Here is a 57671-nt window from a genome sequence, read left to right as displayed (position 1 = left end):
CAGCCGCGGACGTTGACGCCGACACGTTTCGACAGCTCTACAAAGCCTATTCTCGAGTTTCTCGACGAACGACCCTTTACGTCTCGTCTCGCGACAGGGCTGTCGAAGCCTCGCATTGGCTACATGGCTACTCTCGGGTTGGCCTTGCGCCTCCCGTTACGGTCTTGCCCGGAGTGGACACAGTGGTTGTCAGTAACGCAGACGTAACAATGCTAGGCCATGGGTATGTCGCCGAGTCACGGGGGGTCCTTACAGATATTCATTCGCTGCTGAGTTTTGGCGCAGCGCCGAGCAAGCGCTTCGGGCTGCAGCAGCAAACGTCCGACGATGGGAAGAAATATTGGTCAATTGGCGCATAAGACTGCCGGTGCTCGCAGCCGAACAGGATCTAGACAGATGCTGACGGCACCAACATGGAGATCCAATACTGTGGCGGCACAAGGAATGGACGGGGCCTCATGGAAGCCGGGGACAATGGAAGGTACGAGGGGAGACGCTCGGATGGCGGCAAGCCGTTGCCACCGCAGTATCGTCGGTCGAGCAGGGTCACCAGCTTCTTGCCGTATGTCCGCTCAAGCTTGAATCCGCATCAGGGAGAATCGGCTCCATCGCAGCTATGCTGGTCATTTTGCCGCTCTATTTGTCCGTTTGAGCATTTTACAACGCGATGTTGGTATTCGCACCCCTGCTTCTAGCTCCTACCTCACCAACGGAGACGGTCTGAGATTGCTACTCTCGCGATACTTGCCGCAATTCCGGTATGGTGTGATCCTGCGCGGTTTAGAGCGACCCACGTACGAGGCTTTGAAGAATTCATAATCAGAACATTTGGATCCGAAAGAGGCATCGAACTGATTAGAGGGGGCGCCGAAAAAGTCCCGCGTCGGCCGCTACTGCAACTTCATGCGTTATTGCCGCGCCAAACAATCCGTGCGATCCTAAGATCGCTGCCGTCCAAGGTAGACTTTCGGTCCCCGAACCCGAGCAAGGTGCGGACCTTTGGGCAGGGGACCAACTTGGTCGCTTTTGGATTCCTGGATCGGAGTAATAAACTCGAATTGCGAGCGTGTCGTGACCGAGACAGCGAGTGAATCAGGTTTTAAACGCACTTCGCCTGAGAAAGAACTCCATTTTACTTTCGTTCACGGCACGTTTGCCCCTGGCGCACCCTGGACGCAAAAGGGGTCGCTTCTCCGTGAGAAGCTTCTGAAGGAGTTCGGCGAGAACCTTCACTTCCACGACGATTTTCGTTGGTCGGGCTGGCCAAGCCATCTCGCTCGTCATTGGGGCGGGCAGAAATTCCGGGATTTCCTGCTGGACGTCACTGCACGCAACATCGGGCGCCACTATATTGTGGCTCACAGCCACGGTGGCCCCGTTGTGCTCTACGCCTTGCGCGACAAGGCCCTTGCTGAGCGCATCGAAGGCGTCGTAACGCTTTCAACTCCCTATTTGCTTGGACGCCGCCGCGATTTCGGCTTGCTTGGTTATTTCGCTGCTCTCGCCGGCTCCTACGCCCTATTGATAATGCTTTTCGAGCTGATGAGGATTCCTCAGGTCACGTATTTCAATGAGCATCCGACTTGGTACGCGTTCATGGCGATCTCGTTATTCGATGCTATCGCCCATTTTGCCGGCTTGGGCATTCTGATCTTAGTGAGCTTTGGTGTCGCTGGACTGACCGATTGGTTTCTGAAGACTCTCGCACTGCCTGACGTCCATCCAGAGCGGTTGCTCGTTGTTCGAGCCCCGAGCGATGAAGCGAGCGCCCTCTTAGGTTTGTTTAACGTACTGGAACTGCTTTTGACGTTTCTTTGGGGTCGTCGCGGTCCGTTGGATCGTCACTTGCGCCGTTTATTCGGTATGCTCTTCGAAAGGATCGGCAAACTCGTATGGCTCCTGTCCCAGCCTCTTCTCGTTCTCGCAGTTTGGCTTACTTTCGGTCACCTACTACTCTTTGCGGCAGTCATTTTCGTTGGCTACAACGACCAGTCTTCGTTCATGAAGATTGACGGCTGGTCCCCCACCCTAGCATCGATTCCCTCTTGGCCGGCCGCGAAGGTTGTCTATCTCTACGCTGCTGATCATCTCTACGCCTGGATTTTAGCTATTGCTGTATTGATCGTTTTCCCAGCACTTGTGGTATCGGACACCCTCATTTGGTTTTTCAAGGTCTCTATCCCTATCGTAGCCCTTCTGGGCGCGGCTTTTTTTATGCTCGTTCTTTTCACTGCGGTTCTCGCGATAACCAGTGTCCCCGAACTCGGTATTTGCGCGGCCACCATCATTGTCTCCTGCGAAACGTCGCCTCCTGGTACTTACAAGATTGTTCAGCTCGAGAGCGGCAACGAGAATGAGAGTTTTCTCCTTCATTCTTTGCCGTATACGCATCCCACTGCGCTGAACGAGATCGTCAAATGGATAAAGGCTCCGAACTCAACCAAGGAGCCGTTTAGCGCCCTCTGAACGTACGCGCGGAGGGGGGATCTGCTCCGCATTTTCTGAAAACCTTGACGCTGATCGTGACCCCGACCAATCGTCGATTTCCCCCGTGATGCCAATAGCTCAGGCGTCCGTGGTGGGGCGGCGTTGGAAACCGAGTATGACCACTCAAGACAGGCAAACAAGCCTGTGTCCCGTTAGGACGCCAACCTGCGCTGGTATCAACTCAGGCCTGAAGGCCATGCTTGCCCTCCGTTCTGGCGCCCTGACCGTGAGCAGGAACACAGAATCACCATTGCGGGATGGCCTGCTCTTGTCGGCACACTTGATTCTGTCCATGGATCAAGCGCCCTGTAGCTTCACTCGTCCGTCCAGATGGTTGCACTTTCGTGTGCTAGAACGAATCGCAGTCCCTGACCTTCATTTTTCTGCCACGCGCGATGATAGAGGAGGGATCTTTCCCGAGGCGGACGAGACTTTTGTATGCCTCGGTTTGATCAAGAGGTGGAACGTTCCGAAGAACGGCTCCCATCCGTCCTTGCCGCGCAAGCTCAAGGTTTTGCTTCCGGATCTCTTTCTCATCGTCCTGCCAATAACGGAGCAGCAATAAGCTCACGCACGAGAGGCGAATGGATGCACTAGCCGAATCCCGATCGCGGGTGATCGCAGATACGTCAGAAGCCGCTGAAGCGGCTCTCTGGGCATACTCAGCTAGTTGATAGTTTGAATAATTGGGTTCTTTGCGAGCTTCCTCGTAGTCGGCCAAGTACCTTGATGCCACCAGCTTTGCCGAAACTTGGTTCTTGTTTAGTCGGGCGTCCAACAGCAACGCGGCGTTCTCGTCTCGCCTCCAGTCGTTCGATAAGACGCGCTTATTGTTTCCCGCGCCGTCGTACATCGCGGATGCACGTTCAAAATGAGCGATAGCCGCTTTTGCGCGCTGTCCATCCTTGAGAGCCGTAGCCGCTGTTTTCATCAATCTGCCCGCAGCTACGTGTATCTCAATCGTATCCCTCAGGCGATAGAAGTCGTGCAGCGGACCCCGTGATCCAGCAGAAGTGCCTAACCCATCAGAATTTCGATCAATGCTTTGAGCGAATGCGTCCACTTGATCGGCATACCTCCCAAGAACGGCTGGCGGATCGGACGAAGATGTTTTTTTCGCCGAATACTCGATTGCATGGACTAGATCGCTCTGGAGCCGCGTTGCAACAAATGTGGGAATATCGGCTGGCTCAAGCTCGGTTTGATTGTTCTGATCCCTAAAGGAGCCGGGTTGCCAGACGTGCAACTCGACCCGCGATTTCCCCGTTACTTCACCCCACAAAATCAAGTCAGAGTTGTACCTCGCCAACAGCCATTCTGCAGACCCGTCGCCGAACAAACGTTCTTGCGTTGCCGAGGTAGGGGTTTTGGTCACCCGCAAGCACGTCCGGATGACTGAAAAACCGTATCGTTGGGCAATCGCCTTGGCGAAGCGGTCGCCCACGCCGTCATGGTCGCCGTCGAATCCCGCCACGAGGACAGTGAATTCGCCTGGTGCAGCGGAGGCTTCGAAATAGGAGGCTAATGAGCAACGGATGGAGCGAGCGCTGGATGGAGCGTAAGCGACCGCGGCGGTGACCGCATAGATGCACCCTACGGCCACGAATGCCGCAGCTTTCCGCCGAACTTCGTTGTTCGGGGCCACGAAAGGAAGCACGCCGCCTGCCGCATCGTCGAGAGGAGGCTCAGCGGTGCAGACACGTTGGATGTAGGCTACGATCGCTTTCAGTGCGTCGGGATTGTTATAAAGCGAATGCCGAAGGTTAGACACGCTTTCTCTAGAGGGAGCGCACCAATCGACTTTGTAGGAGCCGGAACCGCCTGGCGTATCGGAAACGTCAACGACCGCATTCAACGATCGATAAAGCAGCTCTCTGCCAAACAATGACTTGCTCAAGGTTGCGAGCAAAACGAGGAAGGCGCTTACTCCGAGGCCATACGCGACGTAGCGAGTGATTCTAGCGACAAAATCGTTCATCGAAACAGAAACGACTAAGGCATACAACTGCTGATTAACGCAATCTGCGGTGAGGCTCACCATGCACTCGGAATAGGAATGTACCGCAGATAGAGAATACTTAATTGCAACGTAGGTGAAAAATACAGCAATCGAAGCGGCGAGAATCGGTATGACCATCGCGATAGAGGCGGCGACGTGCGTCAGAAAGCTCGCGAGTTTTCCAAATAGTAATACCAGGGTAGCTTCGTCGCGCTCACTTCTCAGGATTTTGAGATTGGTGATGACTCGGGAAGTCTTTGGCAATTCGTATTGCGGGCCGTGAAGAATCTCTCCTGCGATCCATAGGGAAAGGAAGAAGGCGAGCAAAGACGGAATAATTACCGGAAGTACAAGCGCCACGCCTCCCAGAAGCATTGCGGAGAATAGCGCAAAATTCGCGTTGTGAAATTCTTGACCGCCAAGAAATCCTGCCGGATTCCGTCCAAGGAGAAGCCAGCCGGTAGCGAATATGATCGTGCTCACAAGCAAAGTTCGATTGTTTATACGCCGCGCAAACTCTAGAGCTTGAGCGCGGTGATCGAGTTGCTGAGTGACAAGAAGACGTCGATATGCCCAGACACAGGAAGTGATGATGCCAAAAATTATCGACAAGACGGAGAGCGACAAAGGGACGTACAAGAAAGAGTTGTTCGCAAACGTCCATGCTATCAAGAGATAGCCTGCAAATGTTGCGGCACCGAGTGAAAGACAAATTACAAAAAGCCTGTCGATGATCCGAGGGACCGCGCGGTAAATGGAGAGAAACGGCGTGGCCATGGTCAGAATGTGCACGTTGAGCCGACTCCCTAACATCGCCTCCCGCGCATCTAGCGCCAGGTTTCCGCCGTGACTGTGAGCGATGATGAAATGTGGTGCCTCCGGCGCTCCAGCGACGCTGTCATCGAGAATCTTTGCCAAGCGCGCGGCAGCGCTTCGCCGTTCTTCGATTGAATTGGCCCCTGACCAGGGAAATGCATTCAGGTCTGCCGCTGTCACTAAGCCTGTTAGAGCGGAAGCTAAGGCCGAGTAGAATTTCGAGCCCATCTCGAACCAACGAGGTTCAGCGGGAGCAGTCTGTGTTCGAAGTGATTTGCTTTCCGGATTGAACCCCCGGCCCCAAGTTCCATGAACGAGAATGACTTTTGCTGGCGTACTCTTCATGGGTTAGAGTCCATCGTTTAGTCGAGGGGGCAGGCTCCAATAGTCCGCTAAGGGATCGGCATTTAGCTGCGTGCAGTTGTGCCCTGTAGTTCGCGATCAATTCGCAACTTGATATGGCGCAGAAGCCAAGAGCTAGAGGCGCGCCTCTATGCGCCCAATTATGGCTCGACCTTCAAAGCTAATCGTATATTGCCAGTATCCCGCCTCGGGGGCCCTCGCGAGCGAATACCAGGCGCCACGATAAATGGCGCTGCTGGCATCTGCATCTTTGGGAGATCCGCTCATCGTAGCCATCTGGTTCATTAAGAGCCCAACGCCCTCCTGCTTGCGTGACCGTCGCAGTCAGAAACGAAACGGCCCAAAGCTCGGCCGCAATCCAATCAATTGTCGTTGCAGGGAAAGTCGCTCATATCGTCTATGACGACGTATGGCCTGTCAGCTTTGAAAAACGGGTCGTCGGCCTTAAACTGGTAGCCTTCGGCGACGTCGATCAGGCGTTTCTTGACGAATGGGTTGGCGGTCACCCGCGCAACGTTGCGAACCCGGTGAGCCAAAGTTGCGTAAAAAACCTCGTTCAAGCGACAACTCCAAAATAGGATTTCGCGAAATCGAGAAAGGGATGCACCACTCTCCCGCATTGTAGCGGTCCTGGCAAGCCATCTTTGGTCGAGTCGCAATTTGTCGCCAATATGGGCGACCGCGCGTCGCGGGCCGGGGATTGGATATCACGGAAGGCTACCGGCGGGCCAACCGGCAGACGTGGTCGTGCCGCGGCCCCGTTGGGGTCTTGCCCCCCTACCGGCTGATACCATCACGGTTTGTGCCTGGCAGCGGTCTGGGCGAATCGTGCCTCGTTCAAACTAAACGCCTTCGAGCGTAAACAACATGTCGCGATCGCTCGTGCACTGTTTGCGGAGGGCGATAAGCGGTTGGTACTCTGCCGAAGTGTACCAAGCGTTCAGCGCGTCCATGTCGGGAAACTCGATGATGATAACGCGCTCGGGTTTCCAGTGCCCGCCCTCGGGCATCTTCTGGCTTCCACCCTTCGTAAGATTGCGGCCTCCGTGCTTCGCGATCAACGGTCCGACCTTGGTTCGATATTCCTCGAATTTGACCTCATCGGTGACGATGTGTTCGGCAATGACGTATGCTGCCATCTTTTCTCTCCTAGTAATTGTCGGCCAGATCGTGCAGGCGAGGATCGGACTTCGCATCGGCAGCTCGCGGTAGATTTCCTTGTTTAGGGGCCACCACGGTTGCTTTAGACATTCGAAGGAGTTCCGTCAGAGAGCCTGGAAGCAGTCAGATCCTTGTCCACATCACAATGGGCGAAAGCGCTTCGCGCCGAAAAATCCCATGACGATGAATGCGAGCATGACAATGATCTGTGCGATCAGAAACGGGGCTTCCGATTGGGTGGGAGCCAACGCATGCAGAGCTGGGAGTTTCTGAAACGCTTGAACGACGCCGACGAAGAAGTTCAGGTAGAGTGCCGTAGTTGCCGTCACCACGTAGATCAGGCGCCACCAGCCGGCAAGCTCCTGTGCGTAAAGAGCCACCAGCGCCACCGCGAGAACGATCAACGAAATCGTTCCAACGACGTGCGGCGGCCCGAAGGCCTCCGAGTGGAACATGAACCCGGTCACGCTGGTCGTGATAGTCGTGACGAGAAAGATCGCATTCCAATTCGGTGTCCATTTGCCTGCCGTCATGGCGGCAAGAACCACTAGCCCGGCGCCAATGCCGATGAGGCTTATGAGCACGTGAAGAGCAGTGAATGTCGAAGTCGAGAGCCCAATAATCATTTTAGGTCGTCCTGCATTTGTGTCTTGTTTCTGCGCAAAGCTGCCGCATCGTCGGCGTGGGTCAAAATTGACGATCAACGTCTCGTGGCATCATTTGCCGACGAGCGCAGACGCAATCGCGCAGCTGGGATCCCGGCGGTTGACGCGTAAGCGACCCATCGAGATCCTCGCGTCGCACCTCAGTAGAAGTCAGGCGACCCGCCAAGTTCGACCTCTCCTTGAAGCAAATCCGAGTTCGGGTCAAGGTAGCTTCAAAATATGAAGTTATAAGACTTGATCACGCTTTTTGGAGCAGCTTAGTTGCCTGACCGTTCGAGTGCGGTCGTGGGAGCAGGAGAAGGGTATGAAATTGTTGCTCAAATTGTTGGAGATGGATGTCATCGCTATGGAAGAAACGACGGTGGCGCTGGGGTATCCGCGCGATCAAGTGCTCTGACGGAATGAGCACAGCTGTGGGTTTCAATTCTTTGGCTTGAAGCGGAAGGTGCAAGGGGTAAGATTCAGGTGATTTGCAAATATCCGGGGGGAGTGCAGCATGGCGGCCGTCCTCGTTTTCAAAATCAGCGTGGCATTGAGTATATTTCCGGGTTTGTTGGCGGTGACGTTGCTTCTCGGTGAAGTCTCCGTCGGGCGATAGGTTTACCAGCGCCTATTCGGCCAAGTGTGATGCGTCACTGCCGGCGGCGCCGTTCGGCAGCGTTCGGTGCAACGCCTCTTCGAAGCGGAACGTCACGGGCGAGTATGATGCGGCGCTGATCTTGCATGCACGATCCTCGCCACGAGCGACGGGTTATTTGATCAGAGCGGTCGTCCGACGTTCGGCTTTCGTGGTGGCCCTTCTCCTTGAAGCGACGGGTCATACCGAAGCAGACCAAAATCTGCGTTCGATAAGGGTAGGGGGACTTCATGTCGTTCGTCGCAAATGCTCGAATGTACTCAGTCAATTCTGAGGCCGCAGCCGCGTGGAAGGAGCTGTTCCGCTGGCTCGCAAACGAGAGCGGCGTAGATCTCGAGGTCATCGATCACAAATTTCCGCTTCCCCTCGGGGACCTTTGGTCCCGTACGGATCTTGCCTGCGCTTTCATGTGCGGATTTCCCTTCATGCTGTCGCGGCGGCGACCACGGCCTGTTGCGGCACCAATCCCGGCTGGAGCCGAAGGGCCGGTGTACATGACAAGGCTGCTCGTCCGTTCGGATAGCGCTTACACCACTCTTGAAGATACCTTCGGAGGCCGACTTGGATACACCGTTCCCGACTCGCATTCCGGGTACAATGCCTTGCGCCATCACCTTCTGCCTTACTACCGCCAGCGCGGAGCCAGGTTATTTCGAAAGAGTGTTGGCCCGCTGACGACGCCACGTCGCGTCATCGATGCTCTCCTAGCAGACGATATCGACGTCGGGCCGCTCGATAGCTACGCGCTCGAACTGATGCTGCGTCACGACGACAAGCTCCGTTCGCAAATCAGGATCATCGCGACCACCGATCCCGCGCCTGCGCCGCTCTTGGTGGCGGCAACAAGTTGTCCAGATGCGGTCGTCGAGAAGCTGCAGGCCGCCCTGGCAAGCTTCGCTTCCGCGACCGAATGCGCGTCGTTGAGAGACAGTCTCCGTCTCGCGGGATTCGTCCCGGTCAGCGAAAGCGACTACGAGCTGACGTTGCAGTGGGACGTCGAGGCCCGTCTCGCAGGTTATGCTGAACCTGGATGACTTCTCGGCGATCCGGCCCGGACGGCGGCGGTTCCTGGTAATGGCGCGGTGCTGGACGATCCACGGACGAACAATTTCGTTGCATTCGCTGGCGGCGCTTTAATCAATCTGACTAACCATTTCGCTTCGCGCCCTGTCGACCGCGGAATCTATCGCCGACGACGCGAAGCACTATTGGCCGGCCTCGATTTGTCGGACTAGTCTGTGAAGCGGGTCGAACGACGTCCCGTCGGAGAACGACGAGCCCGCTTGACCACGAGCACGGTACGCGGTTCGGAGGCGATATGGTCTACTACATGTTCCGCCGCATACTGATGTTACCACCGGTCATGTTGATCGTAGCTTTCATCGTATTCGGTCTACTCTACGTCACCCCTGGCGACCCGGCCGCCATGATCGCCGGAGACCAGGCGACACCGGAGGAAGTCGAGCGCATTCGCATCGCTATGGGGCTGGATCAGCCGTTCTATCTCCGGTTCGGCTATTGGATCTGGCAACTAATGAACGGCGACCTCGGCACCTCAATCTTCGCGAACCAGCCCGTCGTGCACATGATAGGGCAACGAATAGGACCGACGTTCTCGTTGCTCATGCTTAGCTTGATCATTTCGGTGGCGATCGCCGTTCCTGTCGGAGTCGTCGCCGCATGGCGAAGAGGGCAGGCCATCGACAGGGTCATCACAGCGCTGACCGTGCTTGCCTTTTCGCTGCCGGTTTTTGTTGTAGGGTACCTCCTCGCATTTTCGTTCTCGACGTCGTTAGGTTGGCTGCCCGCGCAAGGCTACGTCCCTCTCAGCGAAGGTTTCGGTTCGTATATTTCCCATCTGATCCTCCCCTCCGTAACGCTTGGCGTTTCCTATGCGGCCGTCTTGGCTCGTACCACGCGGGCGTCGATGCTCGACGTGCTGACGCAGGACTACGTCAGGACGGCCATTGCGAAGGGCGCCGGTCCGCGCGTGATCTTGTACAAACATGCCTTACGAAACGCTTGTGTGCCTATCGTGACGGTCGTCAGCATCGGCATCGCAACGCTTATGGGTGGCTCGGTGATAACCGAGAGCGTATTTTCCATTCCAGGCATCGGCCGGCTTACGCTCGATGCGATCCTACATCGCGACTATCCCGTGATTCAGGGTGTGGTTTTGCTATTCAGCGCCAGCTACGTGGCGATCAATCTCATCACCGATCTCGCTTACACGGTCGTAGATCCGAGGATCAGATATTGAACCATCAAGCGTCGCCCCCCTGCATGGTTACATCGCTGCGGACCATCCAGCTGTCGGCCCGTCCGGCGGCAGAACGGAAAGTGCTGAAGTTCGTCAAGCGCCATCCGCAGATCGTCGCTGGAGCGTCGATCCTGGTGGTGGTCGTCCTGATCGCGGTCTTCGCCCCATTCCTTGGTACGGTTGATCCTCGCGCGATCTCGGTGACGAAGCGGCTTCGGCCACCGTCGGCGGAGTTCTGGTTCGGGACCGATGCGCTTGGACGTGATCTTTATTCCCGCGTCGCGTACGGCGCGAGAATCTCCGTTAGCGTCAGCATATCGTGCGCGTTCCTTTCCTGCCTCGGCGGGACGATCGTCGGAATGATCTCGGCTTCCGGAAGATGGGCGGACTCCGCCGTAATGCGTATCATGGACGGTTTCATGTCGATCCCGTCGATCCTGCTGGCTATCGCTCTCATGGCTGCCACACGTGGGTCGATCGGTACCGTGATCATAGCAATAACGGTCGTCGAAATTCCTCGTGTGGCCAGAGTGATACGTGGCGTTATGCTGGCGCTCCGTGAAATGCCCTTCGTGGAGGCCGCCGTCGCTGCGGGCTCGACGAAGCCAAAGATCATCATCCGGCACCTGGTCCCGGCGGTGATATCTCCTTTGACGGTACAAGCCACATTCGTCGCATCGGCCGCGATTATCATTGAGGCGAGCCTATCCTTCATAGGTGCAGGTACGCCGCCGACGATTCCCTCATGGGGCAATATCATGGCCGACGGAAAGGCTCTCTGGCAGGTCAAGCCATTCCTCGTCTTCATCCCGGCCTCTTTCCTGGGATTGACCGTATTGGGTGTGAACCTTCTGGGCGACGGACTGCGGGACGCGCTTGACCCTAGAATGGCGGAGCGATCGTGACGACGGTCCTCGAAGTACGGAACTTGGAGGTCTCATTTGCCTCGGCGGCGGGGAGCGTTCGCGCCGTCCGCGGCGTGTCCTTCGTCGTCGGAAGCGCGGAAACACTGGCGATAGTCGGGGAATCCGGTTCGGGAAAAAGCGTGACGGCCTTATCGCTCATGCGGTTGCACAACGCCGAAACCACCAATATTTCCGGAAGCGTCAAATTCAAGGGAACGGAGCTTCTGGACGCGCCCGAAACCCAGATGAGGTCGGTTCGAGGCAACGCGATTGGGATGATCTTCCAGGAGCCGATGAGCTCTCTCAATCCGCTTATGAAGATAGGAAACCAGATCGCGGAGGCGATCCTTCTTCATCAGGATATATCGAGCTCCGAGGCGAAGCGCCGTGCCTTGAAGTTGCTGATTCAGGTTGGCATTGCCGATCCGGAGCGTCGGATGCGGGAATACCCACACCAACTATCCGGAGGGATGCGGCAACGCGTAATGATCGCCATGGCGATGGCGTGCGATCCGGAGCTCTTGATTGCCGATGAGCCGACCACGGCTCTTGATGTCACGGTGCAGGCCCAGATCCTGGATCTTATGCGCGAGCTCAAGGCCCGTACGGGCTCGTCCATCGTCATCATTACCCATGATCTCGGCGTTGTGTCCGAACTGGCTGATCGCGTCGTGATCATGTACGCGGGTACCAAAGTGGAGGAAGGGAAGACCGAAGACATCTTCGCACGGCCCGTACATCCGTACACTGTGGGACTCTTGACGGCGATCCCGAGCCTGGATCGCAGCAGGAGCGATGGTCCGCTGACCGAGATCCCGGGCCAGGTGCCTTCGCCCAGCCAGATCCGAGTGGGGTGTTCCTTCGCCGCCAGATGTAGCCGTTCTTCATCGATATGTTTCGATATCGAGCCCGAGCTGGAGCCGGTCGCTCCGGGCCACGTAGCGGCGTGTCACCATAAATGCGGGAAGTTATTTCCATGAGCGAGCCCGCACTTCTCGAGGTCATTTCCCTGAAGAAGCACTTTCCTAGGCCTCGCACGGGATTCGGGACCCGAGAAGTCGTGCGGGCCGTGGACGACGTCTCCTTCTCCGTCGCCCGCGGGGAAACTCTTTCGATCGTCGGAGAGAGCGGGTGCGGCAAGTCCACGCTGGGAAGAACAGTGCTCGGCCTTACGCCGCCGAGTGCCGGAGCGGTGTGGTTCGACGGCTGGCGGGTCGACGGTCTCGCCAAGCCGCAGCTCAGAAAGATCCGCCGGCATTTTCAGGTCATCTTCCAGGACCCGATGGCCAGCCTAAGCCCGCGCATGCGCGTTCGCGACATTCTGGCGGAGCCGCTCGTAAATTTCGGCATCATCAAAGGACGCAAGGCGCTCGACGCTCGCGTCGGCGAACTGCTCGACGCCGTCGGCCTGCCGCGCGACGCCGCGCATCGCTTTGCTCATGAATTTTCGGGGGGCCAACGCCAGCGGATCTGCATCGCCCGTGCGCTCGCACCGGAGCCTAGCCTCATCGTCTGCGACGAGGCGGTATCGGCCCTCGACGTCTCGGTCAAGGCGCAGATCATCAATCTGCTCGCCAACTTGCAGGACAAGCTCAAACTCTCGTTGCTGTTCATCAGCCACGACCTGGCGATCGTAGGTCACCTGACTCATCGGATCGCGGTCATGTACCTGGGTGTCATGGTGGAGATCGGCGATCGAGATCTCATTCTCGAACGTCCGTTGCATCCCTATACTCGAGCGCTCATCTCCTCCGTGCCGAAGACGGGAAAGGAAACTTCGAAGCGCATCGTCCTGACCGGGGATGTGCCCAGCCCGATCAATCCTCCGTCGGGGTGTCGTTTCCATACCAGGTGCCCGAAGGCGTTCGACCGTTGTCGGCTGGAAGAACCCAAGCTGCGTTCGGTCGGAAGCCAACGCAGGATGGTTGCCTGTCATCTGGACATCTCCGAGTAGTATATGCCCTAGGGCTGGCTTGATCGAGCTGGCATGCATCTTGCTAAACTGAAGCGCCAGTTCCGGTGAGAGCATTCGTATGGCTATTGCAGAACTACGTGACAGGACTTCTGGCATCAATTTGAGCCAGATCGAGACCTTTGTCGCGCTAGTGGAAGAAGGAAGCGTTGCTTCCGCGCTGAAGCGCCTCGGATTGGGGCGCTCTTCGTTGAGCGCTCATATCAAGTCGCTGAGCGACGAGCTCAACCAGCATCTCGTCGTGCGGCTTCAAGGTGGCCTGGCCGTTACGCCGGCCGGGCGGCAAGCCTACCGGCTGTTGCGCCCCTTCATGGAACACGCGGCTCACTGTCTGGCTCACTTTCGTACCGGCGAAGTGGCTGCCTCAGAGCGGATCGAAGTGCTTCTGCCGCAAGGATATGCCGGGGCAATGTTCGACAAGGCAATCGGCCAGGTCGCACGGTCCGCTTTGAAGTACGAGAACCCCATTTGGATCTCGACGAAGTATTGCGGTCCCGATCGATGCGACAAGACGGGTCTTATGGTCGGTTTCGGGGGCAAGCGGCCCTGTCCGGCAGCGGCTAACGATGCACACGTCATCCCCGACAGATGGGTACTCGTGCGCACGGGACCGAACAAAGGGTGGCATACGCGGGATGTCCCCCTGTCGGAACTGATGAACAATTCCTTTGCGGTCCCGGAGCTTCCCGACAGCCAGCTCGCTCTGCTACTTTCGATCGCGGAAAAAACCCAAGCGCGAATCAATTGCCTCAGCCAGGAAGCTCCCGAAATCCTGGCGAAGGGCAGCCTGAGCCGAAATTTCAACTTTCTAATTCCCGCGGCGCAGCTGAATCCGGCGCTCGTCGCCGAATACTTCGAATGTGCTCTGCTTGAGAAGAGCGACTTCGATCCGACCATCTCGATCTCTGGCGAACACAGCAACGCCCTCGCGGCCGCGATGCGCCAGCACTACGAAGAATTGCTCTCCACTTCGGTGGCGTCTGGGACGCCATTGCCCGAAGACGATACCGAACCGGAGCGCATTTCACTGAAGTTGTGCCGCTCGTTTCTCGCGCTCTACGAAGAAGGCAATATGCGCCGCGCAGCGCAGCGCCTATGCGTGGTGCAGCCTGCTCTTACCGTGCAGTTGCATGGTCTCGAGGAGTTGTTGGACGCTCAACTGTTCGAACGCTCGCACCGTGGCCTCGATCCGAACGCCAGAGCGGATGTTCTTTATGGCCTAGTTGCGCCGCTCATGGCGGAATTCGAGGACGCGGTCCGAGCGCTACGCGCCGACGCGATCGGCGGAAGACCGCGACGGTTGCGGCTCGGCCTTATTCCGGCTCTGGATGCCGAAAGCGAGACCGCGGAGTATTTCGCCAACGCCCTCAAATGCTGGTCCGAACGCTATCCGGAGACAATCGTTCAGGTTTTGGAGGCCTATTCGGGCAAGCTACTCCAATGGCTGTCGTCCGGGCGGATAGACTTCGCTTTGACGGATCGCGTGGTCGACAATCCCGAGATGTCCTTCGACCTCATCGCCGAGGACGATATGGCGGTCGTCGTCGAACGATCGACCGAGTTGTTGCCGCCGGGGCCGGTCACACTGGAGACCGCGTCGAGATTGCCGTTGGTTTTGCCGTCAAGCCGACATGGCCTGCGGTCGATCATCGCGCAGCCATTGCAGAGAGCCGGCCTGGATCTTAGCCCGAGAATCGAAGTGGATTCCATGGCGGCAGCCATCAGTCTGGTGAAGATCGGACGGTATGCGACGATCCTCCCGACAGGCGCAATCCATAAGAGCACCGACCGCAGACGCCTTTCCATTCACACCATAAGTACGCCTCGTATCGTGCGTAGCATATGCCTTGTGAGGATGAGGAACGAGATACCGGATCCGGCGACGCAAGAGTTCATCGAGGAGTTGAGAAGCGCATTTTCCTCCGCAGGCGAGCGGGGCGCCGTGGAGGGGGATTTGAGGGACAGGGAGATCGCCACGCCGAAGCTCATCGCCTGATCGTTCGGCACGACTCCTTCCCGGAATCGAGCGAGACATCGAATTGGATCGCCGAGCTCGTTCGGTGATGATCGTTCGCGCGAAGCCGTCGAGCTCGGTACGGCGTTTATTATCGGCGGTTTCGTTAGATTGAATTATCGGCGGTCCGGCGTTCGTGGTTCGCTGCATTGGAGATTTACTCGGTTCATATCCGAATGCAGGAGTCGTCATGAGCATGTTTCATCTGGGTTGGTTCTTGGGTCCCGGCATCACCGTTCAGGGGTGGAATTCCCCGAACTATGCCGCGAGCTACGATTGGACGCAGCCCGACATCTACCAAGACGCAGCGAAGGCTCTCGAGCGCGCATGCTTCGATTTCTTAATCCTGGAGGACACCAGCGCAGTCCCTTACGCTTACAAGGGCTCCATGGACTTCTACCTCAAGAACGCGACGATGACGCCGAAGCTCGACCCTGCGGTCCTCACACCTTACATACTCGCGGCGACCAAGAGATTGGGTGTCGCGTTGACCATGACCACGACATTCTATCCGCCATGGATCCTCGCACGGCAGATGGCGACGCTCGATCATTACTCGAAAGGGCGCATCGGCTGGAACATCGTGACCGCCACCAGCGATGCCGCGGCGCAGAACTTCGGCTACGACAAGCAGTTCGAGCACGACCTGCGGTACGATATGGCCGATGAATATATCGACCTCACCGAGAAGCTCTGGGAAGCTTGGGACGCCGATGCCGTGCGCATGGATATCGAAAACAAGACGTTCATCGATCCGGCGAAGGTGAGGGCGATCAATTTCGAAGGAAAGTACTACAAATCGCGCGGGCCGCTGAACGTGCCGCGTTCGCCCCAGACGAAACCTCTCTACGTCGCTCCCGGAGGATCGCCGCGCGGGCGGAAGTTCAGCGGCCGCAATGCCGAAGTCGTTCTCGCCGGCGGCGAATCCATCGCGGAGATGAAGGAGTATCGCGCCGAGGTACGCGCTTATGCGAAGTCGCTGGGTCGGGATCCCGACAAGATCAAGACGATGTTCATCGCAGGCGTTTTCGTCGGCAGAGACAAGAAGGGCGTCGAGGAGATCAAGGAGAACCTGCTGAAAATGCGCCAGGCGCGCTTCGAGGCTCATCTGGCTTCGCTTTCGTTCCTCTCCGGCATCGACTTTTCGAAATTCGATCTCGATATGCCCCTTCCCGAGATCAAGACGAACGGCATGCAGACGATGCTGCGCATGTTCAAGGACGCCGGCCCCACGGCCACGCTGCGCGACATCGGGATGCGGCCTCCCGGCTGGGAACTCATCGGCACGGCAGACGAGATTGCATCGCAGATGAAGGAGGCGATGGAAGAGATCGGCGGAGACGGCTTCCTCGTCACGGGCCCGATCACGCCGCGCTACGTCAACAGCGTTGTCGACGAGCTCGTTCCTGTGCTGCAGAAGCGAGGTCTGACGCGGAAGGAATATAGTCACCAGCTTCTGAGGGACAACGTGATGGCGTTTTGAGCTCAAAGAGGCTCGGTTCGGGAGACGCCCATGACCAGATCCCTCGTCCTTCAACGCAATGTCCTGGCATTGACTTGCGCGCAAGCGTTCGGAGCCGCCGGGCCGCCCATCGTGATATCGCTGGGCGGTCTCGTCGGCCAGGTGCTCGCTCCGTACAAGGCACTCACCACGTTGCCGGTGAGTCTTTATACGATCGGCTTAGCGCTCGCGACGATACCAGTGTCGCGCGCGATAGGGCGGTTCGGCCGCAGGCCGGTCTACCTGCTAGGGGCATTCCTCGCGATCTTCGCCGGCATCACTGCCGCCTATGGAATCGTCGTGGGCTCGTTCGCCGCCTTCTGCATCGGCACGGTGATGGCCGGACTAAACGGCGCTTGCGTGCAGACCTATCGATTCGCGGCGGTCGATTCGGTACCCGCCTCGCGTAGAGCAAGCGCGATCTCCCTCGTCATGACCGGCGGCTTGGTAGCAGCCGTCACCGGACCGCAGGCCGTGATCTGGACCAGAGACCTGCTGCCGGGCTTCACGTTCGCGGGCAGCTTTCTCACCCAATCGGCCTTCGCCGCTCTTTCGTTGGTGGCGATCGTGCCCCTCAACGTTCCCCCGGCAGTCGCGAAGACCGCCTCCGGAGGGCGACCACTAATGGAGATAGCCCGAGGCCCCAAGTTTCTGCCTGCCGTCGTGACGGGTATGGTGTCCTACGGCACGATGGGCTTCCTCATGACGGCCGCTCCTATTGCGATGACCGGATGCGGATATACGGTAGGAGAGGCGGCCCTTGGAATTCAGTGGCACGTTCTGTCGATGTTCGCGCCGAGCCTGATTACGGGCGTTCTGATCACGCGCTTTGGCGAAACGTCGGTTGCCCTGGCGGGTCTGTCATTGATCGTCCTCAGCGGCGTGGTGGCTCTGCTAAGCACAAGCATATTCGCATTCTGGATCTGCCTCGTGCTGCTCGGCATCGGTTGGAATTTCGGCTTCGTCGGAGCAACCAGCATGGTCGCCGGCTGCTGCGAACCGATCGAGCGCCCCCGGGTACAGGGGCTCAACGACTTCCTCGTGTTCGGGACCACGGCGGCAGGTTCTCTTCTGGCCGGCAGCTTCATGCGGACCGAATGGGGATGGTCGACCATAGCGTGGACGGCGGCCGCACTAGCGGCGGCGACGGGAATGGCCCTCTCGTGCGTCATGTATCGATCGCGGATAGCCGACCCGGCGTCCGCTTGACACCGATGCTTCGAATGGAGTGATCCGTGAACAAATACGAAAGTCCGACGCTCATGAACGGCGAGTTATTCAAGTCGTTGATGCGTAACATCGCTTCCAGCGTCGCCGTCATATCCACCAGCAGCGAGGGGCGGCTTCACGGGATGACTGCCACGGCAGTGTGCAGCGTCAGTGCGGATCCAGCCACGATTCTCATCGTCGTGAATCGCTCAACTCGCAGTCATCCGATCATATCAACGGAGAAGCAGTTCACGGTCAATATTCTTGCTCAGGATCAGCAAGAGATCAGCAATCTGTTCGCGTCGAAACAGGACAATCCCTTTTCGGCGGTCGAGCACAGAATTGGTCGGAATGGCAATCCGATCCTCGTCGGAGCGGCTGCGCACCTCGAATGCTCCACCTATTACGAGGTCGATGTCGGGACGCACACGATCTTCATCGGCCACGTGACGAGCGGAGATGTCTCCGTGGTTCCGCCGCTCGTATATCACGAAGGACAGTACAAGTCGCTTTCGCCTCGAAAGATCGAACACGATGTGGCCCCGATGTTCGTCGACCGCTGGTCTCCCAGAGCGTTCTCACCGAGCGAGATCGACGACGAGACGATCATGTCGTTCTTGGAGGCGGCAAGATGGGCGCCGTCGTCCATGAACGCACAGCCCTGGCGGTTCGTCTACGTCAGACGAGGGGAGCCAAAATGGCAGCCATTTCTGGATACCCTCTCGAACACGAACCGATCGTGGTCGGCACATGCGGCCGCGCTCATCGCATTCGTTTCCAAAAAGACCTTGCAATTCGACGGTAAGGAGTTTCCGTCGCCGACGCACAGCTTCGATACGGGTGCGGCTTGGATGAGTTTCGCGCTCCAAGCCAGCTTGTCCGATTGGTACACTCACGGCATGGCCGGGTTCAATGGGGAGAAGCTTGCGCACGAACTCGGTGTGCCCGACGATTTCGCCATCAACGCGGTGGCGGCGATCGGCAGATTGGGCGATAGCGCCTCGTTGCCTGATCACCTCAAGGCTCGCGAGATCCCAAGTGAAAGAAAGCCACTGTCGGAGCTGGTCTTTCGCGGAACGTTCGGTGGCGCATGAGTGGCCGTCTCGCTTCGTCTCTTGGAGCCGGCTTACAACCGCATCACGGACCATCGTTGCCCGCGGTTGGGCTCGGCACCAGGCTTCTGACGGGGGAAAGATGCGTGGGCGTTGTCCTTAATGCCATCGAGGTCGGGTACCGGTACGTGGACACGTCGCCGAGCTACGGAAACGAAGACGCCGTGGGTCGGGCGATCGCCCTTTCGGGGCTCGATCGCCAGGAAATGTTCGTGACCACGAAGGTGGAACGCGACGATCTTCGACCGGAGCTCGTGCTGGCATCGGCTCGACGAAGTCTCGACGTGCTGGGCTTGGACCGGATCGACCTTCTGCTTATTCATTGGCCGAATGCCGAGGTGCCCATCGCCGAAACCCTATCGGCGATGCGCGAGCTTCAAGTATCCGGCGTCATCTCTCACTTCGGGACGGCAAACTTCCCGACTCCGATGCTCGGTGAAGCTATTGAAGCCGCCGAAAGAGCCGGGATGGAAATTTTCGCCAATCAGATCGAAGTCCATCCTTCGTTGCCGCAGCGGATCCTCGTTTCCGCGTGCATCGCGCGTGGCGTGCGTCCGATTGCCTACTCTCCGATGGGGCGGGAAGATCTCGATCATGCCGCCGTCCGTGCCCTGTCCGATCGCCTCGGCAGAACCGCGACCCAAATCGTGCTGCGCTGGCACATCCAACGAGGCGTCCTGCCGGTGCCCATTCCGGATACCGGCGAGCCTGGGCAGATAGAATCACAATTCGACTTGTTCGACTTCGAGCTGTCGGCAAACGAAATGGCCGAGCTGGCCGGCGTCGGCCCGGAGAAACGCTATTTTTCCCCAGCTTGGGCTCCCGCTTGGGATCCGCAGGATTGAAGCATCTGCCGAAGGGCAAAACTGGAGGGCTAAACATGCGTAGACGAGATTTCCTGAAGGGAATGGCCCTAAGCACGCTTCCGTTGCCCGCTTTCGCGCAAGGAAAGACATCGACGCTCAAGATCATCAAGAGCCAGAACCTCGGAAGCGTCGATCCCATTTGGACGACGGCCGCGGCAACGCAGGACTTCGGCTTTATGGTGTTCGACACGATCGTGGGCGCAGATGCCGATTTCGTGCCGAAGCCGCAAATGGCCGAAGGATGGACCGTCGAAGACGGAGACAAGACTTATGTTTTCAAGCTCCGAGAGGGCCTCAAATTCCACAATGGCGAGCCGGTAAGATCCGCCGATTGCCTTGCCTCGATTCGGCGGTGGTGGACGAGAGACGTCGCCGGCCAGATGGTCGCCGGCGTGACGGATTCGATGGACGTAATCGACGATCGCACTTTCAGAATGCGGTTGAAGTCGCCTTTTCCCCTGCTGCTCGATGCCCTGGGCAAACTGAGCCCGGCAAGCTGCATCATCATGCCCGAGAGCATCGCGAAGACGGATCCCTTCAAGCAGATACCCGAGGCAATCGGCAGCGGTCCGTTCAAGTTCCTGACGAGCGAATGGGTGCCCGGGCACAAGGCGTCCTTCGCGAAATTCACCGATTATATCCCGCGATCGGAGCCCTTTAGCGGACTTGCGGGAAACCACGCTGCGGCCGTGGACCGGGTCGAATGGTCGTTCATCGGCGATGCCGCGACGGCAGCCGCTGCAATGCAATCGGGCGAACAGGATTACTGGGACGGTTTGCCAGTCGATCTCGTGCCGCTCATGAAGGACAATCAAAATCTCGTCGTAGGACCGAGAAATACGAGCGCCACGAACTACACGTTCGTCATGAACCACCTCCAACTACCGTTCAACAATCCGGCAATCCGGCAAGCTGTTGCGATGGCCGTCGATCAAAGCGAATATCTGGCGGCTGCGACGGCCGGCCTTCCCGAAAATGGCGGGGCCTGTCCGAGTTTCTATACCTGCACCTCGCCATATGCGAGTGACGCTGGCGCGGCCGTCCTGAAGGAAAAGAACATCGAAAAGGCTAAGGCTGCTCTGAAGGCCGCGGGCTATGCAGGCGAGAAAGTCGTATTCATCGGCGCAAGCGAACCCCCGGCGCTGGCTGCCATCGCGCAAGTCTCCGACGATCTTCTCAGGCGCATGGGTTTCAACGTCGAATTCGTGACGACCGATTTCGCCGGCATGATCCAGCGCCGCGTCAACAAGGGCCCGGTAGACAAGGGAGGGTGGAGCGCCTTCAACAGCACATATGGCGGCGTCGATCTTCGCAATCCCTCGGTCAATTCGCTGCTTCGCGGAGCGGGCGAGCAGTCGTGGTTCGGTTGGCCGACGAATCCAAGGCTCGAAGAGCTGCGTAATCAGTGGTTCCTGATGACTAATGCCGAAGAGAAGTTGAAGGTCGCTCACGAGATCCAGGTCGAGGCCTTCAAGACGCTGCCGTATATTCCGATTTGCTACTCCTACCCACCTATTGCCTACAGCAAAAAGCTGACGGGCGTCACACGCCAGCCGATCAACTCCTTCTGGGGCATCGGCAAACAATCCTGAAACGCGTGACAGCGACGCAATAGATCCGACGTATCAAGAAAGGTGTGTTCATGAGCGACTTCGATCTCGTTCTTACCGGGCAGGTAGTGCGAACCGATAGGGTGATAGAAAACGGCTATGTTGCAATCCGGGGCGAGGCGGTCGAACTGATAGGCAGCGGTGAGCCGCCGGCTGCGCGCGAGCGTCAGGATTTTGGCAAGTCCTACATCCTCCCGGGAGCGATCGACGCTCAGGTTCACTCGAAGTCTCAGCTCGGGCAGGAGGATTTCGTCTGGTCAACCCGCGCGGCGGCGGCCGGCGGCGTGACGACCGTCGTGGATATGCCTTACGACGCGGGCTTTCTGGTGTGCACCGGCGATCGTGTCCGACAAAAGATCAAGGAAGCGGGAGAGCAGTCGCGCGTCGACTTCGCGCTCTATGGAACGATAGATCCGGCAGATGGTCCCAAACATGTCGCTGGTATGGTCGAGGCGGGTGTTTCGGCTTTCAAATTCTCGACGTTCAACACGGATTCCAAGCGGTTCCCTCGCATCCCGCCGCAAGACCTCTATGCCTGTTTCTCGGAAATCGGCCGGTTCGGTCTGGCTGCGGGCGTGCACAACGAAAACGACGAGATGGTGAGAGCGGCGATCGCGAGCGTCGAAGCAAGTGGGATTACGGACTACCGGGCGCACGCGTTGTCGAGGCCACCTGTCACGGAAACACTTGCTATGGCCGAGGTCTACGAGCTCGGTGCGCAATCGGGATGTTCGACGCATATCGTCCACTGCTCGGTGGGGCGAGGCTACGATCTTTGCGAGGCCTATCGTCAACAAGGCTTCGACACCACCGTGGAGGCTTGCATCCATTATCTCACGCTTGACGAGGAGAACGACGTTGCGCGCCTTGGAGGGAAAGCAAAGATCAATCCCCCGATCAGGCCGCGGGCGGAGGTCGAAGCCCTCTGGCGGCATCTCGCGGCTGGTCACGTCACGGTGGTCTCGACCGACCATGTTAGCTGGTCAGAGAACCGGAAGGTCGATCCCGTCATGCTCAAGAATTCGTCCGGCGTGCCCGGTCTGGAGGTCCTCTATGCGTTGCTCATCAAAGGTCTGATCGAGCGTCGCCTGGACATCACGATCGCAGCGCGACTTCTCGCGGCTAATCCCGCCAGGCTCTTCAGGTTCGGACACCGAAAGGGCGCGCTCGAGAGGGGACGGGACGCCGACGTCGTCGTGATGGCGCACGCGCCCCATCGCTACAACCCAGAGGATTCCGGCCACAACTTCGTTACCTGGAGTCCATACGCAGGTATCGAATTGCCCTACCGGCCCGTCGCGACGTATCTACGGGGCAAGCTCATATTCGACGGCAAGGCCGTATCAGCGGAGCCGGGCACGGGCGCCTTCGTACGACCGCCAGCTCTTAGGCCCTCGCGGTTAAGCGATGAGTCCGTAGCCGCCTGACCGGCGATCGATCGATACAGTAAGGCGATCCCGGACGTCCGGGATCGCTCAGTATTGGTCGATGTCTGCCGCGACGCGAGCCAATATCTCTTTCGGCGCCCTGACAAACTCCGATCGACCGAGCGGCTCGCCGTCGCCCGGCCGGGTCGTCGCGATCATAGCGATCTTGGTCACCGTGAGATCTTCATGGACCGGATCGCAGCGATCGGCCTTAACTCCCTCGACAATCATCAGATCCTCGTGTCCGCGAAATCGCGCGGCAAGGGCCCACTCGACCTCGCGTGGATTTTCGATATCGATATCGTCGTCCACTACCGTGATGAGCTTCAACAGATTGACCTGCCCCATTGCGAGCATGGCGGCCCGTTTGCCCTCACCCAATCTTGGCTTGTTCATGGAAATGACGGCATGCAGGCGACCCATTCCGCCTTCGGTAATGAGAACCCGGCGAACGGCCGGAATCATGCGCTGCAGAGCCTGTCGCAGCGTCGCGCCGATCGCTATTCCGCCGAGCAAGCAATGCTCGCTCGCGTATCCCGGCAGGATGGCGTGGAAGATCGCGTCTTTCCTCCGCGTGATGCAGTTGATGCGACCGCCCATCCCAGCGCCATAGCTCACGTAGAAGCCGTGGAATTCGGATACGGGTCCTTCATCGATCTGCTCCTCCGGGTCGAGTTCGCCTTCAAGAACGATTTCCGCTTCTGCCGGAACTTCAAGGTCGACCGTCTTGCACTTGATCAGTTTGAGAGGTTCGCCAAGCATGCCGCCGATATTGTCGAATTCGTCGTCGCCAAGTCCGAGGTATAACTGCGAGCCTAGAAGTACTGCTGGATGGTTTCCGATCGCGACGGCTATTGGCAGCCGCCGTCCAAGGGCCTTGGCCTTCTCTGCCAGAAGATTGAGATGGTGGTTCTTTGCGATGCCGGCCATCACCTTACCGTCTCCTTCGAGACGGAGCCGCGCGATCGATACGTTGCGGCGGCCGGTTTCCGGATCTTTGGCGATGATCACGCCGGCGGTAATATACGGTGCCTTCTCGCGCTCGAACCAGGTTGGAACGGGCAGGGAAGTCAGATCGATATCGCCGGACTGAACGACCTCCTGCACCGGAGCGACGGTGCTCATCACGGGCTTGATGGGATTGGTGAGCGCGCGAATGCAGAGGTCGTCGAGCTTGCTCGGCTCGACGTTCAGTCCGAGAGCGAAGCGATGTCGCGAGACGAGAAGATTTCCGACGACAGGCAAAGAACCGGTCCGCTCGAAGAGAATGGCTGGTCCCCGATCCCTAAGGGCAAGGACCGCCCCGATCTCGAATTTGGGATCGGCTTGCCGCTTTACGCGATGAAGCGCCCCCGCAACTTCGAGCTGCGACATGAACGCACGCATGCTTTGATCGGTCATCTATCTACACTCTTATGGTGATTCAGTAGGTTCTATCTGCGATGTCCAACGATCTTACGGCCTCGTAGAGCGTGGCGGTACCCATGGCCAGCGCGTCCGGATCCGCCCATTCATCAGGGCTGTGACTTTTGCCCTCGAGGCACGGGATGAAGAGCATGGCGGATCGGCCGACCCTCGCCATGAAGGCGGCATCGTGGCCTGCGCCTGACGCCAATTCGACCGTGCTGTAGCCAAGCTTGGACGCGCTACGAGCCAAGACGTCCCTCAGATGGGGATCGCACCGGGTCGGATCGGTCTTCGAAACGATGGCGAAGCGATCGCGTTTCAAGCCGGACCGCTCTGCCGCGTCTAAACTGTACCGATCGAGCTGCAGGATAAAGTCGTCGATCTGGCTGCTGTCCTCGGCCCGTATGTCCAGGACCAACCGAGCTGTTCCAGGGACCACGTTTGCAGCGTTTGGCGAGATTTCGATGATTCCTGCGGTAGCCACGAAGTGGCCCCGATTGCAATCCGCCCGTAGTGCGGCTTGCCTTGCGACCCAGGAAACAATCTCAGCGGCAGCGACCGCCGCGTCCCTCCTCAATTTCATCGGGGTGCCGCCGGCGTGGTCGGCGGAACCGAGAAAGACCAGTTCGATGCGCGCGATACCGACGATGCCGCTAACGATACCGAGCTCGATGCCGCCGTTCTCGAGCACCCGACCTTGCTCGATGTGGAGCTCCAGGTAGGCCGCGATCTTCGGTGGCGCAGTGCGCTCCAGAACCGTAGGCTTGCCGCCCATCCGCGCGATGGCGTCAAATAGGCGCCCTCCGCTCCCGTTCGTCCGCGACAACATCTCGTCGCTGAGAGCTCCTACCATGGCGCGGCTGCCGACGCATGAGATGCCATACTCGCTTGGCTCTTCGGCCAGGAAGTCGACGATCTCAAGCGGATGGTCGAGGCGCTCCCCGGATTCGACTATCGTCCGCGCGACCTCCGTGGCCGCAATGACGCCCGCCGCTCCGTCGAACCGGCCGCCCGAAGGAACAGTGTCCGAATGGGAGCCGAGCAAAATGGGCGGGAGCGGGAGACGTCCGTCCAAGCGGCCGATAAGATTACCACCGGCGTCGATCCGGATGGATAGGCCCGCCTCGGTGAAGAGGTTGCCGAGCCAAGTCCGCCCCTCGACAAAGCGAGCCGTGAACGAGCGGCGGGTCCAGGGACGATCGGGTTCGGTGATGGCTGCGAGCGCCATCAGGTCGGTCCATAGACGGTCGGCGTCGATGCTCGACGCTCTCGGATCGAAGGGCATCCCCCACCTGAATACTCTGCCGGTCGATCACGCCAATAATCGTTTCCGGAATCGGGCATCAGAAAACTTGCCGCGGCTAGGATTCCGCGCGGCGCCGGTTGACAGGCCAGCGCGTCCAGAGCATTTGCAGAAGGCAAGGAGTAGTCATGTCCGGCAAGACGCGATTGATAATCGGAATAACCGGGGCGTCCGGTATCGCTTACGGCGTCCGGCTTCTGAAATCGCTGAGACAGACCCCCATCGAAACCCACCTCGTGGTTTCGCGCGCGGCGGAGATAGCCATGGCGCACGAGGGGCCCGTGAAGGTTTCGGACGTCCGGGATCTTGCCGACCGCTGGTACAAGTTCGATGATGTCGCCGCGCCCATTTCATCGGGGTCGTTCCGTACAGCCGGCATGATCATCGCGCCATGTTCAGTCCGAACGATGTCCGAAATCGCCACGGGAGTAACGTCCTCGCTTCTGTCGCGAGCGGCAGACGTCGTGCTGAAGGAACGCCGTCGATTGACGCTGCTCGTTCGTGAGGCTCCGCTCCATACGGGACATCTGAGAACCATGACGACGCTATCTGAGCTGGGGGCAATCATCTATCCGCCGGTCCCGGCGCTTTACACGAAACCCGCGGATATCGAAGAAATGATCGATCAAACGATCGGACGTGTGTTGGATCTCTATGACATCGACATCGGCCTCGTATCGCGGTGGAAGGACGATTAGCGCCTTCAACTGCGATGTTTCGTCGTCAAAGCGGACGATTTGGACGAGGTTCGGCGGCGGGTCGCCATGTCGAGGAGCAGAACTGATGGAGCGTTTCGATCTCGGCGCTTATTCCAGGCCGGTTTCCAATTCATCCGTCGAAGCGCAACACTGCTTCGATAAAGGCCTCAACTGGTGTTACGCCTTCAATAGGGCCGAGGGCGCAAAGTGCTTCAAGAAAGCTCTCGAATTCGATTCCCGCTGCGCGATGGCGTATTGGGGCATTGCTTACAGCAGCGGTCCATTCTACAACTTGACATGGCGGGATCTCGGTGAGCGTGAAGCGGCCATTGCTACCGCGACCGCCTTTGAAAACATCGAGTTGGCGCGCGAATTATCACACAGCGCGTCCGAGGTCGAAAATCGGTTGATCGAGGCTCAAGCACGCCGCATCCAGAAGCCGCATGCAGTGCCACCCGATGAATTCGACCGTTGGGACGACGATTACGCGGCCGAGCTGCGTAGAGTTCATCATGAGCATCCTGACGATCCAGACGTCGCCGCTCTCTTCGTCGAGGCACTCATCACGAGGACGCCACGGCGGCTTTGGGACGTGAAAACGGGACGGCCTGCGAGGAACTCGGATGTCGTCGAGGCGCTTTCCGTTTGCGAACGCGCGATCGAGCTCGGGCGAACTACTAGGCAGCGCCCGCATCCGGCGCTGCTACATCTTCATATTCACATTCTGGAGATGTCAAACGAGCCGGAGAGGGGAGTGCCTTCCGCCGCAGAACTTGTCTCCTTATGTCCCGATGGCGGGCATCTGAATCATATGCCGGCCCATGTTCATATGCTTATCGGCGATTATCAATCCGCGAAACTTGTCAGCGAAACGGCAATTGCGGCAAACGACAAATTTCTGGCGTACGCTGGATTCACGACACCGTACACGACGGCATGCGCTCACGATCTTCTCTTGATGATGCATGCCTGCATGTTCTTGGGGCGATACAACGATGCGATCGGAGCGGCCAACAAGCTCTGCAGCATGGCGACGAAAGACGTTCTTTCGATCCCAGACCGGCCCAAGTTCACGACGAGCCTGGAGGGCTATAATTCGATGCGCGTTCATGTACTGGTGCGCTTCGGAAAATGGAAAGAGATCATCAACGAGCCCATTCCTAATGATTTCGAGTTCTATCCAGTCACTACCGCCATGCTTCACTACGCGAAGGGTGTCGCGCACGCGACTCTACGTGAGTTCGACGAAGCAGAAACAGAACGCGGCTTATTCCGCGAAAGCATTTCTCGCATCCTTCCCAGTCGGAAGGTGTTCAACAATACCGCGTTGAGCATTCTTTCGGTAGCCGAGAAGATGCTGGACGGAGAGCTTGCGTATCACAAGGCGGACTACGACTCGGCGTTCGCGTCGTTGAGAGAGGCCGTGTTCCGAGACGATCGCCTTGAATACGTCGAGCCTTGGGCATGGATGCATCCTCCCCGGCACGCGCTTGGAGCCCTGCTGGCGGGGCAAGGGCACCACACTGAAGCAGAGGCGTGCTTTCGCGAGGATCTCGGCTTGAACCCCGGCGTCCAGAGGTGCGCGCAGCACCCCAACAACATCTGGGCGATGCAAGGTTTGGTCGAGTGCCTGCAAGTACGCGGCGCCACGGAAGAGCTGGCGGATATGGAGCTCTTATTGGTTGCAGCCAGGTCGTATGCGGATACGCCCATTACTGCTGCCTGCATGTGCCGTCTTAACCCGTCTCCGCGGCCCGGCGACCAGTGCTGTCACTAGCAAGATGGATGATCTCGCGCGCCCGGCTCCGTTCCATGGTGCACGAAAAGGGCAGGCCTTACTAACTTCGTTCACGGGCTTCGCCCACGGTCTGGCCGCCCCGAGGAGTTCGGAGGGCACGTCATGCGCCTCCATGTCGGAAACCTTCGAGCAATGCAATTCCCGGCATCGCCTTTCCCGCGACGGCCTGCAGGTCGCCCACCAAACCGACAGTCGACTCGACTACGGACACGATCTGCATTTCGCGCTTAGCCCACTGGCGGCTGACGAACTTGCGTTCCTTGTCCAGGTCTTCGCGCATGTCGTAGTACTTCTCGACCACAGCTTCCACCCACTGGCGGAATCTCGTGACTGTCAGGTACTGGTAGATCTCCTCGACCTTGGTCTTCTGGCCCTGCTGGACCAACCGTGATCCGCTGACCTCGAGAATTGACTGTCTTAGAGCGATAGCGACGGGTAGCGCGCAGCGGGGATGTGTAACCCATACGCCGTCGATGAAGTCGAAGTGTTCGACGGTTTTGGAAGTGCCTGGGATACGATCAACGCCACATCGGCGCCCGAACGCCTCTGATCTTCCCGAAGCTTCGCCAGCCAGCCGTCGCTCCAGGCCTTCGTGCGCTTCGTTTCCCACATAATGGAGCCCGCTGGCTGGGCGATGGCTCCGTTTACGTGCTGCACGAGATCTGCCCCCGCTTCGCCCTTGCCGATTGCCTCGATCAGATCGGCCGGGAAGCGCGTCGCGAGGAGGTTTTGGAGGTGGAGCTCCAACGCCTCGCCTTGCGACTGCTGGGGACCTTGTTCGGCTTTGCGCTTGAGATCCTCGATGGTCCGCGCCATGGAGTCGATGGTCTGCTCCCGCTCGAGCAGCTGCAAGCGGGCCGCCTCGTCCGCCTCCTGCTTGGCCTTCGTCCGCAGCTCTCCCACGGACCCTTGGACTCGACGTCTTCGATCGTCAGTTCGAGTTCGCGCTTGGCCTCGTCCAACTCGCGCTGCTTGCGAAGAAGCTCGGCTTGATCGCGCTGCGCCTCAGCGAGTTTGGCGTCGTTGATCTGCAGCGTACGGCGAAGCTCGACTGTCTCGGCTTCCTTGGCCTGCAGCTCGGCCGCAGCCGACTCGCGGGCCTTCTTCGCTTCGGCCGAGACGATCGAGGATCGCTCGCTCTCCAACCGCATGCGAACCTGCTCATCGACCTCCTGGCGGGCTTTGGCGAAGTCGTCGCGCTCGCGGCGCAGCAGATCGAGCTTCTGCGTCACTTCGTCATCCTTCTCCGCGAGCTGCTTCTGGAACCGTTTCCGTGTCTCCTCGATCAGGGGCGCGGCCAGGGATTCCGTCAGCCGGATAGGATGATTGCAGTTAGGGCATTGAAGGGTCGCATCATGGGCGTCACGAGGCTTTGAAGTTCATGGAAGATCCCATTTCAGTTTGCGTTTGGTTACATCTGGAGACTGATTCGCTCAGCCGTCACATGGCACGGGAGCCTTACGGCCCCCGTTTCCACATTTCGGGCCGCTGGGACCGCGTGCCATGCGGCGGTGATACCGGGCTTTCGTCTTGTGTCGTCGCAGAGCTATCCGTTCTGGACCCAGCCTGACGTCCCGCCAGGAGTTGGCGAGATCGTTCCGGCCGTGCCGGCGAAGAGCCTGAAGAAGGGAAGCGACGTCGAGAGAGGTGATCGATCGCGTCGGCGGTGACTCCAGAAAGCGCGCCGATCCAGTCGCGCCTGGTCAGAGAATAGAGATCCAACAGCACGACCAATATCTTGAGATCGAGATCGTCGAAGCTTCGCGCGCCTCGCGTCCGCCAGTGGAGTGGATCTGTTGCCGGTCGCTCGGACGCACTTGGCCGCGGCCGCCGACTAGGACCAACTGTCCGAACGGATGCGTTTGGTGGAGAGCGCGCCGCAACGATCTTCGCCGCATCCGGCGGAGGAGGGGGCGAGTCGGGCAGCCTCGAGGTCGGAGCTTCCTCGGAACCGTTCGTCACGCGTCGACCTCGATGGTAAAAGCGGGATCGAAGGCAATATCCTCGTCAGCATAGCCTCGAGGATTTGATATCAAGCGTGTAAACCCACGAACGCCGTCGACCGGATAATGGGTATGGCCCCAGATCCAATAAGAGGGTTGGAAGCGGTCTATGATCTCGCCCAGATTCGACGAGTACGCGGCGGAGAGCATCTGCGCCTGCAAAGACGGAGCGATGGCCTCAATAAGCGGCGCATGATGGGTAAGTACGATGGTTGTTCCGACGTGAGGCCGGGTGAGTTCAGCTTCGATGAAAGCTCGGGACCGATCGTGCAGGGTACGGGCCTCCGCAGGACGAAAGCGCCGCCATGGGTTGGATTGCCATTTGATACGCCGATGGTCGAGCATTTGGTCGCGGGCCGTCCGCATGGCGGTGTCGCGAAAATGTTCTCCATGCAAGGCATAGTCTGTCCAAAGAGTCGCTCCGAGGACACGGAGGGACCCGAACGATATGACCGTGTCCTCGACGAGATGGACTCCCAATTCGCGGGCGCACTCGCGGCCCTCGGCCAATTGGTCGAAGTAAACCCCGCGATAAAATTCGTGATTCCCTGCGACCGTGACGATTTCTGTGTCCGGATAAGCCTCACGCATCGATCGGATCGCGTTTACGAGACCTTCGATTGTGTCCCCTCCGATAAGAACTATGTCCACTCCGGCGGCAAGCGGCGGAAATTCCTCCGCTCCTGGGCGGTGTATGTGGAGATCGCTCATGATCTGGATTCGAAGCCGCATGATCAACGCCTCTGACGTGATCGATCGGCTGATGCTTTTCGACGCGCACACCACGCCAGATAGATGTTGTGTAGCCGCCAAGATGCAGAGAGCCTTGCTCGGTCGATCGGCGGCAAGGGCATCTGCTGAAGCTTGGTCGACAACACCATCGCGGCGCCGGCGTCCTCGAAGGCGCTGCGCAATAGCAGCGTCATCGTCAAATCGACGGAGGCTGTAATCACTCCCGGCGTCTTGAGCTTGAGTGCGAGGCCGACCGCGGCGGCGGCATCGCCATCGATAGCCGCCCGCCAATCGTCGAAAGTCGATGCGATCTGCGCGACACAAGAGAGCACTTCGTCCTGCATCTCGGGCTCGAACGCTTCGCATGGCAGCTTGCGCCAGTACGTAAGCGCGCGATTCCAGTCAGACGCGCCCGGGCCGGCGTTTTCCTTCCATTTCATTCGCAAAACTCCATCGTTCGCGCGCGGAGGCGCGTTTCGCATACAGCGTTCGGCTGGCGATCGCTTCAATCGGTGATTTCGAGAAGCAGCGGAGCGCGACTAATCCTGGCCAATGGCAGGGCAGACGCCGCTCAAAGAGCGCGGCCGGTCTGGATCGACATCGCTGATGTCGAGAGGAAGCGCGAGCGGTCGCGAGAACTCTCGTGGTTTGTTGATGGGATATATGGAGCGCTCGCCGCTCCGAAGGACGTATCGCTGCCGTCGTTCGGGCTGGATGGGCGAAGGGGCTCGAATCTGTCGGCGGTGATGTTGCCGAGCATCGCGGCGGGCTGCAAAGGCGGCCGGCGGCGCCTCAATGTCGAGCCCAAATTTGCTGCCGATGGGGGCGCACGTGGACACGGAGCGCGAAATCCGATCGGGCGATACCGTCGTATGGGACGGTGCAGATGGGCTGAGTGCCTTTGCAAGGCTGCCGTTGTCGGAGAGAAGGTGGATTGTGGCCATCAGAACGCCCCAAGCGCAGGTTCGGAGCGCAGAATCTGCGAGTCGTTGCCATCAAGAATGTTGGGCCTGTCAGCAACTTTCGCAGCGAACGTCAGAACTCGGAGGTTGTTCTGCTCTACCAGCCAAGAGAACAGCAGCCTCGGGGAGCCGATGGTTGGCCGCAACAAAGAGGCGCCAAGATCCATGGGCTGGTCCAAGCGGCCGAACGAAATCAATAAGTTCGCCCGTTTGCCCTTCCCGGACAGGAAAGTGGCTGAAGCGCATCGCGCGAGGCGGCGTCGTGTCTCCAATTGCAGCTTCATGCGTCGCTCCCTGCGAGCAGTCGAATGAGGGAGACAAGATCAAGATGCCAAAATACGTCAAAAATATGTCTTTGGTTACACGTTATTCAGTATGAAGTCAGCGGCCGCCGTCCAAGCGCAAATGAAACCTCCGGCGAGCTGTAGGATTCAAATCTTGCACGCGGCCCCAGTCGATAAGGACTCGATATGGGAAGATGGCGAACGGCGCGAAAAACACACGGAAAACGAATCCTTGAACTGGACACCGTCGCGAAGGCCGCAGCAAATGAACTGACGCGGCCATTTCGGATGAACCAGTGCCTAAAGGCGAAATAAGACCGCTTCCCTCGCCGGACATGTTGCGGAAAGCCAGGAAGTTGGCAGGCATCGGACAGGCCGAGCTTGCGCTGCTCGCTGATGTGAGCCGCAAGACGGTCGTCACGATCGAAAGAGACTTCGCCGAAAGGCCTGATCCTCGCCGTCGACTCGTGATTGAAAAGATACGTTCGATCTTCGAGTGCAAGTTCGGGGTCAAGTTTGATACCGAAAAGCGATCCGTGACCGGGCCGGCGCCAGAGACTTAGCATCCGGACCTAATCTTCGCCGCTGGAGCCACTCAGATTGCAACTCAGCCGCAATTCTTCGGTCGCGTTCACCGCCGGCCGATTACTTGGATGGGCACCACGTGGCGTCGCGCCGTTTGTCTCGACGGGCTGTTTCGAAAGCCAGGAGGAATGCCGCAGTCATTTGCGCGAGGCGTCGTGGCTCATGTCCCAACTCCAGTTCGAGGTTGGCGATCTTCGAAGATGCGAGTAGCTTCGTTAAATGAAGTGACGAAGTTGCTTCCGGCGAACGGCAACAAAGGACAGGTTGATGGCAGTCGGCATTCAGCTCCCCTGCGAAACCGCCATCCAGCAATCCGTGGGGCCCGCCGCGGCAGCGGGAACTCAATACCTTGTGCTGGCCGCAACCGTGTTAGCATCCAGTATGGCCTTGATCGATGGCTCCGTCGTCAATGTCGGGCTCCCGACGATAGGTCGCAGCCTCGCCGCTGAGGCAGGAACTCTGCCATGGGTGGTCACCTCGTATCTCATCCCTTTGAGTGCGCTCCTGTTGCTTGGAGGCGCGGCCGGGGATCGATTTGGCAGGCGGCGCTTGCTGATGGTGGGAGTTTCATTGTTCGCGGTTGCGTCTCTTGTTTGTGGATGCGCCCCCAACCTCTCGATCCTGCTGATCGGTAGATTTGCGCAAGGGATCGGCGCCGCATTCCTGATGCCTAACAGTCTTGCCGTTTTAGGCCAAACGTATCCGGGAAACGCGAAGGCGAGAGCCATCGGCATTTGGGCGTCCGCCGGCGCGGTCTCAGGCGCAATAGGCCCGGTCGCGGGAGGGACCCTAATCGATTACGGAAGCTGGCGCCTTGTATTCCTGATCAATATCCCGTTGGCCGTGGCTTCTCTGCTGCTTGCCTGGCGCTACGTACCACCGGACGTCGAGAGGAAGGAACCGAAGCTCGACTTACTGGGCGGGTCTTTGGCCACAACGGGTCTCGCCGGCTTGGCATGGTCGCTGACAAAATATTCGGGCAATGGCGCTTGGACGCCGGAAGCGTTCTTGGTGCTCGTTCTTGCTCTCGCAGCGCTGACTTCATTTCTTTTCGTGGAGAGAAAGCGGGGCGATCGGGCGATGTTGCCCCTTAGCCTCCTTACCTCAAGATCGTTCATCGGGCTCACGCTGCTTACGATGCTGCTGTACGGAGCTCTCGGAGCGGTTCTGGTGTTGTTACCCTACACTCTGATGCAAAGCGCCAACTTCTCGTCCGCGGCGGCGGGTGCTGCGATGCTTCCTCTCCCGCTCACGCTCTCGATCGTCTCCCCGTTCATGGGGGGCATCTCAGCGCGAACGAGTTCTCGTATCGTACTCGGTATCGGTCCGCTCGTAGTCGGCTCAGGCTTCATGCTTGCCCTTCGCATCGGGCCGGATGCGAGCCTCTGGAGCGATGTCTTTCCTGCCGTTATCGTTCTCGCGCTCGGACTTGGGTGTGCCGCTGCACCGCTCACGACAGCCGTCCTGAACTCAGTTGACGTACGGCACGCGGGTTCGGCTTCCGGGTTCAACAGTGCGGTTGCCCGAACCGGAGGTCTGATTGCGACCTCGTTGCTTGCGGGAGTCATGGCTTCGGAAGGCGCAGGCTTCGTGCGATCGTTCCATATGGCGCTTGTAATCGCCGCATCTGCCTGCGTAGCGGCATCTCTCGCTGCCTTCACGATGGTCGAGCGCTGATCGTGGTCCCGAAGACATCGCCCCTATTAGGCACTTTCTTCCGCAAAACGCTTCATTTCTGCCACCGCTCCATCAAATCGAGCCTGAATACGCGCTGCTTCGCTGACGCGCTTCTCCTCGTTCATGGTGGCTTGATCGTAGACTAGAGTGTAAACGAGCGTCGACATCGTTGGGGCTCTTGATATCACGGAGACGCAGCCATGATACGTGACCGACGCCATGGGACCGCGGGTCTGCGCATAGGAGTAGCTGTGGAGGCTGCGCCCGACCATTACTTCGAGAATTGAATCGCCAACTAGCCGGACACTACCGATGTCGCCATCCCCGGTCACCAACTTGCTTGGAACGTGAAGGAAGCGGCCCGCGTCAGCATAGGATCCGATTGCCGTCCACGTGCGGTCCGCGGGCTTCCTGATGTCCGTTGAGCACACAATCACTTTAAAACCGGCGCCGCCGAGAGAAGAATCTGAGTCATTCATTAGCGGCGCTCCTGAGGTGGCCTTTTAGAATCGCATTGTAGAGAGGAAGGCGTCCTGATCAGTATCTAGCGCTGATCGTTCCGCGTTACACGTGCGATGACGAGTCCGTGACTTTATTGATGTAAATATTGAAGTGACCTTGACTGTGAAGCTCTGTCGAATCTAAGTTCGCCACAACGATCGACGGGTGACGATTGCGCAGATCGAAAGCTTTGTGCATTGCGGGCGGACGTCAATTTGCGCCTGCGTCCCACGGTTTGTAGGCTAGGTTTGAATGGTCCTTGGGCGGGCCGGAGCGCTCAGTATCTCGCACTGCGCGACCTGTTCAGCCTCTCGGTTGGAATAGAGAGTTCAGGAATGCCGCTTGTAAGAATAGATATCAGCAGCACGTCTTCGGCCGAACTGCGGAAGACGGTCGGAGATGTGGTGTACGACGCGATGATATCCGTCGCCAAAGTGCCTGAGCACGACAAGTTCCAGATCGTGTCGCTCCATTCTCCGGATGAACTTGTCTTCCCCCAGGAAGGCTATCTAGGGATCGATTACACCAAGGGCATCATTTTCATTCAGGTGACGTGGAACGCGGGGCGTGCGACCGAAGTCAAGAAGGCCTTCTACAGGAAAGTAGCTGACGGTATACACGCGAAAACCGGAGTCCGGAAACAAGACGTATGGATCAGCCTCGTGGACGTTTCGCCGGAAAATTGGTCCTTCGGAAACGGAGACATGCAATATGCTCCGAAATGAGCTTGATCGCCTTCCGCTGATCGAATCCAAGACCAGCGGCTTTCTCCTTTTGCGGACAAGGCCTGCAGCCGCAGCGACAGTGTAGTTGCGACGTTGTCGCGCAAGGGATCGATGCAGGGCCGAATAAATCAACCGGCGTGTAGGAAATAGCGGCCATAGCACATCTATTGGCGGCGTGAGCGGTTCGCTCGAATAGACCGATCAAAAGTTTCGTTTTAACCGATAGTTTGACATGATCCGGAGCAAGTCGATGAAGGTACTGATCGTGGCGAGTAGCGCTGAAATTGGTTTCTGGCTCGCCGAACTGACTCACCCTTACTGGCATCTATCCGAGCGGGGAGCCGAAATCGATATCGCCAGTCCGAAAGGCGGCAAGATCGCTCCCGATCCCACCAGCAATCCCTACTCGGAGAACTCGTGGGAGAAGGGCGACATCGTTTCGAAGGGGTTCTTGTCCGATCCCGGGCTTGTGGCCAAGCTAGACAAGACATTCGCGCTGAAGGATGTGGACCCCACCGTATACGATGCGATCCATATCGTGGGCGGCGGCGGCGCTGCCGTCGATCTTTACCCGAACGACGACCTCGGGAAGATTCTTGAGCACTTCTGGTCGGCAAATAAGGTGATCGGTGCCATATGCCACGGATCGATCGCGTTGGCGAATAACCCGAAGCGGGTTTCGGGAAAGCATGCGACAGGCTTTTCACGAGTGGAGGATAGCGAGGTCGAAGACCTTTACGGCAAAGACTTCATTCCAAACTTCCCGCAGCCCATAATGGAAAAGGCAGGGATAAAATTTGATCACGTCGAACCTTGGGGGCTTCGCGTCGTAGTGGACGGAAAGCTTGTGACTGGCCAGAACCAACAGTCGGCTTCCGAGTATTCGATCATAATGACCCATCTGCTTGGAAACGGCAGCCCGGTCGTGTCGCATTGACCTACGCGCTAGTGCCTGTTGCGGATGTCCCTCGTGCTTGAGGGCCTCCAGACTTAGCCGGCGGCCGAAGCTGACCGCGAACCGTCGTTCTCGATAGGGATGTCATTTTTATCTGGCCGATGGTCCCTTCCGAGACTATGAGGGTGTGTCGATATTTTCAGGCCGACTAGACGCCGCCGCCGTGTCTAGAACGCGCTTACTTCTTGGACCCCTAAGAGCCGATAGACCCCGGTTCGCCCCTGCGGGGTCAGATCCAGGCTGTCGTCAAGTTTCTCCCTAAGTCGGGGAATGAAAACGTCCATTCGGACGTGCTTGTCGTCCTTTTCCCGACGGAGAACTTCGATGTTGAAGGCTTCACCGTCGATCGCATGATCTTCAACGACACACAGATGGCGCAACAGAATATGCTCGGTGATCGATAGTCTTTTCTTTGTACCGGAAAGATTCGTGATCGTGCGATCGCCGATGGTGAACATCCAATCACCGATCAGAAATTTCCTGCCGGAGTGGGATTGCTTCGACCGTCGTTCGGTGTGGACTCTTCGCCAAACCGACATCGTGCGCGGCGCGATCGTGGAGAAGCCGTGGGACTTCTCCACGTAGTCGTCCGCGCCGTATTCGATCAGCGGACGCGCTTCCTCATCGATCGGGAGGCCCGAGCAGACGATGATGCCCGCGTTCGTGTTGTCGACCACCGATTCGACAAAGGCCTTGCCGATTTCACTGCGCGAGATTTCCCCGTATCTTTCTGCGATGCTGAGATCCAAGATATAGATGTCGACGTCGTCCCGCTCGAGATGTTCGCGAGCGCTCGCCACGTCCTTCACTTCAATTATTTCACACGCGAGCTCTCCGATGCGTGACATCGGATCCTTCAACGCGGTTGCCACACGCGCTGCGTCTTCGGCCTTGTCGTCGACAACGAGGATCCGGGGAGCGCGCATGATTTCGGCCGGCACGAACCGTCGACGAACTCGCTTTTCGATATGCCGACGGTTCAGCTCGGCTGGTGTCACCATTGGAGTCGTCCCCGCATCAGCATATCGAGGAGGAAACAGGGCATAACTGCGATCGCAGGTGCAAACCCCGCGTAGAACAGGGTTGTCGACAGGGTGATCACTGCCAAGAGGGCCGTCAGCATCTTCCACGATGGTTCGTTGGGACTCATCGGAACCTCCTTATAGGGCACAAAGCCCGCAAAACACACGTAACGCACATTTCTGTTGTAGTGCCGAATGGTAAAAAGAATGCTAAATCGCGTTTTATGGTTGGCGTACAGGAAGACTGTTCGAGCAACAGTGGTGCTTCCATACCGGCGGCAAAAAGGTGCGGTTTCGTCCAGCGTCAATTTGCTTGGGGTTCGCATGCGGAGGCAGCAAGTCCACCTAAAACGGGCCGCGATTCAGCTTGAGCCCGCGTTCGTTGGACGCGTAATCATCGATCGTCAGCCTCGCCCCCTTTACACGGCCCGGCGGGCCAAGTTGCGATGTCCCGCTGGAGTCGAGCTCGGATTGCGCGAATGGTCGACGCAAGCTGGGAGAGCGTCTTCTGGAAGCTAACTTTTCAGATCACTACATGCTGAGTTTGATGCGTAACTCGACTCGAAGCGCGAAATTTGCGGCGAACCAAACGATTAAGGCCGAGCGGAGGCAGACTGCGCTTCGGACGAGAACGTTGTGTTTTGCCGCATGTAAAGTCCTCGAGACTCCACTGTCTGCCCGTTAACGCAACGGCATCAGTCGCTGAATTGAGGCCGAACGTCCGATCGCGGCCCTGTCTAGTCTCCTTAGTGTTCCGCCAAGAGCACCTTGCGGGTTGCGTCGACCCGGGTGCCACGGACGGAATGGAAGGAAGCCCACAGCCCGTTCGGGAATTGACGCCGTCCAACAATGACCAGCAGAAATCCCGGGAGGTGGTGGCTCGATTGCTTGACCAATTCTCTGATGCTCCAAAGGTCATCGGGAGATGGCCTCGGCGCGTCTTCGGGATGCGTGTGCCAATCGCCTACGTAATCGAGACCTAAGGTATGGTGCTGGAATATCTCCTCCTGTTCGGAGGGGCGGTGGGGTCGAAATGAAAAACGTGAGCGGCGGTCCCGTGACCGAGGGCCGGTTGCAGCGACGATCTCCCAGTCGTCACCTCGCACGCGTGCGAAAAGTTGCCCGCCAGCCTCTTTGTGGTAAAAACGCGTCTGGCGGTGTGCGTCGAATGTCGCAATTGCGTCGGAGGCGATGCGAACCGAGAGCCGCCCGACCTCGAAAGTCAGACCGGGGCTACTCACGGAAACGGCCAATCGCCGACGAAAAGGCCGCCCATCTCGCCTGGCTGCCCGCGCGCTGCTATCCAACCGGAGGCAACGGAGGCCTCCGCCTCTTCGAACGAGACGGAGTCGGCGATCCAGGAATGCCATGCTGGAGATTCTTCGAGACCGCGAAGTGCGTCCACCGCGAGCCGGGCGACGAGAGCCTGAGCATGCGCGAGCTCGACCGCGCCAAACGTCGTCGACGCACCGCCGCACTCCGGCGGCGAGGGCTTTCCACCCACCACGACGGGCAAACGGGGATTTCCGTGGTCGTCGAGGCCCTCGGCCAACCGTGCGCCCTGTCTTCCCAAGAGGAGAGCGTGTGAGGCGAGCGCATGGGCCTCCATCCAACCGTAGACAGCGGAGGCTTTGCACCCGGGGCGGGCGAGCGCATATTCGACCGATGCGTCGGCGGTCCAATCGCCCGTACAGCTGATGATCAGATCCGCTTCCTGCACAACTTCAGGATACGCGCGAGCGAACGCCGCGAACGTCTTTTGGTAGCCTTGCACGAAGCCTATCATCGGTAGCGCCGCGCGGATGGCGGCGGCGAGAGATTTCGCCTTGCCATGACCGACGAAGCTTGCGCCGAGTTCGTGCCGGCGAATGTTCTCCCACCCCAGACTGTCGGGATCGACAAGAGTCAGATGCTCGACCCCGGCCTGTGCGAGCATGCGGGCGACGCCCGATCCGAGTGCGCCGCAGCCGAGGATGATGACTTTGACGGCCGCCATCTGCCGCTGCACGCCTTCAGGCATTCGAGAGGATGCAGCGTCCAGCCGGTCGGTCGCCAGGCGCTCGATTCGGAAGCGCGCGAACAACGCCTGCGAGGGATCTTCCGCGCTCTCCAACCCTTGTCGCAGAACGCGCTTCGTTACCGGCAGGCCCGATCGATCGAGCGGCCGGCGAAGGCGTAAGGCGGCGTAGTGTTCGCGGCCCGAAGCAGGCCGCCCCGCCAGCACGACGAAAGCCTCCTTTGGATCGCTGTTCACCAGACGGGCAAGAAGGTCGGTGCCATCTTGAGAACGGGCCGCCACTAGCGCCCAGAGCTCGGCCGCCGTGTCAGGGTAGCGGTCGGGGGCGGGAAGCGGGTCGATCGGGACGAGTGCCGCTGTCTTCGGCCACTTGGGGGCGTTGCCCGTGCGATTCGTCCAGAATCTAATTGCGTCCGCTTTGGTAGGCAGTATGAATACCTGATTCTTCGTTTGCAGAGCGCGAACCAGTCTACTGCGCGTAGTGCCTTCGGGGCCGGGCAATACTTCGGCTATCAGATCGGTCTTGCTGGACCAATTCAACCAATAGAGGCCGAAATCTTCTCGAAAATCCTCGTCGTGCTGCCGGGTTTCGTTTTCTGCGAGGAGGCGGAAAGCTTCCGACAAAGCCCGCTTGATAGTAGCGACGCCGTCGCCCGGTACCGGCTTGCCGCCGAGGCAGAGCTTGCCGTCCTTCTCGATATGCGGCTGAGCCTGTCCTCGCGTGTAGCCGCCGAGATAGACGCGCGCGGCGCTAAAAGGAAAATCGGCGTCGACTTGTAGCTCGAGTTCTTGCCCACGCCATCTTAGCCGCCAACCATCTACCATGCCGGTGCGCAGCGAACCTGCGGGTACGCGGCCGAGAAAGTCGTCGCCGAGCCCGGCGAACCAGTCGTCGAGCTTCGGCGGGGCGGGCGGCGCCGCCGGAGCGGCTTCAAGCGGCAGGCTCACGCGTTACAATGCTCCCCAGGCGTAACGGCTCTCGCCCTGCTTGATCACTGCGGGACCACTAGCCTTCTCGACTTGCGATTTCTTTGCGGGATCCGGCTGTTTAGAGAACCAGTCGGTGTTGAAGAATCTGTCCCACGCCTTCATCGCCTCCTCGTGCGAGCAGTCGAGCTTGTCGAGCACGTCGAGATGCTTGAGGTTCTCGTCGATCTTCTCTTTGAAGAATTTGGTCTTCTCGTCTCCGGACTCCGCGATGTTCTCGTTCAGCACGGGATGTCGAACGGCAGAATTCAAGGCAAGCACGAGGCTGATGGACCTCAACGTCTGTCTGAGGACGTGATCGTCACGCCCCTGCACCTCGCTGAAGTGATCGGCGACGAGCTTTGAGATGGCGAACCCGCTCGCTATCTTGTCCGACCAGCCGTAGCGGCTACGGGCGAACCCTTTGGCCAGGCGGACGACGCGCACGAATTGTCCGTCGTTGCCGTTGGCGGTCGCGTCAGACGACCTGCTCTTGTTCTCCTCCTTGAACCACTTGGTGTTTGCAAGAGGGTCCGACGTGCGCCACTGGTCGCCGGCGGCAATCTCGTAGGACTTGTCATCTTCGCCGGTGAACGGGTTTTTGGTGCGGTTTTCGCGATAGACCGGCACATCGACGTGATAGCCGTTGGTCTTGTAGTAGACCCTGACGCAGTTATTGCGGGCCTCGGGTTGATCCGCGAAGCGGTCGTCCTGCAGCGCATCGCTAACCATCTTTCGGGCATCTGCGGGCGACTTATCTTCGTCCTTGTCGTTCTTGAGGCTGTCACGACTGAAATAAACGCCGTCGTCGACGTCGTAGTCGCCCCGGTCGTGCTGGATCATCGTGCGCATCGCGTAACTGCCTTGGGTCCGGGATCCTATCGATTTCGGACTCTCGTTGCGCGCCAGCCCATTCTTGAGCCTATCTCGGTTGGTCTTCGCTTTGCTGTAAATGTCGGCACGGTCGTCCTCGGACATCCGGACCTCCGAACGCTCGAAGCCCTTCATCTGTTCGTTGCAATCCTTCACGACATCGTCTCCATCTTCACGCCCGCTTTCGGCATCTCGGGCAGGCTCATCATCAGCGCTCTCACCATCCGCCCATCGGTGTTGTTCGGATCGTCGCAGGCGCTCTTGGCGACGTCCGCATCGTTGCTCGCCTGTTGGATCAGCCGCTTGACGGCTTCAGGCCGGGCATCGTCGAGCGCCAGGTATTTCATCATCTCGGCCGGCACGTCCTTGTTGGGGAAGCGCAGCCTGGTGACGGGGCGCCCCAACTCGGTCAGCTTGTTGCCGATGAAGCGCGCCATATTGTCAAAGGCGAACTCCTGGGCTGTGATGCTCAGGGCGGCGGCCTCGGCACCCATCTTCCAGCCGAGTATCGAACGATGCACCTTGCTGGCGGCGATGAGTTCGCCCTCCGGTCGGGAGCAGGTGCCCAGCGAGAAGATCTGGATAGGCGCCTTCGAAGGAGCGCACGCAAGGGCGTCGGTCAGCCCGACCATGATCGGATTGTTCGCCCAAAGACCGCCGTCGGCGAACACCTGTTCGACGCCATGGTCGTTGTTTGGGTCGTCGATCGCGGCCAACGATCTGAAAATCGGTGCGGCGCTCGAGGCCATGCAGACGTCGACCAGCTTATACTTGTCATCGCGCACGCCGCTTTTCGGGGTCTTCTTGAAGACCCAGGAGCGATGGCTGCTCATGAGGATGGCAGGAATCGACAACGAAATACCGCGCTTCTCGAAGACGTCTAGTATGGTCGTTTCTTCAAGAACGTCGGTTAGAGCTTTCCGCAGAACCGCATCGCCCTTGCGGACATAGCGGCCGCCAACGAACATGCGCCAGACCGCGCTTGCAGTACCCTTGATCCGATGAGGGAAGATTTCGCGACCGTGCTCGCGGTACATCCCGACGATGTCGCCCATCGGGCGGCCGACCGCTAGTGCGCAGCCCACGATGGCGCCCGTACTGGTGCCGGTGATCAGATCAAAACCCTTGCCGAGGTCGAGGCTTTCTTTGCCGCGGATACGCGCGAATTGAGTGACAAGGCGGTCCAAGAACGCGGCAGTGTAGATGCCCCGCATGCCGCCGCCGTCCAAGCTCAGCACCCGATAAGGTCTTGCGTCGGATGCAGGTCCTGCTTTGTCGTCGTCCGCAATAAAGATAGTCAAACCTCCCCAATTGATTCATGCTTCGTTCGCCGCAAGGCTCAACGTAGTGACGACGCCGATCACAAAGATCGGCCGACTTCGCCAAACTTGTTGCAGGATCAAAAACCCCGAAAGCGTTCGGAAGCGCCGCCGATTCCTTTTGAATCCTAAAGAACCGAATTAAACGAGTAGTTGAGATGGAGCCGCATACTCGCGGCTGCAAGAGCTCGGAAGCCCTTCAGGCTTCAATTTTTGCTGCATAAAACACCATTTCTTCCATTGACTCTAAGGCCGTTCACCTCCGTGCCGATTCGCGATGCGAGTCGCAGGGTCGTGTGGGGCGCTGTCCCCGCGTTGGTAGGCCCAAAGGCTCAGCTTTCGAGGAGGCGCGCGGCGCGGAACAGAAACGCCGACGACAGCGAAAGGATGACGGTGACGCGAGTCGATGGACAGTAGATTATATTTTGAGCGGAGTTTCGGCCTCGATAGTCCGGTGCCGACGGCCAGACGGCCGACCGAGAAAGCGAGTACAGAAGACGTGTAAAAGGGTGGGCGAGAACACGAGTCGTCGGGCAGGGGAGTCTCGAATGGGCGGCATTTGGAGCACGGCCAATAACGTGGCGGCGAGCGCTAATTTGTGGTTGCTGCGAATTCTGAAGTCGAGCGATCCCTCCATACTCAAAACGGACGAGCTTCAGTACCTCGAAGTGCAGAACCGCCTTGATCAAGAAGCGGAAGCCGTCGGAAATCTTGCGTTTGCCTTGGAGGCTGCTGAAGACGTCGAAGAGCTCTTTCGTCCCAGCGAGGGCATAAACATCGCATTGTCCGGTATTGCCACGCCGGAGCGGAGGGTGCCCGAAGGCGTGCTGATCAAGGCTGCATCGGTGGCTTTTGCACATGTGTTAGAGGAGATCGGAAGGGACAGCCGGAAGATATTCGACATCCCCCCGGACAGATGGGAAGAGATCGTCGCGGCGGCCTACGATGAGGCCGGCTTCGACGAGGTGATACTAACGCCGCGGTCAGGCGACCACGGCAGGGACGTGATCGCCATACGCAAGGGCATAGGCAGCGTCAAAATTCTAAATTCAGTGAAGGCTTACAAGCCCGGTCACCTCGTCGCGTATGACGATGTCCGGGCATTGCTGGGCGTCTTGGCCGGAGAACGAGATGCGTCCAAAGGGATCATCATCACGACGAGTGATTTCCCGCCACGGATCTTGCAAGATCCGTTTATCGCTCCGTTCGTTCCCTATCGCCTCGAAATGATGAATGGAGTCGCGCTTCGTGAATGGCTGAAGACGCTCGCAAAAGGTTCTCCGGTTTAACCGCGCGCGTCATGATTCATGGGTACAACAAGAGCGGCCCCGCCCCACCGCGGCAATCGATGCGCCGCCTCCACGCTTCCGATCGCTAGAAGGCAATGAGGCTCCTTTTCCACTTTCGCCGGGCGTGCGAGATGCGCCGTGCGCTCGTATCTCGTCCTCCGGACCCAAGTCACGACGGACCGGCGACGTAGCGTACTTGTCGGCAGGGGCAGCCACACATGCAACTAATAGTCGCATCATATTTAAGAAAAACGTCTTGATTGCCGCCAGGAAAAGTTAGCTTCCCGATTTCGGTTTTCCACGCTTTCGAGGCCGTCGAACGCGGAATCGATTCGCCCACGTCAATCCGACGTGCAAAGACTACCGGCGAGCATGGCTTGCGCAGATCGGGTGCGAGCGGTCACGAGGCGTCGAGCACCCGCGAAACCAACGAAATCGAGAGGCAGCATGGCAAAACGTAAGCAGGAAACGCATTGTCAAATCTCAATCACCGCCAAAGGCGTCCGCATCATGTTGCCCAAGAGCGATGATCTTTCACGTCTGTATTCGCGCAAGCAGGTGAGGGGCATCATCGCCGACCTCCAGGATGCTCTCGATAACGATTTGTTCCGCGCCTAGCAGGTCTCGACTGGCTAAGATCATCGGAGACGAGCGGCCCATATGGCGGTCGTCATTCCGGCAAGGCAAGTCGATCCAATTGCATTGAAGGTCGGTTCGTTCGCGCGTCACGTTGTAGCAGGCCAATACTGCTTGCCAGGTGCCGGTCGAGCCAGAGGACGTGCTCAACGTCCGCCTAAATGCTTTGGGACGAAAAGATCGTCACCAAATACCGTCATGCCTGAAGGCCGCCTCAGTCGGGATATATCCCGCCAGCGGCAAAGTATGCCTTCAGAAGCGCTTCGCTCCACGCCTTCATCGCCGCTGTCTTCTCGGGAATCCGCTGCGCCTGGAAGTACCAGATTTTGCCGGTCTGGCCGACGCGGTCGAGGTCATCCCTGCGGTCGCCTGCGATCTCGTGCCCGATCACCAGCGACGCGGTGCCCGGCGGTAGGGAAGTATGGTCGAGAATGTAGTCGCCAAGGGTCGAGCGGATGATGTGCATGGAGAACGGCGGGATACCTCTCAGCACGTCGCGATGGTTGCCCTCGCGCAGACCGCGCATGCTGCGCAAATGGTTCGCGAGAGCCGACCCCGATACGGCGACGTCGCCGATGCTCGTCACGCGAGACGCGAACACCCACTTACTGGTCCGGTTGCGGTCCTTCCCGCTTCGAGGGCGGTGACGACGTTATGACCGTGCCGACGCGGTGGCTCGAAGCTGGAGCTCGGAATGATCCCCGCGGATCATCCCGACACGCTCGTCTACCAAGGCATCCATGCCGGCGTGGCCGAGTACCTCCTAGGGGAACATCCGGTCACCGGGACAGAAGACTACTGACGGCCGCGAGCCGCCGAGCCGCCGGTCCCTACAAGATCTACTCGCGGGCCCGTTCGCTCTGTCGTGGCATCAGTCATGCCCACCCCGTTGGCTTTTTTTCGTGCCTCCGAGCCTCCGAGACCTCGACTCTTTTGTTCTTATTATGTTCTAATACTGCATGACCGACCGCCCCGCCAGCTGGCGCATGCCGAGCCGCAAGCAGATGGAGCAGATGGCCACCGCCGTCGGCAGAAACGCCCCATCCAGGCGTGGATTGGCTCCGGACGACGACTTGCCGCCCGAATACTGGCAAGCCTTACTGGATGACCCGCGTCCCGAGGGCGACCGTCCAAGCCCCGGCGCGTCCGGACGCCTGCTGCAGCTGTGCAAGATTCCCCAGCATTTACTGAGGGTGGGCTGCCGGCGCTGCAGCCGGACCGTCGAGATTCAGAAGGCCGACGCCACTCGCCTGTACGGTCCGGAGGCAACCTGGGGGCAGGTGGGCCAGCGCTTGCTCGACAAGACGTGCACGCAGCGGACCGGTAGGCATGAGGAAGACGGCTGTTGGCCGTCGTTCGGTGGCACCTAGTCCGGCGGCGCGGCCATGGCCCCCAAGCACCATCCGACCCCCTTGTCCGGAGGCGACCGTAAGGCGCTCGCCAAGGAACTCGGCCGGGCGCGCGCGATGACGACGATTCTAGCCGGGCAGTCCGACGAGGCCCGGGCCAAGGGGGAGGCGCTGATCCGGACCGCGGACAAACTGCTCTGCGAAAGCTGGAACGAGCGGATGTGGGCGGACGGCGGCCCGATCGACCCGTCTCCCACGATCGACCAGTCCCTGAACGGGGGCTACTCATGGATAGAGATCGAGTGCTCGCGCTGCAGGGCCAAGCGGGACGTCGACATGGCCGCGCTTCGCCATCCGCCCACCACGTTCGTCCACGACCTGGCCGGCCGTCTCCGCTGCAGCAAGTGTGCTAAGGCCGGGCGCCGGCCGCCGGCTACGCTGCTGCAGCTGGCGCAGCGGGCTCGCCATCCAGATCCGGAGACCTGACCACCCGTGTGCAATCTGTACTCTATCACCACCAACCAGGCCGCCATCAGCGCGCTGTTCCGGGTCGTCAACCGGTACCTCGGCAATCTGGCGCCGATGCCGGGCGTCTTTCCCGACTATAAGGCCCCGATCGTCCGCAATGGCGTTGATGGCCGGGAGCTCGCGACCGCACGCTGGGGCATGCCGTCGTCGTCGAAAGCGCTAATGGACGCCACTAAGAAGCGCGCCGAGAAGCTGCAGGCCAAAGGCAAGACCGTCAATTTCAAGGAATTGCTCAGGATGGAGCCGGACGGCGGCACCACCAACATCCGCAACGTGAAGTCCAAGCACTGGACGAGATGGCTGGGTCCGGAGCACCGCTGCGTGGTGCCATTCAACAGCTTCAGCGAGTTCAACAAGGCGGAAGGCGGCGACATCTGGTTCGCGCTCGACGAGACCCGCCCGCTTCTCTGCTTCGCCGGCATCTGGACCAACTGGACGTCTGTCCGGAAGGTCAAGGACGGCGAGACCACCAACGACCTCTACGCATTCCTTACGACGGAGCCGAACGCGGACGTCGGCGCCATCCACCCGAAGGCCATGCCGGTGATCCTCACGACGCCGGAAGAGGTCGAGACCTGGATGACCGCGCCTCAGGACGAGGCGCTGAAGCTGCAGCGGCCTCTTCCGGACGGAGCGCTCCGGATCGTGGCACGGGGTCTGAAGGAAGATACCCCGGCTTCGCCTTCCTGACTTCGCGGACACCGAGTGATCGGCGAGTAGGCAGCTGGAGCCCGAGGCACTTGACTTCACTCACAGCATTCGAACAAAAATAGAACAAACGATTCCAGCCGCGAAGGTCCGCTTGGCCAAACTGCCGCAACTGCCTGTTTACTATTATCTCGACCATTTCGCCGAAATGCTCGGGTTCGTGCAGCGAACGTACCAACCCGTTCTTGGCGTGGAACATCACGCTTTCATAGCGCGCTTCGAGGGCCTTTCGAGAGATGCCCGATGCCTGTTGATCCGCATGATCAACCGGCGTGGTGCGATATTCAATCGGTCCCTGTTCGACTACCCCGAGATCGACGATATCGAGCAGGCCACGTCGGATCTGATGATGGTTGGTCATGCCCGGGTGCTCGGCGAAGTCGACTATGCCGGGTTCGTCGCGTGTCTTCGCAAAGATGTCCTCTTCACCGGAGCACAGGCGGCTGGGGGTAAAGACGTCCGCAAGTCTTGGGCCAAAGCCAAATTCATCGACTATTATATCGAACAGATCCCCTTCTCGACGGCCGCGCAGCACTGCGGCGCCCGGAAATTCATCGCTCTCGACGGCACGCGGCCAATCGAATTCCTGCTCTATCTCTACTTCGGCAAGACCGAGGTGAACCTCAAGAACTTCGCGCTGCGGGACCTGGGCATCCTCCACACCAACCGCGAGACCGCGTTCAGCGCCCGCTTCACCGATGCCGAGGAGGCGCTTGCCTCGTTCCACTACAGTCAAATTCTCGACACCCTTGAGGAAGGATCAGAGCCTGTCCACAGGCGCGCCGCCATCGACGTGCTGTCCGGGCCTGCCTGCGGGACACAGTACGCCAACGAGCTGCGCAGCCGAGCGGCTCATCAGACCGGACTTTTCTTCGAGAAAGCGGGCGAGAGCGATCTTGCCCGTCAGCTCTACCGCGCGGGGTGCTCGCCGGACTGCAACGACCGCCTGGTCCGCCTGCTTTACAATACGGGGGATCGCACCGGAGCCGAAGACCTGCTGCAGCGGATGATCGATGATCCCGCCAGCGACGGGGAGCACGTTTTCGCAACTGACTTTTACGCTCGCAAGTTCGGAGGGAGGCGCACAGGTGTCTACACCGAACTGCTGCGGTCCGGGCGAACGATCACCGTCGACGATACGCATCGCGGCAATCCAGAAGCAGGCGTCGCCGGCGTTCTCCGGCGTGAGGGCACCAAGGTTTTCTTCACCGAGAATGTGCTGTGGCACACGCTGTTCGGCCTTCTCTTCTGGGACGAGCTCTTCGAGAGCACCCGAATGCCCAGCGGGTTCGACTGGCTACCCCATTGCCTGAAGGACCGCAGCTTCCGTCGGCTCTTCGCCGTGCCGATCGACGAGAAACTAGTCGCTATCGCATCCGGAGCTTCTCTTCCGTTGATCCTCCGCACCGTCGCAGCTAAATGGGGCCGCCCGAATGGGATCTTCAGCTGGGATCATGTGGAAGTGGAGGCGCTCCGCGCGCTCCTCGAAGGATTCGATCCAAGTGCTATAGCCAGCATCGTCCGCAGCATGTGCGACGATTTCCGCGGCATGCGGGACGGTTTCCCCGACCTGATGCTGGTGCAGGACGGCAAAGCGTCCTTCATGGAGGTCAAGGCCGAGGGGGACGTGATCCGCCGCAACCAGCTGACCCGTCTCCGCCAGCTCGGCGCCGCCGGCATCATCGCCGAGATCGGTCGGGTGGATTATCGTTTCGACCCCCAGCAGGACTACGTGGTGGTCGATATCGAGACGACCGGCTCCTGGTCGAATGGCGATCGCATCACCGAGATCGGCGCGGTGAAGGTTCGCAATCACTGTGTCGTCGACGAGTGGCATTCTCTCATCAATCCCCAGCGTTCCATTCCCGCAAAGATCGTTCAGCTGACCGGCATCACGAACGAAATGGTTCGGGACGCACCTTTGTTCGCGGAGGTAGCGGACCGATTCATGGAGTTTATGGGGGACGGCATTTTCGTCGCCCATAATGTCAGCTTCGACTATGGTTTCATGGCCTACGAATTCGATAGGATCGCGCGGCGCTTCAGATTCCCGAAGCTCTGCACGTGCGCCGGAATGCGGCGGCGCTATCCGGGACACAAGTCCTACGGACTTGGGAAGCTTTGCGAGATATATGGCATCTCGCTCGACAATCATCATCGAGCCTTATGCGATGCGCGGGCCACCGCGCAGTTGTTGAACCTCATCAACAAGAAGCGGAGCGAAGAGGGGTACCGCGAAGCAGCGTAGCAATTCATAACCAAGCAGGTGCCTGGACTGCGGGCTGACAATTCTAAAGCTTCCGGCTAAGTTCCACTGCGATTGCTATTCTGATAATACGAAATATCACTTGCTCCGTCGGGCAAAACAGTGGTTCATAAGGCGCTGGTCCTAGCAAGCGGAAGGAGCCAGCCCGATGGCAAATGACGTCGAGACGTTCTCGGAATTGTCCAGGATTGCGAAACTGAATGGTGACTTCCGAAGGAACTACGGCACGTTCATTGGAGCGGTTTTGTATCTCCGCACCGTAAGCGCCGCCCGCCGAAGCCCTTGGCTTTGGGCCGGCCTGATTTCGATCGCTCTTTCGACGGTGCTGAGCTGGTTGGGGCGGCACGGTTGGTTTTTGCCAGCATTGTCTTGATGGCACAGAACAATGCCTCCTTTTCCTCGTAAAGCGCGCGCCGACGCCGACGAAGGGAATCAGATGAGAGCCAGACGTAGCGTCCCGAACTCAGCGGGGCAGGCAACAGCACGTAGTCCTCAATCGCCCGATTCGCCGCATCCAACCGCATCACGGCGAGCAGGCCGGATGAGATCTTCCTTCGGTAGGCTTTCCATTGCGCAGCGTGATCCTTTCCACGATGCGCCAGTCGTCGTGCCGAGAAACGAAACGACGCGCACGCCTCCCACATCAAGCCCGATACCGTCCGGAACAAGATCGACCTGGAGGCCGAGGTCCGTTCGCAGCGCCTCCGCGAGTTCTGTGGCATGCCTCGATTGTTCGGCGGCCCAAAAGTCCGGGTATCGATCCAGTCGCAGTCGCGCGGCGACACGTATCCGATCAGCGCATAGGCCTTCCGCAGCGAACCGAAGTGCTTCACGAACGAGGAGACGTGATTGAGACCCAGAGTCGTATTGATGATGTGCGAGTTAAGCTTACCGCGCCGGCGGAGCGTGAGACGAAGGCGCAACAGCATCTCTTCTTCCGGAATCTCTACGCGGCGCTCGGCCAGCAGCTTCTGGGCGCGAGCGAAGATGCCTTGGTCCACGATAGGCTCGATCGCCGCAAAGCCCCTGACCCAAGCGTTGTCCGGATTCTGACCAGCTTCTGCCCCAAGCGTCTTGAGGTGCGATTGTAGACGGTCTTGCCGATGTAGTTCTCGTTCCCGAGAATGGTGGGTATCATGCCGTCGGTCCAGGGCCGACCGTTGTGATTGGCGATGCCCGCGTCGTTCAGTTGGCGACTGATGTCGCTGTAGGATTTCCGGCAGTTGACGAACCGATCGAAAATTTCCCGGATCACTGCGGCCTCTTCCGCCGAGCCGTGCTGCAGCCGAACGCGATCCGATTGCAGAGCCTTGAATTGTCCCTTTTCGAGAAGGGCCTTCGGATGCTCGCTTTCGTCGACCATCAAGCGTCGCAGGCCATACCCGACAGGAGCGCCAACGCGATATCCAAGGCTCGCGACCCGGCAGTGTCCGGCGTGCACCTTGACGGAGAGCTCCCGGCTCCGCTCGGCGGCCATGCCGCGCTTCAGGTTTTTCGCGATCCCGGAAACAAAGGTGCGGTCGTTCTTGAAGATCTCCGCGCAATACTCGACCTGTACGCCGCCACGCTTGCACAGGAATTCGTAGTAGGCACTCTCGTCGACATCCTGGAACCGGCCCCAGCGACTGACGTCGTAAACGAGGATGTGGTCGAAGTCGGCTTGGCCCGACTGAACATCTTCGATCAGCTCGATGAGACCAGGACGCCCCTTGATCCGAAGCCCGCTGCGGCCCTCGTCGCGATAGGTACGCACAATCGTGAGCGTGTTCGCCTCGGCATAGGCGGCGATGGCCGCCATCTGGTTCGCGATCGAGTAGCGCTGGAGCTCCCTCGACATTCGAACGTACTGCGCAGCACGGCCTGCCCGGGATCGCCTCGCCAAGCTTGTCCCTTTGGGTAGAACGAGCCAATTACCCATGCACCCCTCCTGCCACTTCGGAGGTACCTGCGAGTGCAATTACACCTTCCACGGTCGGGATAGCAATGCCGAGCAGCCTGCAGGGCACCGGGCCGCGCCTCATGCCGGCACCGGAAGTTGGCATTGTGCACAGGGCCGCGGAACACGGAGACAAACCTCAGCCCTGCCGATTGCGAATCCCTGCTGCGTGCTAACCGCCCGGAACGAGAAGGCAGGCGAAAGGATTCGTCCGGCGGGAGTTGATCTGAATGCTGATGACGAAGGAAAGACGGCCGGCGATCAGAACACTGCGCGGATGGGCGCTCGGCGTGCTGCAGGAGGCGGGCGCCGTTCACGAATGCGAGGAGCATGGCTGGGCAAAGGAGCGGGCCGACCCTCACGCCCGGGAGCGCGCGTTGGACATCGCGAGGCAGGAGCCTCCAGACGGCTTGTCTCCAGACCAGGCTGTCGCCGAGGTCCGCGGAGTGCTGGATTCGGTCGGCGATACCTGCCCTGAATGCCCGCCCGACTGAAGCGCACCAACAACCCACGGCGCGACGCCGCTGTCGATGATCAAGGGATCAGGGGCGCCGCCGTGGTGCCAAGATGCTCAGCAGCAGCGCGTACCCGGCCAGCGTGCTTTCGCCGCTGCTCCGCGAACTCCGCTGCGTCAACCGACGAACGCACCTTGTAGCCAGCCGCCGTCAAGCGGGCGCACACCCGCGGAACTGCCGCAGCACTGGTGTCGTCAGATTCTGCCTCAAGGCCGATCAGTCCATTCAGATCGTCGATGAGGCGCAATCCTTCGCTTCGGAGCAGGACCGCCGGCGCTCGGCTCTCGCGGTCCTCGATCAGCAGTTCGAACATCAGTGCGAGGTCCATCATGGCTCCGAGCGTTGCAGGCCAGCCCGAGCCCACGCCGACGGATCGGAAGTAGATCAGCGATGGATGGGAAGCATGGCTCTGCAGGACGGTGGCGCACCAATCCCGTCCCCTGTAAAGCACGCGCCTGATCTCCTCCGGAGAGTCGAGGTCAGCATAACGCTCCAGCAGTCCGAGAGCCGAGGGCGGCTGACCCGCAGCCGTCGTAAGTTTAAGTATTCCGGCATCGCGGCGGGAAATGCCTTCTTGCACCTGGAGCAGGTATGTGACGGCCATCGTCAGGACCGAAAGGCCCGAAAGGCCGGCTAAGACGAGGGCCCAGCGGGCCGGACCGTGGGCCTCGATGCCGCTCAGTCCCACCGTACACAACGCGCTTCCGACGATGAACAGTGCCTCCTGGAAATCGGCTGGCGGCGCGAACCAATCGCCCAGCGCATGCGCGATCAGGCCGAAGCCCAGCCACAGAAGCACCATCCAGATCAGGAAGGAGCCCATGAGGATCGCCGGCGCAAAGCTGGTGGAGACCCCGCTCTTGCCGCGGCGGGCCCACTTCCAAATCGGGAGCATGATGGCGAGCAGCCGTCGCGCCACGCGGAGCGCGCCTCGGCTCTCACCGGGCACCACCACCGTATCGAATACATCGCGAAGGGCGAGGACGACCAGGACAATTCCTGCGATGATCTCGACCGTCTGTATAATCATGGAGCGCCGCCAGGCGAGATGTGCTCGAACTCGTCACAATTGGGCGCGTGGAGGATCAGCAATCCCGCCCAACAGGCCAGAACCGAGGTCAAGACCGATCCTGCGGAGATCGTTCTCCGGCTGTCCGCTCGTCGGTCCAAATGCATCGGCGCATTTTCAATTAACCAGCACCAACCCCAGGGTGCCGCGGCCGTTCCTATGCGCAGCTGCTCGGAGCCACCCTGTGCTTGGCCAAAGCAATCCGTACTCAAGCTCTGCTGGGTTGCTGACTTTGTTGATCTCAGGCTGCAGTGGCCTCACCCGAGCATCAACTGAAGTCTCGATCAGATCCTGTGCAGGAGCTTCATCTCGGCCGCCAGCCGGAAACTTCGTTTTCCGGCGAGCGCCGTCGCCTCCCAAATCGCGCCGTTGGCGTCGCAGCTGCCCGAAAAGCCAATGCCCACTTCGTACCCGCCGAAGATCGCGTCGCGAGCCGCCGTGTGTTCCTGGTTGACGATTTCACCGCGCCAGCGGTTATCTGCAGAGGAGTAAGAGCCGAGATAGTAGAAGAAGGCGTCTCCGCCCAGCATGCGGCCGTCCTCCAGCAGCATCACACCGGTCAGTCCGCCGTCAATCCCATCGAGCGCGCGGATGCGCAGCCCGTAAAGGCCATTTGGGATGCCGCCGTCGCCGACCTTTCCTGGCGGCGGCAATGACTCCTCATCCAAGCTGGTCATCACGGAATGCATCACTTGATCAGGGAGCCGGACCGGAGAGGCGTCGAAGTGATAGGAATCGCCAACCGCACGGCCGCGCAGGATCAGCTCGTCATCGTCCGCACCATAGAGCTGCCGCACCTCGGGATTCATGGCATGGCGCTGTCCGGCTACGCGACCGACGATCACGCCATCGATCTCTTCGTAGCTTCCTACGTGCGCGAAAGCCGAGTTTCCCCCCGGCATGCGGCCACCGCGCACATGCATGACGCTACGGTTCAGCACGGGGCCAGCGCGATACTCGCATTTGTACAACCCGTCGAACAACACCCTTTCCCCGCTGCGCCTAGCGTATTGTAGCCGGTCCGAGGGTACGCGAAAAGGCGCCTGGTACAGTAAGAGCAACCGCCGCCTCAAGGCTCGCGTTGATCAAACCCTCCACATCGTACTCATCTTGCGAGGAGCGAATCCCCGAAGCAGGCAAGCAGGGCGGCCGGGCCGGGGTATACCTGGACACATCCAGCCTGCCTCAGCGAACTCTCGGTGAAGCCGCCGCACAGCACGCCGACGATATCGATTTCCGCTTTCCTCGCCGCTTCCGCATCGTAGGGGGTGTCACCGATCGCCACAGCATCGTGGCCCTCGACCCCAAGCTTCTTTAGGACCGCTTCGAAGATGTCGGGCGCCGGCTTCGATTCCTGGACATCGTCCGACGAGGTCGTCACGTCGACCAGGTCGCCGATGCCCGCGATGTCGAGATACTTGGCCAATTCATCCTTCTTGGCGGAGGAGGCGACGGCAATCCGCACGCCGGCATCCCTGACGCGCCGCAACAGATCGGGGACCGCCGAGAATGGGCGAACCAGCGGCAGATACTGGGACTTGAAGCGGTGGCTGCGCCATTCCTCCATTTCGTTGCCGTGGTCCCGCTGGGCTTCTTCGGACAGGAAGTGCGGAATCAGCTTGTCGCCGCCCTTGCCAATCTGGCCTCTCGCCTGCTCGAAGCTGACATCGTGGCCGAATTTGACCATCGCTTCGTGCCAGGAGAGGGCGTGGAGATCGACCGAATCCAAGAGCGTCCCGTCCACATCGAAAATTGCAGCTTTGGTCAATTCAGGATCCTCCCGAGCTTGAGCGACCGATCTTCGCGTACCATTCGGCGTAGGTCGTGTTTTTGGCCATGTGCCGGTTGAGATCCGGTGCGCCGTCTTCCCACCAGACGGGGCCTCTCTCACCGAGCTCGCGTTTTGCCTTGTCCACTGCCTTATGCGCGGCGGCCTCCGCCTCGGGGCCTGCGTTCTGCTTGGCGTTGGCGACCGCGCGACGGGCCTTCATCAGATGGCCGACGAGACCGGTCCGCTCCGCTTCACCGAGGCCACGGTTGGCCATGCGCCACAACCTGCCACGGACGACGAAGTAGCGACCGTCGGGCGTCACCGGATACTTCACGTTAGATCAGGCCGACTTGCGCCGCGCCCCTGATGCCGACTTCTTCGCCGCCGCTTCCTTAGCCGGCTTCTTACCGGCGATCGGCATCAGCATCTCCTTCTGAGCCGCCGCAGCTTTCTTCGTCTTCTTGGCAGGCTTTTTCGGAGCCTCGGTCTTGGCTGCTGCGCCGCCGACGCTCTTGCGTAGCGCGTCCATCAGATCAACGACGTTCTCGCCTTTCGGCCGATCCTTGGGCACGATCGGCTTGCCGGCACGCTTCTGGTTGATGAGCTCGATCAGAGCGCTTTCATAATGGTCCTCGAACTTCTCCGGCTCGAAGCTGCCCGCTTTCTGGTTCACGATGTGCCTGGCGAGATCGAGCATGTCCTTCGTGACCTTCACATCCTGGATCTCGTCGAAATACTCCTGTTCGCTGCGGACTTCGTACGGGTAGCGCAGCAGCGTGCCGACGAGACCCTTGTCCATCGGCTCGAGCGCGATGATGTGTTCGCGGTTGGTCAGCACCACCCGCCCGATAGCGACCTTGTTCATCTCGCGGATGGTCTCGCGGATGACCGCGAAGGCGTCGTGGCCGACTTTTCCGTCCGGACGGATGTAGTAGGGGCGGATCAGGTAGCGCGGATCGATGTCGGTCTTGTCGACGAACTCGTCGATCTCGATGGTACGCGTGGATTCCAGCGCGATCTCCTCGAGCTCCTCCTTGGAGACCTCGATGAACTGGTCCTTCTCGAGCTGGTAGCCCTTGACGATGTCCTCGTTGGGCACCTCGTCGCCGGTGTCGGCGTCGACCTTCAGGTACTTGATACGATGGCCGGTCTGCCGGTTCAGCTGATTGAAGGAGATCTTCTCGCTCTCCGACGTCGCCGGGTAGAGCGCGACCGGACAGGTGACGAGAGACAGCCGAAGGAAGCCTTTCCAGTTCGCGCGGGGGGCCATGATTACGCAACGCTCCAGGTACGGGGACTTGGACTCAAGACGAACGGCGCGACACAGTTCCGACTCTGCCCGCAGGCGTCCACCGCCAAATTGAGGACACTCCCGTCAAGCGCCCTGCGGACGTGGCGGGCAGTCTTGACTCTTACGAACAAAATGAGAACATGCGCCGATGACCCAACCCATGGCATCCGGACCGGCCGGCTTCGACTTGGAGGACGCCGCCGACCAGGCGATTGCGGCCTGTGGGGGCGACGCTCGGGAAGCTCTCAAGGCACTCATCATCGCGAATGGCTTCCTCGAGGCGCAGATCGAAGAGCTGCGGGCTTCGATTTCTGCCGGCTACTCGCGCGGCCGGTTCGACGTACCGCGCGACCGAAAGGATTGGTACGACTGACATGCCCGCGGTCACCTACTATGTGGCTCTGCCGTTCCTCCCTTCGGATGACGGTGTCGCTGCCGGCGAGGCCGTGGAGTGCTTCAATCCCAACGCCGCCGTGATGAAAGCCGAGGCGCTTTCGCGAAAGAACGGCGTCGTCGGAGCGGTGGCCTTCAGCCGCAGCGGGGATCCGGCTACGGGCGAATTCGGAGACGCAACGGTGATCCGCAAGTTCGGCGACCTGCCGGAAGACCTGAGCACCCTGTGAAGGGACGCGCGGAGAAGTGCTGCGAAGAGACCCGCAAGGCGACTACCTTCCGCTGAGCGACAGACTCATTCGAGTGACGATGTTGTCCCAGGCGTGCTCTTCCTCGGCGGGATAGTCGATCAACACGCAATGGATCAGCCGCCCCGAGAAGTTGCAGCGGTTGTACCAGACCTTGTCGCCCTTGTAGCTGGAGACCGCAAAGAACCGTGGTGTCACTCGCTTGTACTGAATGCGTGAAGGCGGGTGCTTTTTCGCGAGAAAGGCCGCAGGTGAATCGTTCTCGACGTTAGGCGCGGCCTGGATCGTGATGTCGGCACGCCCGTCGGCGGTTCGGAACCGTTGCCCGTAGCCGTCGGGTCGGCCAGCTTCTTCCGTGAAGATCGAAGATGGGAAATCCATCGAGGTGCCGGTCTGGGGAATGGTGTATTTGGTCCATCGCACCGGCTGCGCCGAGACCGTCGCTGTCGAGACGACAAGTGCCAAGGCGAGAGCGCTCATCGCTTTCATCGCACTTCCCTCCGACTATCACGGAGCAAAAAGCCGGAACGTCATTTACGTTCCAGACGCCTGATGCCGTTTATTGAAAGCGCCAGCTACTCGCCTCCTCGTGGGGACCATTGGGATCTAGCCTGATCAGCCTGGTCTCCCCGCCGGGCGAGAACCTGCCACCTCGGAGCGACGTGATAGCGTCTCCAGTGCTTCGGCCTCGTGGTATCAGGCGCGCAACGGGGACCTTGGCCGATGGAGCCGGCCAGCCTCCTCCGCTTGGCACCTCGGACACGTGAACTGGATTTCGCGTTGCGCGGAAGCGGACTTTTGGATGGTCGCCGCCATAGGCCATGCGCCGCATTGGGGACAT

At 59.4% G+C, this 57671-nt stretch carries 53 protein-coding genes and 1 pseudogene (1 of these 54 running past the window's edge); 29 read left to right on the top strand and 25 right to left on the bottom strand.

Annotation, left to right across the window (positions count from 1 at the left end):
• Positions 1 to 359, top strand: the final stretch of a protein-coding gene (locus tag AC0L20_RS18760) for an alpha/beta hydrolase (RefSeq protein WP_473290585.1). 1720 nt of this gene lie to the left of the window's left edge; only the last 359 of its 2079 coding nucleotides appear in the window; its start codon lies beyond the left edge, outside the window; its stop codon occupies positions 357 to 359.
• Positions 360 to 1071: 712 nt separating this feature from the next.
• Positions 1072 to 2466, top strand: coding sequence for an esterase/lipase family protein (locus AC0L20_RS18755; protein ID WP_473290583.1), 1395 nt, complete (start codon positions 1072 to 1074; stop codon positions 2464 to 2466).
• Between the two features lie 370 nt (positions 2467 to 2836).
• Here AC0L20_RS18755 and AC0L20_RS18750 read toward each other — a convergent pair whose 3' ends face one another.
• From AC0L20_RS18750 to AC0L20_RS18735, 4 genes are all read right to left on the bottom strand, one after another.
• The gene (locus AC0L20_RS18750; RefSeq protein WP_473290581.1) at positions 2837 to 5647 is read right to left on the bottom strand and encodes a hypothetical protein; all 2811 of its coding nucleotides are present in this window, start codon (positions 5645 to 5647) and stop codon (positions 2837 to 2839) included.
• 380 nt (positions 5648 to 6027) lie between these two features.
• A complete protein-coding gene (locus tag AC0L20_RS18745) occupies positions 6028 to 6225 on the bottom strand; it encodes a hypothetical protein (protein ID WP_473290579.1) in 198 nt (65 codons plus the stop codon).
• A gap of 282 nt (positions 6226 to 6507) precedes the next feature.
• Positions 6508 to 6804, bottom strand: a complete 297-nt coding sequence (locus tag AC0L20_RS18740) for a DUF1330 domain-containing protein (RefSeq protein WP_473290577.1) — start codon at positions 6802 to 6804, stop codon at positions 6508 to 6510.
• A 162-nt stretch (positions 6805 to 6966) separates the two neighbouring features.
• Positions 6967 to 7452 (bottom strand): hypothetical protein, encoded by a 486-nt coding sequence (locus AC0L20_RS18735; RefSeq protein WP_473290575.1) that lies wholly within the window; start codon positions 7450 to 7452, stop codon positions 6967 to 6969.
• 906 nt (positions 7453 to 8358) lie between these two features.
• On the opposite strand from AC0L20_RS18735, the gene AC0L20_RS18730 reads away from it, so the two are divergent.
• From AC0L20_RS18730 to AC0L20_RS18675, 12 genes are all read left to right on the top strand, one after another.
• Entirely contained in the window at positions 8359 to 9162 is an 804-nt protein-coding gene (locus tag AC0L20_RS18730) for a phosphate/phosphite/phosphonate ABC transporter substrate-binding protein (RefSeq protein WP_473290573.1), read from the top strand.
• 284 nt (positions 9163 to 9446) lie between these two features.
• On the top strand, positions 9447 to 10388 hold the full coding sequence (locus tag AC0L20_RS18725) for an ABC transporter permease (RefSeq protein ID WP_473290569.1): 942 nt from the start codon (positions 9447 to 9449) through the stop codon (positions 10386 to 10388).
• A gap of 23 nt (positions 10389 to 10411) precedes the next feature.
• The gene (locus AC0L20_RS18720) at positions 10412 to 11293 is read left to right on the top strand and encodes an ABC transporter permease (protein WP_473290923.1); all 882 of its coding nucleotides are present in this window, start codon (positions 10412 to 10414) and stop codon (positions 11291 to 11293) included.
• Positions 11290 to 12273 (top strand): ABC transporter ATP-binding protein, encoded by a 984-nt coding sequence (locus AC0L20_RS18715; protein ID WP_473290566.1) that lies wholly within the window; start codon positions 11290 to 11292, stop codon positions 12271 to 12273. Before AC0L20_RS18720 ends, AC0L20_RS18715 begins: the two co-directional genes overlap by 4 nt.
• The gene (locus tag AC0L20_RS18710) at positions 12270 to 13247 is read left to right on the top strand and encodes an ABC transporter ATP-binding protein (protein WP_473290564.1); all 978 of its coding nucleotides are present in this window, start codon (positions 12270 to 12272) and stop codon (positions 13245 to 13247) included. The genes AC0L20_RS18715 and AC0L20_RS18710 overlap by 4 nt, the downstream gene beginning before the upstream one ends.
• Before the next feature lie 79 nt (positions 13248 to 13326).
• Positions 13327 to 15261 (top strand): LysR family transcriptional regulator, encoded by a 1935-nt coding sequence (locus tag AC0L20_RS18705; RefSeq protein ID WP_473290561.1) that lies wholly within the window; start codon positions 13327 to 13329, stop codon positions 15259 to 15261.
• Between the two features lie 208 nt (positions 15262 to 15469).
• Entirely contained in the window at positions 15470 to 16762 is a 1293-nt protein-coding gene (locus AC0L20_RS18700; protein WP_473290559.1) for an NtaA/DmoA family FMN-dependent monooxygenase, read from the top strand.
• Between the two features lie 30 nt (positions 16763 to 16792).
• Entirely contained in the window at positions 16793 to 17989 is a 1197-nt protein-coding gene (locus AC0L20_RS18695; protein ID WP_473290556.1) for an MFS transporter, read from the top strand.
• Between the two features lie 26 nt (positions 17990 to 18015).
• Positions 18016 to 19083 carry a flavin reductase gene (locus tag AC0L20_RS18690; RefSeq protein WP_473290554.1) on the top strand — a complete coding sequence of 356 codons (1068 nt, stop codon included), beginning with the start codon at positions 18016 to 18018 and terminating at the stop codon, positions 19081 to 19083.
• Positions 19084 to 19187: 104 nt separating this feature from the next.
• Positions 19188 to 19946 (top strand): aldo/keto reductase, encoded by a 759-nt coding sequence (locus AC0L20_RS18685; RefSeq protein ID WP_473290552.1) that lies wholly within the window; start codon positions 19188 to 19190, stop codon positions 19944 to 19946.
• Positions 19943 to 21559, top strand: a complete 1617-nt coding sequence (locus AC0L20_RS18680) for an ABC transporter substrate-binding protein (RefSeq protein WP_473290550.1) — start codon at positions 19943 to 19945, stop codon at positions 21557 to 21559. The genes AC0L20_RS18685 and AC0L20_RS18680 overlap by 4 nt, the downstream gene beginning before the upstream one ends.
• Positions 21560 to 21609: 50 nt before the next feature.
• Positions 21610 to 23004: a dihydroorotase gene (locus AC0L20_RS18675; protein WP_473290548.1), complete on the top strand. Its 1395-nt coding sequence runs from the start codon at positions 21610 to 21612 to the stop codon at positions 23002 to 23004.
• 48 nt (positions 23005 to 23052) lie between these two features.
• Here the strand turns inward: AC0L20_RS18675 and AC0L20_RS18670 are convergent, their stop codons facing one another.
• A complete protein-coding gene (locus tag AC0L20_RS18670; RefSeq protein WP_473290546.1) occupies positions 23053 to 24405 on the bottom strand; it encodes a UbiD family decarboxylase in 1353 nt (450 codons plus the stop codon).
• 22 nt (positions 24406 to 24427) lie between these two features.
• Positions 24428 to 25696 (bottom strand): Zn-dependent hydrolase, encoded by a 1269-nt coding sequence (locus AC0L20_RS18665; RefSeq protein ID WP_473290544.1) that lies wholly within the window; start codon positions 25694 to 25696, stop codon positions 24428 to 24430.
• Between the two features lie 146 nt (positions 25697 to 25842).
• Between AC0L20_RS18665 and AC0L20_RS18660 the strand changes: the two genes are divergently transcribed.
• Both AC0L20_RS18660 and AC0L20_RS18655 read left to right on the top strand, forming a co-directional pair.
• On the top strand, positions 25843 to 26412 hold the full coding sequence (locus AC0L20_RS18660) for a UbiX family flavin prenyltransferase (protein ID WP_473290542.1): 570 nt from the start codon (positions 25843 to 25845) through the stop codon (positions 26410 to 26412).
• An 85-nt stretch (positions 26413 to 26497) separates the two neighbouring features.
• Positions 26498 to 28189 (top strand): hypothetical protein, encoded by a 1692-nt coding sequence (locus AC0L20_RS18655; protein WP_473290540.1) that lies wholly within the window; start codon positions 26498 to 26500, stop codon positions 28187 to 28189.
• Positions 28190 to 28310: 121 nt separating this feature from the next.
• Here the strand turns inward: AC0L20_RS18655 and AC0L20_RS18650 are convergent.
• The 4 genes and pseudogenes from AC0L20_RS18650 to AC0L20_RS18635 form a co-directional block, all read right to left on the bottom strand.
• A pseudogene (locus AC0L20_RS18650) lies at positions 28311 to 29529 on the bottom strand (DUF2130 domain-containing protein).
• A gap of 639 nt (positions 29530 to 30168) precedes the next feature.
• Entirely contained in the window at positions 30169 to 30945 is a 777-nt protein-coding gene (locus AC0L20_RS18645) for a metallophosphoesterase (RefSeq protein WP_473290538.1), read from the bottom strand.
• Positions 30946 to 30947: 2 nt separating this feature from the next.
• A complete protein-coding gene (locus AC0L20_RS18640; RefSeq protein WP_473290536.1) occupies positions 30948 to 31385 on the bottom strand; it encodes a hypothetical protein in 438 nt (145 codons plus the stop codon).
• Between the two features lie 503 nt (positions 31386 to 31888).
• A complete protein-coding gene (locus AC0L20_RS18635) occupies positions 31889 to 32191 on the bottom strand; it encodes a hypothetical protein (protein WP_473290534.1) in 303 nt (100 codons plus the stop codon).
• Positions 32192 to 32487: 296 nt separating this feature from the next.
• On the opposite strand from AC0L20_RS18635, the gene AC0L20_RS18630 reads away from it, so the two are divergent.
• Together AC0L20_RS18630 and AC0L20_RS18625 are read left to right on the top strand one after the other, a co-directional pair.
• Positions 32488 to 32754, top strand: coding sequence for a helix-turn-helix transcriptional regulator (locus AC0L20_RS18630; protein WP_473290532.1), 267 nt, complete (start codon positions 32488 to 32490; stop codon positions 32752 to 32754).
• Positions 32755 to 33043: 289 nt separating this feature from the next.
• Positions 33044 to 34453, top strand: coding sequence for an MFS transporter (locus AC0L20_RS18625; protein ID WP_473290530.1), 1410 nt, complete (start codon positions 33044 to 33046; stop codon positions 34451 to 34453).
• A gap of 26 nt (positions 34454 to 34479) precedes the next feature.
• On the opposite strand, the gene AC0L20_RS18620 is transcribed toward AC0L20_RS18625, so the two are convergent.
• Entirely contained in the window at positions 34480 to 34932 is a 453-nt protein-coding gene (locus AC0L20_RS18620; RefSeq protein ID WP_473290528.1) for an SRPBCC family protein, read from the bottom strand.
• A gap of 357 nt (positions 34933 to 35289) precedes the next feature.
• On the opposite strand from AC0L20_RS18620, the gene AC0L20_RS18615 reads away from it, so the two are divergent.
• Positions 35290 to 35679 (top strand): tautomerase family protein, encoded by a 390-nt coding sequence (locus tag AC0L20_RS18615; RefSeq protein ID WP_473290526.1) that lies wholly within the window; start codon positions 35290 to 35292, stop codon positions 35677 to 35679.
• A 250-nt stretch (positions 35680 to 35929) separates the two neighbouring features.
• The gene (locus AC0L20_RS18610; protein WP_473290524.1) at positions 35930 to 36616 is read left to right on the top strand and encodes a type 1 glutamine amidotransferase domain-containing protein; all 687 of its coding nucleotides are present in this window, start codon (positions 35930 to 35932) and stop codon (positions 36614 to 36616) included.
• 185 nt (positions 36617 to 36801) lie between these two features.
• On the opposite strand, the gene AC0L20_RS18605 is transcribed toward AC0L20_RS18610, so the two are convergent.
• The 5 genes from AC0L20_RS18605 to AC0L20_RS18585 all read right to left on the bottom strand — a co-directional run bounded on the left by AC0L20_RS18605 (position 36802) and on the right by AC0L20_RS18585 (position 42750).
• Positions 36802 to 37635: a response regulator transcription factor gene (locus AC0L20_RS18605; protein WP_473290522.1), complete on the bottom strand. Its 834-nt coding sequence runs from the start codon at positions 37633 to 37635 to the stop codon at positions 36802 to 36804.
• Between the two features lie 767 nt (positions 37636 to 38402).
• Positions 38403 to 38897 (bottom strand): Mov34/MPN/PAD-1 family protein, encoded by a 495-nt coding sequence (locus tag AC0L20_RS18600; RefSeq protein ID WP_473290520.1) that lies wholly within the window; start codon positions 38895 to 38897, stop codon positions 38403 to 38405.
• Positions 38894 to 40621 (bottom strand): ThiF family adenylyltransferase, encoded by a 1728-nt coding sequence (locus AC0L20_RS18595; protein WP_473290518.1) that lies wholly within the window; start codon positions 40619 to 40621, stop codon positions 38894 to 38896. Before AC0L20_RS18595 ends, AC0L20_RS18600 begins: the two co-directional genes overlap by 4 nt.
• A gap of 3 nt (positions 40622 to 40624) precedes the next feature.
• Positions 40625 to 41668, bottom strand: a complete 1044-nt coding sequence (locus AC0L20_RS18590; protein WP_473290516.1) for a cyclic GMP-AMP synthase DncV-like nucleotidyltransferase — start codon at positions 41666 to 41668, stop codon at positions 40625 to 40627.
• Entirely contained in the window at positions 41665 to 42750 is a 1086-nt protein-coding gene (locus AC0L20_RS18585) for a patatin-like phospholipase family protein (protein WP_473290919.1), read from the bottom strand. Before AC0L20_RS18585 ends, AC0L20_RS18590 begins: the two co-directional genes overlap by 4 nt.
• A 629-nt stretch (positions 42751 to 43379) precedes the next feature.
• Between AC0L20_RS18585 and AC0L20_RS18580 the strand changes: the two genes are divergently transcribed.
• Together AC0L20_RS18580 and AC0L20_RS18575 are read left to right on the top strand one after the other, a co-directional pair.
• Positions 43380 to 44120, top strand: coding sequence for a restriction endonuclease (locus AC0L20_RS18580; protein WP_473290514.1), 741 nt, complete (start codon positions 43380 to 43382; stop codon positions 44118 to 44120).
• Between the two features lie 447 nt (positions 44121 to 44567).
• The gene (locus AC0L20_RS18575) at positions 44568 to 44738 is read left to right on the top strand and encodes a hypothetical protein (RefSeq protein WP_473290512.1); all 171 of its coding nucleotides are present in this window, start codon (positions 44568 to 44570) and stop codon (positions 44736 to 44738) included.
• A gap of 232 nt (positions 44739 to 44970) precedes the next feature.
• On the opposite strand, the gene AC0L20_RS18570 is transcribed toward AC0L20_RS18575, so the two are convergent.
• Positions 44971 to 45342, bottom strand: a complete 372-nt coding sequence (locus tag AC0L20_RS18570; protein ID WP_473290510.1) for a hypothetical protein — start codon at positions 45340 to 45342, stop codon at positions 44971 to 44973.
• Between the two features lie 373 nt (positions 45343 to 45715).
• On the opposite strand from AC0L20_RS18570, the gene AC0L20_RS18565 reads away from it, so the two are divergent.
• The 4 genes from AC0L20_RS18565 to AC0L20_RS18550 all read left to right on the top strand — a co-directional run bounded on the left by AC0L20_RS18565 (position 45716) and on the right by AC0L20_RS18550 (position 49589).
• Positions 45716 to 46126 (top strand): hypothetical protein, encoded by a 411-nt coding sequence (locus tag AC0L20_RS18565; RefSeq protein ID WP_473290508.1) that lies wholly within the window; start codon positions 45716 to 45718, stop codon positions 46124 to 46126.
• A 15-nt stretch (positions 46127 to 46141) separates the two neighbouring features.
• Positions 46142 to 46591, top strand: coding sequence for a hypothetical protein (locus tag AC0L20_RS18560; protein WP_473290506.1), 450 nt, complete (start codon positions 46142 to 46144; stop codon positions 46589 to 46591).
• Between the two features lie 6 nt (positions 46592 to 46597).
• Positions 46598 to 47323 carry an SOS response-associated peptidase gene (locus tag AC0L20_RS18555; protein ID WP_473290504.1) on the top strand — a complete coding sequence of 242 codons (726 nt, stop codon included), beginning with the start codon at positions 46598 to 46600 and terminating at the stop codon, positions 47321 to 47323.
• 112 nt (positions 47324 to 47435) lie between these two features.
• The gene (locus AC0L20_RS18550; RefSeq protein ID WP_473290502.1) at positions 47436 to 49589 is read left to right on the top strand and encodes an exonuclease domain-containing protein; all 2154 of its coding nucleotides are present in this window, start codon (positions 47436 to 47438) and stop codon (positions 49587 to 49589) included.
• Positions 49590 to 49837: 248 nt separating this feature from the next.
• On the opposite strand, the gene AC0L20_RS18545 is transcribed toward AC0L20_RS18550, so the two are convergent.
• Together AC0L20_RS18545 and AC0L20_RS18540 are read right to left on the bottom strand one after the other, a co-directional pair.
• A complete protein-coding gene (locus AC0L20_RS18545) occupies positions 49838 to 50608 on the bottom strand; it encodes a hypothetical protein (protein ID WP_473290500.1) in 771 nt (256 codons plus the stop codon).
• Positions 50554 to 51525 (bottom strand): recombinase family protein, encoded by a 972-nt coding sequence (locus AC0L20_RS18540; RefSeq protein ID WP_473290498.1) that lies wholly within the window; start codon positions 51523 to 51525, stop codon positions 50554 to 50556. Before AC0L20_RS18540 ends, AC0L20_RS18545 begins: the two co-directional genes overlap by 55 nt.
• A 248-nt stretch (positions 51526 to 51773) precedes the next feature.
• Here AC0L20_RS18540 and AC0L20_RS18535 point away from each other — a divergent pair, with 248 nt between their 5' ends.
• Positions 51774 to 52037, top strand: a complete 264-nt coding sequence (locus AC0L20_RS18535) for a hypothetical protein (protein ID WP_085357472.1) — start codon at positions 51774 to 51776, stop codon at positions 52035 to 52037.
• A gap of 40 nt (positions 52038 to 52077) precedes the next feature.
• Here AC0L20_RS18535 and AC0L20_RS18530 read toward each other — a convergent pair whose 3' ends face one another.
• The 5 genes from AC0L20_RS18530 to ku form a co-directional block, all read right to left on the bottom strand.
• Positions 52078 to 53088, bottom strand: a complete 1011-nt coding sequence (locus AC0L20_RS18530; RefSeq protein WP_473290496.1) for a hypothetical protein — start codon at positions 53086 to 53088, stop codon at positions 52078 to 52080.
• 323 nt (positions 53089 to 53411) lie between these two features.
• On the bottom strand, positions 53412 to 54113 hold the full coding sequence (locus tag AC0L20_RS18525) for a GrlR family regulatory protein (protein WP_473290494.1): 702 nt from the start codon (positions 54111 to 54113) through the stop codon (positions 53412 to 53414).
• A gap of 119 nt (positions 54114 to 54232) precedes the next feature.
• Complete coding sequence (locus AC0L20_RS18520) at positions 54233 to 54895, bottom strand: HAD family hydrolase (protein WP_473290492.1); 663 nt, start codon at positions 54893 to 54895, stop codon at positions 54233 to 54235.
• Between the two features lies 1 nt (position 54896).
• Positions 54897 to 55232 carry a hypothetical protein gene (locus AC0L20_RS18515; protein WP_473290490.1) on the bottom strand — a complete coding sequence of 112 codons (336 nt, stop codon included), beginning with the start codon at positions 55230 to 55232 and terminating at the stop codon, positions 54897 to 54899.
• A 6-nt stretch (positions 55233 to 55238) separates the two neighbouring features.
• Complete coding sequence (ku, locus tag AC0L20_RS18510; RefSeq protein WP_473290488.1) at positions 55239 to 56168, bottom strand: non-homologous end joining protein Ku; 930 nt, start codon at positions 56166 to 56168, stop codon at positions 55239 to 55241.
• Between the two features lie 169 nt (positions 56169 to 56337).
• On the opposite strand from ku, the gene AC0L20_RS18505 reads away from it, so the two are divergent.
• On the top strand, positions 56338 to 56562 hold the full coding sequence (locus AC0L20_RS18505) for a hypothetical protein (RefSeq protein ID WP_473290486.1): 225 nt from the start codon (positions 56338 to 56340) through the stop codon (positions 56560 to 56562).
• A 1-nt stretch (position 56563) separates the two neighbouring features.
• Positions 56564 to 56812, top strand: coding sequence for a hypothetical protein (locus AC0L20_RS18500; RefSeq protein ID WP_354161633.1), 249 nt, complete (start codon positions 56564 to 56566; stop codon positions 56810 to 56812).
• A gap of 42 nt (positions 56813 to 56854) precedes the next feature.
• On the opposite strand, the gene AC0L20_RS18495 is transcribed toward AC0L20_RS18500, so the two are convergent.
• Positions 56855 to 57319 carry a hypothetical protein gene (locus tag AC0L20_RS18495; protein WP_473290483.1) on the bottom strand — a complete coding sequence of 155 codons (465 nt, stop codon included), beginning with the start codon at positions 57317 to 57319 and terminating at the stop codon, positions 56855 to 56857.
• Positions 57320 to 57671: the final 352 nt, after the last annotated feature.

The sequence above is a fragment of the Bradyrhizobium sp. Kon58 genome (genome assembly GCF_055807455.1).
Note: the sequence above shows the minus strand (reverse complement) of the source record. Positions and strands in the feature narration are given on the sequence as shown.

Excerpts from the sequence above, each read along its gene's own strand:
- AC0L20_RS18750 (WP_473290581.1), bottom strand. The coding sequence starts at position 5,647 with ATGAAGAGTACGCCAGCAAAAGTCATTCTCGTTCATGGAACTTGGGGC.
- AC0L20_RS18740 (WP_473290577.1), bottom strand. The coding sequence starts at position 6,804 with ATGGCAGCATACGTCATTGCCGAACACATCGTCACCGATGAGGTCAAA.
- AC0L20_RS18735 (WP_473290575.1), bottom strand. The coding sequence starts at position 7,452 with ATGATTATTGGGCTCTCGACTTCGACATTCACTGCTCTTCACGTGCTC.
- AC0L20_RS18730 (WP_473290573.1), top strand. The coding sequence starts at position 8,359 with ATGTCGTTCGTCGCAAATGCTCGAATGTACTCAGTCAATTCTGAGGCC.
- AC0L20_RS18725 (WP_473290569.1), top strand. The coding sequence starts at position 9,447 with ATGGTCTACTACATGTTCCGCCGCATACTGATGTTACCACCGGTCATG.
- AC0L20_RS18720 (WP_473290923.1), top strand. The coding sequence starts at position 10,412 with ATGGTTACATCGCTGCGGACCATCCAGCTGTCGGCCCGTCCGGCGGCA.
- AC0L20_RS18710 (WP_473290564.1), top strand. The coding sequence starts at position 12,270 with ATGAGCGAGCCCGCACTTCTCGAGGTCATTTCCCTGAAGAAGCACTTT.
- AC0L20_RS18705 (WP_473290561.1), top strand. The coding sequence starts at position 13,327 with ATGGCTATTGCAGAACTACGTGACAGGACTTCTGGCATCAATTTGAGC.
- AC0L20_RS18700 (WP_473290559.1), top strand. The coding sequence starts at position 15,470 with ATGAGCATGTTTCATCTGGGTTGGTTCTTGGGTCCCGGCATCACCGTT.
- AC0L20_RS18695 (WP_473290556.1), top strand. The coding sequence starts at position 16,793 with ATGACCAGATCCCTCGTCCTTCAACGCAATGTCCTGGCATTGACTTGC.
- AC0L20_RS18675 (WP_473290548.1), top strand. The coding sequence starts at position 21,610 with ATGAGCGACTTCGATCTCGTTCTTACCGGGCAGGTAGTGCGAACCGAT.
- AC0L20_RS18670 (WP_473290546.1), bottom strand. The coding sequence starts at position 24,405 with ATGACCGATCAAAGCATGCGTGCGTTCATGTCGCAGCTCGAAGTTGCG.
- AC0L20_RS18665 (WP_473290544.1), bottom strand. The coding sequence starts at position 25,696 with ATGCCCTTCGATCCGAGAGCGTCGAGCATCGACGCCGACCGTCTATGG.
- AC0L20_RS18660 (WP_473290542.1), top strand. The coding sequence starts at position 25,843 with ATGTCCGGCAAGACGCGATTGATAATCGGAATAACCGGGGCGTCCGGT.
- AC0L20_RS18655 (WP_473290540.1), top strand. The coding sequence starts at position 26,498 with ATGGAGCGTTTCGATCTCGGCGCTTATTCCAGGCCGGTTTCCAATTCA.
- AC0L20_RS18645 (WP_473290538.1), bottom strand. The coding sequence starts at position 30,945 with ATGCGGCTTCGAATCCAGATCATGAGCGATCTCCACATACACCGCCCA.
- AC0L20_RS18640 (WP_473290536.1), bottom strand. The coding sequence starts at position 31,385 with ATGAAATGGAAGGAAAACGCCGGCCCGGGCGCGTCTGACTGGAATCGC.
- AC0L20_RS18635 (WP_473290534.1), bottom strand. The coding sequence starts at position 32,191 with ATGAAGCTGCAATTGGAGACACGACGCCGCCTCGCGCGATGCGCTTCA.
- AC0L20_RS18625 (WP_473290530.1), top strand. The coding sequence starts at position 33,044 with ATGGCAGTCGGCATTCAGCTCCCCTGCGAAACCGCCATCCAGCAATCC.
- AC0L20_RS18620 (WP_473290528.1), bottom strand. The coding sequence starts at position 34,932 with ATGAATGACTCAGATTCTTCTCTCGGCGGCGCCGGTTTTAAAGTGATT.
- AC0L20_RS18615 (WP_473290526.1), top strand. The coding sequence starts at position 35,290 with ATGCCGCTTGTAAGAATAGATATCAGCAGCACGTCTTCGGCCGAACTG.
- AC0L20_RS18610 (WP_473290524.1), top strand. The coding sequence starts at position 35,930 with ATGAAGGTACTGATCGTGGCGAGTAGCGCTGAAATTGGTTTCTGGCTC.
- AC0L20_RS18605 (WP_473290522.1), bottom strand. The coding sequence starts at position 37,635 with ATGGTGACACCAGCCGAGCTGAACCGTCGGCATATCGAAAAGCGAGTT.
- AC0L20_RS18580 (WP_473290514.1), top strand. The coding sequence starts at position 43,380 with ATGGGCGGCATTTGGAGCACGGCCAATAACGTGGCGGCGAGCGCTAAT.
- AC0L20_RS18575 (WP_473290512.1), top strand. The coding sequence starts at position 44,568 with ATGGCAAAACGTAAGCAGGAAACGCATTGTCAAATCTCAATCACCGCC.
- AC0L20_RS18565 (WP_473290508.1), top strand. The coding sequence starts at position 45,716 with ATGACCGACCGCCCCGCCAGCTGGCGCATGCCGAGCCGCAAGCAGATG.
- AC0L20_RS18560 (WP_473290506.1), top strand. The coding sequence starts at position 46,142 with ATGGCCCCCAAGCACCATCCGACCCCCTTGTCCGGAGGCGACCGTAAG.
- AC0L20_RS18540 (WP_473290498.1), bottom strand. The coding sequence starts at position 51,525 with ATGGGTAATTGGCTCGTTCTACCCAAAGGGACAAGCTTGGCGAGGCGA.
- AC0L20_RS18535 (WP_085357472.1), top strand. The coding sequence starts at position 51,774 with ATGCTGATGACGAAGGAAAGACGGCCGGCGATCAGAACACTGCGCGGA.
- AC0L20_RS18530 (WP_473290496.1), bottom strand. The coding sequence starts at position 53,088 with ATGATTATACAGACGGTCGAGATCATCGCAGGAATTGTCCTGGTCGTC.
- ku (WP_473290488.1), bottom strand. The coding sequence starts at position 56,168 with ATGGCCCCCCGCGCGAACTGGAAAGGCTTCCTTCGGCTGTCTCTCGTC.
- AC0L20_RS18505 (WP_473290486.1), top strand. The coding sequence starts at position 56,338 with ATGACCCAACCCATGGCATCCGGACCGGCCGGCTTCGACTTGGAGGAC.
- AC0L20_RS18500 (WP_354161633.1), top strand. The coding sequence starts at position 56,564 with ATGCCCGCGGTCACCTACTATGTGGCTCTGCCGTTCCTCCCTTCGGAT.
- AC0L20_RS18495 (WP_473290483.1), bottom strand. The coding sequence starts at position 57,319 with ATGAAAGCGATGAGCGCTCTCGCCTTGGCACTTGTCGTCTCGACAGCG.